At 70.7% G+C, this 56,607-nt stretch carries 50 protein-coding genes, 1 tRNA gene and 2 pseudogenes (2 of these 53 running past the window's edge); 23 read left to right on the plus strand and 30 right to left on the minus strand.

What is annotated here, in order from left to right:
- From ACIBW9_RS23305 to rsmI, 3 genes are all read right to left on the minus strand, one after another.
- Positions 1 to 742 carry the 5' portion of a TatD family hydrolase gene (locus ACIBW9_RS23305; RefSeq protein ID WP_398957923.1) on the minus strand. It extends 161 nt beyond the left edge of the window, so the window shows 742 of its 903 coding nt (coding positions 1-742); the start codon lies at positions 740 to 742; the stop codon falls past the left edge of the window.
- 46 nt (positions 743 to 788) lie between these two features.
- Positions 789 to 1,196: a hypothetical protein gene (locus ACIBW9_RS23310; RefSeq protein WP_398957925.1), complete on the minus strand. Its 408-nt coding sequence runs from the start codon at positions 1,194 to 1,196 to the stop codon at positions 789 to 791.
- 245 nt (positions 1,197 to 1,441) lie between these two features.
- Complete coding sequence (rsmI, locus tag ACIBW9_RS23315) at positions 1,442 to 2,302, minus strand: 16S rRNA (cytidine(1402)-2'-O)-methyltransferase (RefSeq protein WP_398957926.1); 861 nt, start codon at positions 2,300 to 2,302, stop codon at positions 1,442 to 1,444.
- A gap of 96 nt (positions 2,303 to 2,398) precedes the next feature.
- On the opposite strand from rsmI, the gene ACIBW9_RS23320 reads away from it, so the two are divergent.
- From ACIBW9_RS23320 to ACIBW9_RS23330, 3 genes are all read left to right on the plus strand, one after another.
- Positions 2,399 to 4,141: a dolichyl-phosphate-mannose--protein mannosyltransferase gene (locus ACIBW9_RS23320; RefSeq protein WP_398957928.1), complete on the plus strand. Its 1,743-nt coding sequence runs from the start codon at positions 2,399 to 2,401 to the stop codon at positions 4,139 to 4,141.
- A gap of 131 nt (positions 4,142 to 4,272) precedes the next feature.
- Positions 4,273 to 5,898 (plus strand): penicillin-binding transpeptidase domain-containing protein, encoded by a 1,626-nt coding sequence (locus tag ACIBW9_RS23325; RefSeq protein WP_398957930.1) that lies wholly within the window; start codon positions 4,273 to 4,275, stop codon positions 5,896 to 5,898.
- 99 nt (positions 5,899 to 5,997) lie between these two features.
- Complete coding sequence (locus ACIBW9_RS23330) at positions 5,998 to 7,671, plus strand: penicillin-binding transpeptidase domain-containing protein (protein ID WP_398957932.1); 1,674 nt, start codon at positions 5,998 to 6,000, stop codon at positions 7,669 to 7,671.
- 110 nt (positions 7,672 to 7,781) lie between these two features.
- On the opposite strand, the gene ACIBW9_RS23335 is transcribed toward ACIBW9_RS23330, so the two are convergent.
- A complete protein-coding gene (locus ACIBW9_RS23335; protein WP_398957934.1) occupies positions 7,782 to 8,129 on the minus strand; it encodes an SsgA family sporulation/cell division regulator in 348 nt (115 codons plus the stop codon).
- Positions 8,130 to 8,291: 162 nt separating this feature from the next.
- Between ACIBW9_RS23335 and ACIBW9_RS23340 the strand changes: the two genes are divergently transcribed.
- The 6 genes from ACIBW9_RS23340 to ACIBW9_RS23365 all read left to right on the plus strand — a co-directional run bounded on the left by ACIBW9_RS23340 (position 8,292) and on the right by ACIBW9_RS23365 (position 13,102).
- Positions 8,292 to 9,338 carry an energy-coupling factor ABC transporter permease gene (locus tag ACIBW9_RS23340; protein WP_398957936.1) on the plus strand — a complete coding sequence of 349 codons (1,047 nt, stop codon included), beginning with the start codon at positions 8,292 to 8,294 and terminating at the stop codon, positions 9,336 to 9,338.
- 1 nt (position 9,339) lies between these two features.
- Positions 9,340 to 10,101: a cobalt ECF transporter T component CbiQ gene (gene cbiQ / locus ACIBW9_RS23345; RefSeq protein WP_398957938.1), complete on the plus strand. Its 762-nt coding sequence runs from the start codon at positions 9,340 to 9,342 to the stop codon at positions 10,099 to 10,101.
- The gene (locus ACIBW9_RS23350) at positions 10,089 to 10,859 is read left to right on the plus strand and encodes an energy-coupling factor ABC transporter ATP-binding protein (protein ID WP_398957941.1); all 771 of its coding nucleotides are present in this window, start codon (positions 10,089 to 10,091) and stop codon (positions 10,857 to 10,859) included. Before cbiQ ends, ACIBW9_RS23350 begins: the two co-directional genes overlap by 13 nt.
- Complete coding sequence (locus tag ACIBW9_RS23355) at positions 10,856 to 11,332, plus strand: MarR family winged helix-turn-helix transcriptional regulator (protein ID WP_398957943.1); 477 nt, start codon at positions 10,856 to 10,858, stop codon at positions 11,330 to 11,332. Before ACIBW9_RS23350 ends, ACIBW9_RS23355 begins: the two co-directional genes overlap by 4 nt.
- A gap of 104 nt (positions 11,333 to 11,436) precedes the next feature.
- Complete coding sequence (locus ACIBW9_RS23360; protein ID WP_398957946.1) at positions 11,437 to 11,910, plus strand: organic hydroperoxide resistance protein; 474 nt, start codon at positions 11,437 to 11,439, stop codon at positions 11,908 to 11,910.
- 34 nt (positions 11,911 to 11,944) lie between these two features.
- Entirely contained in the window at positions 11,945 to 13,102 is a 1,158-nt protein-coding gene (locus ACIBW9_RS23365) for a serine hydrolase domain-containing protein (protein ID WP_398957948.1), read from the plus strand.
- A gap of 108 nt (positions 13,103 to 13,210) precedes the next feature.
- Here the strand turns inward: ACIBW9_RS23365 and ACIBW9_RS23370 are convergent, their stop codons facing one another.
- The 8 genes and pseudogenes from ACIBW9_RS23370 to ACIBW9_RS23405 all read right to left on the minus strand — a co-directional run bounded on the left by ACIBW9_RS23370 (position 13,211) and on the right by ACIBW9_RS23405 (position 21,573).
- Positions 13,211 to 13,486, minus strand: coding sequence for a DUF1876 domain-containing protein (locus tag ACIBW9_RS23370; protein ID WP_389084336.1), 276 nt, complete (start codon positions 13,484 to 13,486; stop codon positions 13,211 to 13,213).
- A gap of 113 nt (positions 13,487 to 13,599) precedes the next feature.
- The gene (locus ACIBW9_RS23375) at positions 13,600 to 16,356 is read right to left on the minus strand and encodes a phosphoesterase (RefSeq protein ID WP_398957951.1); all 2,757 of its coding nucleotides are present in this window, start codon (positions 16,354 to 16,356) and stop codon (positions 13,600 to 13,602) included.
- Positions 16,357 to 16,391: 35 nt separating this feature from the next.
- Complete coding sequence (locus ACIBW9_RS23380) at positions 16,392 to 17,744, minus strand: ABC transporter permease (RefSeq protein WP_398957952.1); 1,353 nt, start codon at positions 17,742 to 17,744, stop codon at positions 16,392 to 16,394.
- Complete coding sequence (locus ACIBW9_RS23385) at positions 17,741 to 18,685, minus strand: ABC transporter ATP-binding protein (protein WP_398957954.1); 945 nt, start codon at positions 18,683 to 18,685, stop codon at positions 17,741 to 17,743. Before ACIBW9_RS23385 ends, ACIBW9_RS23380 begins: the two co-directional genes overlap by 4 nt.
- Before the next feature lie 445 nt (positions 18,686 to 19,130).
- Positions 19,131 to 19,976, minus strand: a complete 846-nt coding sequence (locus ACIBW9_RS23390; protein WP_398957956.1) for an EamA family transporter — start codon at positions 19,974 to 19,976, stop codon at positions 19,131 to 19,133.
- The gene (locus ACIBW9_RS23395; RefSeq protein ID WP_398957958.1) at positions 19,973 to 20,482 is read right to left on the minus strand and encodes a YbaK/EbsC family protein; all 510 of its coding nucleotides are present in this window, start codon (positions 20,480 to 20,482) and stop codon (positions 19,973 to 19,975) included. Before ACIBW9_RS23395 ends, ACIBW9_RS23390 begins: the two co-directional genes overlap by 4 nt.
- 58 nt (positions 20,483 to 20,540) lie before the next feature.
- A complete protein-coding gene (locus tag ACIBW9_RS23400; protein ID WP_398957960.1) occupies positions 20,541 to 20,729 on the minus strand; it encodes a DUF397 domain-containing protein in 189 nt (62 codons plus the stop codon).
- A pseudogene (locus tag ACIBW9_RS23405) lies at positions 20,726 to 21,573 on the minus strand (helix-turn-helix domain-containing protein). Before ACIBW9_RS23405 ends, ACIBW9_RS23400 begins: the two are co-directional and overlap by 4 nt.
- A gap of 5 nt (positions 21,574 to 21,578) precedes the next feature.
- Between ACIBW9_RS23405 and ACIBW9_RS23410 the strand changes: the two are divergent.
- Both ACIBW9_RS23410 and ACIBW9_RS23415 read left to right on the plus strand, forming a co-directional pair.
- Positions 21,579 to 21,920 (plus strand): annotated as a pseudogene (locus tag ACIBW9_RS23410) (ATP-binding protein); the annotation flags it as partial.
- An 18-nt stretch (positions 21,921 to 21,938) separates the two neighbouring features.
- A complete protein-coding gene (locus ACIBW9_RS23415) occupies positions 21,939 to 23,939 on the plus strand; it encodes a hypothetical protein (RefSeq protein WP_398957962.1) in 2,001 nt (666 codons plus the stop codon).
- Between the two features lie 80 nt (positions 23,940 to 24,019).
- Here the strand turns inward: ACIBW9_RS23415 and ACIBW9_RS23420 are convergent, their stop codons facing one another.
- The 4 genes from ACIBW9_RS23420 to ACIBW9_RS23435 form a co-directional block, all read right to left on the minus strand.
- On the minus strand, positions 24,020 to 26,212 hold the full coding sequence (locus tag ACIBW9_RS23420) for a CDP-glycerol glycerophosphotransferase family protein (protein WP_398957964.1): 2,193 nt from the start codon (positions 26,210 to 26,212) through the stop codon (positions 24,020 to 24,022).
- A 52-nt stretch (positions 26,213 to 26,264) separates the two neighbouring features.
- Positions 26,265 to 26,819, minus strand: coding sequence for a cysteine hydrolase family protein (locus ACIBW9_RS23425; RefSeq protein WP_398957966.1), 555 nt, complete (start codon positions 26,817 to 26,819; stop codon positions 26,265 to 26,267).
- 110 nt (positions 26,820 to 26,929) lie between these two features.
- The gene (locus ACIBW9_RS23430) at positions 26,930 to 29,146 is read right to left on the minus strand and encodes an MMPL family transporter (protein WP_398957968.1); all 2,217 of its coding nucleotides are present in this window, start codon (positions 29,144 to 29,146) and stop codon (positions 26,930 to 26,932) included.
- 128 nt (positions 29,147 to 29,274) lie between these two features.
- Positions 29,275 to 29,868, minus strand: coding sequence for a TetR/AcrR family transcriptional regulator (locus ACIBW9_RS23435; RefSeq protein ID WP_398957970.1), 594 nt, complete (start codon positions 29,866 to 29,868; stop codon positions 29,275 to 29,277).
- 176 nt (positions 29,869 to 30,044) lie between these two features.
- Here ACIBW9_RS23435 and ACIBW9_RS23440 point away from each other — a divergent pair, with 176 nt between their 5' ends.
- Complete coding sequence (locus tag ACIBW9_RS23440) at positions 30,045 to 33,302, plus strand: S41 family peptidase (RefSeq protein WP_398957972.1); 3,258 nt, start codon at positions 30,045 to 30,047, stop codon at positions 33,300 to 33,302.
- 113 nt (positions 33,303 to 33,415) lie between these two features.
- On the opposite strand, the gene ACIBW9_RS23445 is transcribed toward ACIBW9_RS23440, so the two are convergent.
- From ACIBW9_RS23445 to ACIBW9_RS23460, 4 genes are all read right to left on the minus strand, one after another.
- Entirely contained in the window at positions 33,416 to 33,652 is a 237-nt protein-coding gene (locus ACIBW9_RS23445) for a hypothetical protein (RefSeq protein WP_398957974.1), read from the minus strand.
- A gap of 87 nt (positions 33,653 to 33,739) precedes the next feature.
- Positions 33,740 to 34,624 (minus strand): SDR family oxidoreductase, encoded by an 885-nt coding sequence (locus ACIBW9_RS23450; RefSeq protein WP_398957976.1) that lies wholly within the window; start codon positions 34,622 to 34,624, stop codon positions 33,740 to 33,742.
- On the minus strand, positions 34,621 to 35,538 hold the full coding sequence (locus ACIBW9_RS23455) for an alpha/beta fold hydrolase (protein WP_398957978.1): 918 nt from the start codon (positions 35,536 to 35,538) through the stop codon (positions 34,621 to 34,623). Before ACIBW9_RS23455 ends, ACIBW9_RS23450 begins: the two co-directional genes overlap by 4 nt.
- Entirely contained in the window at positions 35,535 to 37,034 is a 1,500-nt protein-coding gene (locus tag ACIBW9_RS23460) for a flavin-containing monooxygenase (RefSeq protein WP_398957980.1), read from the minus strand. The genes ACIBW9_RS23455 and ACIBW9_RS23460 overlap by 4 nt, the downstream gene beginning before the upstream one ends.
- A gap of 128 nt (positions 37,035 to 37,162) precedes the next feature.
- On the opposite strand from ACIBW9_RS23460, the gene ACIBW9_RS23465 reads away from it, so the two are divergent.
- Positions 37,163 to 37,804: a MerR family transcriptional regulator gene (locus ACIBW9_RS23465; RefSeq protein WP_398957982.1), complete on the plus strand. Its 642-nt coding sequence runs from the start codon at positions 37,163 to 37,165 to the stop codon at positions 37,802 to 37,804.
- Between the two features lie 76 nt (positions 37,805 to 37,880).
- Complete coding sequence (locus tag ACIBW9_RS23470; protein ID WP_398957984.1) at positions 37,881 to 38,516, plus strand: DUF6518 family protein; 636 nt, start codon at positions 37,881 to 37,883, stop codon at positions 38,514 to 38,516.
- 12 nt (positions 38,517 to 38,528) lie between these two features.
- Here ACIBW9_RS23470 and ACIBW9_RS23475 read toward each other — a convergent pair whose 3' ends face one another.
- The gene (locus ACIBW9_RS23475; RefSeq protein ID WP_398957986.1) at positions 38,529 to 39,353 is read right to left on the minus strand and encodes an exodeoxyribonuclease III; all 825 of its coding nucleotides are present in this window, start codon (positions 39,351 to 39,353) and stop codon (positions 38,529 to 38,531) included.
- Between the two features lie 75 nt (positions 39,354 to 39,428).
- On the opposite strand from ACIBW9_RS23475, the gene ACIBW9_RS23480 reads away from it, so the two are divergent.
- Positions 39,429 to 39,905 carry a GNAT family N-acetyltransferase gene (locus ACIBW9_RS23480; protein ID WP_398957988.1) on the plus strand — a complete coding sequence of 159 codons (477 nt, stop codon included), beginning with the start codon at positions 39,429 to 39,431 and terminating at the stop codon, positions 39,903 to 39,905.
- A 131-nt stretch (positions 39,906 to 40,036) separates the two neighbouring features.
- Here ACIBW9_RS23480 and ACIBW9_RS23485 read toward each other — a convergent pair.
- The 7 genes from ACIBW9_RS23485 to galU form a co-directional block, all read right to left on the minus strand.
- Positions 40,037 to 40,110: transfer RNA gene (locus tag ACIBW9_RS23485), tRNA-Ala, on the minus strand.
- An 89-nt stretch (positions 40,111 to 40,199) separates the two neighbouring features.
- Entirely contained in the window at positions 40,200 to 41,375 is a 1,176-nt protein-coding gene (gene glpR / locus ACIBW9_RS23490; RefSeq protein WP_398957990.1) for a gephyrin-like molybdotransferase receptor GlpR, read from the minus strand.
- 183 nt (positions 41,376 to 41,558) lie between these two features.
- Complete coding sequence (locus ACIBW9_RS23495; RefSeq protein ID WP_398957993.1) at positions 41,559 to 42,161, minus strand: GNAT family N-acetyltransferase; 603 nt, start codon at positions 42,159 to 42,161, stop codon at positions 41,559 to 41,561.
- Positions 42,162 to 42,181: 20 nt separating this feature from the next.
- A complete protein-coding gene (locus ACIBW9_RS23500; RefSeq protein ID WP_398957995.1) occupies positions 42,182 to 42,688 on the minus strand; it encodes a molybdenum cofactor biosynthesis protein B in 507 nt (168 codons plus the stop codon).
- Positions 42,685 to 43,164, minus strand: a complete 480-nt coding sequence (moaC, locus tag ACIBW9_RS23505; RefSeq protein WP_398957997.1) for a cyclic pyranopterin monophosphate synthase MoaC — start codon at positions 43,162 to 43,164, stop codon at positions 42,685 to 42,687. The genes ACIBW9_RS23500 and moaC overlap by 4 nt, the downstream gene beginning before the upstream one ends.
- An 86-nt stretch (positions 43,165 to 43,250) precedes the next feature.
- Entirely contained in the window at positions 43,251 to 44,570 is a 1,320-nt protein-coding gene (gene glp, locus ACIBW9_RS23510) for a gephyrin-like molybdotransferase Glp (RefSeq protein ID WP_398958000.1), read from the minus strand.
- Positions 44,571 to 44,575: 5 nt separating this feature from the next.
- Positions 44,576 to 45,478 carry a UTP--glucose-1-phosphate uridylyltransferase GalU gene (gene galU, locus ACIBW9_RS23515; protein WP_389087733.1) on the minus strand — a complete coding sequence of 301 codons (903 nt, stop codon included), beginning with the start codon at positions 45,476 to 45,478 and terminating at the stop codon, positions 44,576 to 44,578.
- Between the two features lie 94 nt (positions 45,479 to 45,572).
- Between galU and ACIBW9_RS23520 the strand changes: the two genes are divergently transcribed.
- Positions 45,573 to 46,187 carry a 5-formyltetrahydrofolate cyclo-ligase gene (locus tag ACIBW9_RS23520; RefSeq protein ID WP_398958003.1) on the plus strand — a complete coding sequence of 205 codons (615 nt, stop codon included), beginning with the start codon at positions 45,573 to 45,575 and terminating at the stop codon, positions 46,185 to 46,187.
- Positions 46,188 to 46,260: 73 nt separating this feature from the next.
- Here the strand turns inward: ACIBW9_RS23520 and ACIBW9_RS23525 are convergent, their stop codons facing one another.
- The gene (locus tag ACIBW9_RS23525) at positions 46,261 to 49,056 is read right to left on the minus strand and encodes a penicillin acylase family protein (RefSeq protein WP_398958005.1); all 2,796 of its coding nucleotides are present in this window, start codon (positions 49,054 to 49,056) and stop codon (positions 46,261 to 46,263) included.
- Between the two features lie 239 nt (positions 49,057 to 49,295).
- On the opposite strand from ACIBW9_RS23525, the gene ACIBW9_RS23530 reads away from it, so the two are divergent.
- From ACIBW9_RS23530 to mscL, 6 genes are all read left to right on the plus strand, one after another.
- Positions 49,296 to 50,831: a potassium/proton antiporter gene (locus ACIBW9_RS23530; RefSeq protein ID WP_398958007.1), complete on the plus strand. Its 1,536-nt coding sequence runs from the start codon at positions 49,296 to 49,298 to the stop codon at positions 50,829 to 50,831.
- Between the two features lie 276 nt (positions 50,832 to 51,107).
- On the plus strand, positions 51,108 to 52,370 hold the full coding sequence (locus ACIBW9_RS23535; protein WP_398958009.1) for an MFS transporter: 1,263 nt from the start codon (positions 51,108 to 51,110) through the stop codon (positions 52,368 to 52,370).
- Positions 52,371 to 52,437: 67 nt separating this feature from the next.
- Positions 52,438 to 52,749 carry an FmdB family zinc ribbon protein gene (locus tag ACIBW9_RS23540; RefSeq protein WP_398958011.1) on the plus strand — a complete coding sequence of 104 codons (312 nt, stop codon included), beginning with the start codon at positions 52,438 to 52,440 and terminating at the stop codon, positions 52,747 to 52,749.
- A gap of 98 nt (positions 52,750 to 52,847) precedes the next feature.
- Positions 52,848 to 53,681 carry an S-methyl-5'-thioadenosine phosphorylase gene (locus ACIBW9_RS23545; RefSeq protein ID WP_398958014.1) on the plus strand — a complete coding sequence of 278 codons (834 nt, stop codon included), beginning with the start codon at positions 52,848 to 52,850 and terminating at the stop codon, positions 53,679 to 53,681.
- A gap of 173 nt (positions 53,682 to 53,854) precedes the next feature.
- Positions 53,855 to 54,400 (plus strand): hypothetical protein, encoded by a 546-nt coding sequence (locus ACIBW9_RS23550; RefSeq protein WP_398958016.1) that lies wholly within the window; start codon positions 53,855 to 53,857, stop codon positions 54,398 to 54,400.
- A gap of 93 nt (positions 54,401 to 54,493) precedes the next feature.
- Positions 54,494 to 54,952: a large conductance mechanosensitive channel protein MscL gene (gene mscL / locus ACIBW9_RS23555; protein WP_398958018.1), complete on the plus strand. Its 459-nt coding sequence runs from the start codon at positions 54,494 to 54,496 to the stop codon at positions 54,950 to 54,952.
- A gap of 334 nt (positions 54,953 to 55,286) precedes the next feature.
- Here the strand turns inward: mscL and ACIBW9_RS23560 are convergent, their stop codons facing one another.
- Positions 55,287 to 55,469 (minus strand): hypothetical protein, encoded by a 183-nt coding sequence (locus tag ACIBW9_RS23560; protein WP_351473816.1) that lies wholly within the window; start codon positions 55,467 to 55,469, stop codon positions 55,287 to 55,289.
- 139 nt (positions 55,470 to 55,608) lie between these two features.
- Between ACIBW9_RS23560 and ACIBW9_RS23565 the strand changes: the two genes are divergently transcribed.
- Positions 55,609 to 56,607, plus strand: the 5' portion of a protein-coding gene (locus tag ACIBW9_RS23565; protein WP_398958020.1) for a low temperature requirement protein A. It continues 258 nt past the right edge of the window; only the first 999 of its 1,257 coding nucleotides appear in the window; its start codon is at positions 55,609 to 55,611; the stop codon falls past the right edge of the window.

The raw sequence follows: 56,607 nt of genomic DNA on the forward strand, positions 1-56,607 counted from the left end.
CGTCGGTCTCCACCAGGACCAGTTCCAGGGGCGCCAGGGCGAGCGCGTCCCGCAGATGCTGGGCGTTCTTGAAGGTGACGTTGCCGGCGAAGGACATGAAGTACCCGGCGCGGGCGCACACCTGAGCCATCTCTGCGTCCCCGGAGTAGCAGTGGAACACCGTCCGCTCGGGCGCGCCCTCCTCCTTGAGGATGCGCAGCACATCGGCGTGGGCGTCGCGGTCGTGGATGACGAGGGCCTTGCCGTGCCGCTTGGCGATCTCGATGTGGGCGCGGAAGGAGGCCTCCTGCGCCTCCTTGCCCTCGGGGCCGGTGCGGAAGTAGTCGAGACCCGTCTCGCCGACGCCCTTGACCTGGGCGAGCCCGGCCAGCGCGTCGATCTGCCCGAGCGCCTCGTCGAGCGCCGCCGTGCCTCCCGCCTCCCGCGCGCCCTGCCTGGACCAGCCGTCGGGGTCGCCGTGGACGATGCGCGGCGCCTCGTTGGGGTGCAGGGCCACCGTCGCGTGGACGGCCTCGTACCGTCCCGCCGTCTCGGCGGCCCACTGCGAGCCCCGAAGGTCGCAGCCGACCTGCACGACCGTCGTCACACCCACCGAAGCGGCCTTCGCGAGGCCCTCCTCGACCGTGCCGTTCTGCATGTCGAGGTGGGTGTGGGAGTCGGCGACGGCCACCCGGAGGGGTTCCGGGAGCGGCGGCGCCGCGTTCTTCTGGACGGTCTTCTCGCCGGAGCTTGAGGAGGGCATGCTCCGATCCTACGAAAGGGGCATGCCCGCCCGGCCGCCGGAGCTGTCAGCTCGCCTTGCGCTGGAAGGGGTGCAGGAGATCCGAGAGATGCCAGTGGTGGTCCCGCTCGCCCGCCTCGGCGCCCTCGGCTGCGGGCTCCTGGGCCTCGGTCTGCGGTGTCCGCCGCTGCTGCCTGTGCACCGCGTCGCGCACCGACGAGACCTGCCCGGGTCGCATGATCCGCACGACGTGGTTGTCGCAGTTCTGGCAGGTGGGCTTGGACAACGGAGACGGCACGACCTGCCCCTCGGCCACGTACATCACGAACTCGTGACCCTCGGCGTCGTTGTGGTGCTCTATCTCGTACGACTGCTCCCAGCCGTGCCCGCAGCGCATGCAGGCGAAGGAGTACGACTCGTGGACGACTGCGGTGGCCGTGCCGCGGAGGCCGGACTGCCCTGAGATCTCGCTCATGCCAGCTCCTCTTGATCTGCTGGACCAAGGAACGGGTGCGTCCCTTCAACCAGTGGACGCTTCTGGCGGAGCGAATGCATCAGCCCTGTCGACTGTTGGAGCCGATTTGGATTTTCCTTGCCAGAGCGGCCCCGCTCAGCGGTCTGGGCTTTGCTTTTCACGACCTTGCTTTGCCCTTTTGTGGGGCGCTCGCTCAGGCGAGATGCGCCCTGCTCAGAGGGGGTGTGGCGGATTTCACGAAAGCCTCACGAACCACTGGCCGAAGAGGCATTCTTCGCGGCCACAACGGCGTCGAACACTTCCCTTTTGGGAAGTCCGGCCTCTGCCGCAACCGCCGCAATGGCTTCTTTTCGCCGCTCCCCCGCCTCCTCCCGCACCCGCACCCTGCGCACCAGTTCGGCGGCGTCGAGTTCCTCGGGTCCCTTCTCCGGGGCGCCCTCGACGACCACGGTGATCTCACCGCGCACACCCTCGGCGGCCCAGGCGGCCAGCTCGCCGAGCCCGCCCCGCCTGACCTCCTCGTACGTCTTGGTCAGCTCCCGGCAGACGGCGGCGCGCCGCTCGGTGCCGAAGACCTCGGCCATGGCGGCGAGGGTGTCGTCGAGGCGGTGCGGGGCCTCGAAGTAGACGAGGGTCCGGCGCTCCTCGGCGACCTCCTTCAGCCGGGTCAGCCGCTCGCCCGCCTTGCGCGGCAAAAAGCCCTCGAAGCAGAACCGGTCGACAGGCAGCCCGGACAGCGCGAGCGCGGTGAGCACGGCGGACGGCCCGGGCACGGCGGTGACCCGGATGTCCTTCTCCACGGCGGCGGCGACCAGCCGGTACCCCGGGTCGGACACCGACGGCATCCCGGCATCCGTGACGAGCAGCACTCGCGCACCGCCGACGAGTTCCTCGACGAGTTCGGGCGTACGGGCGCTCTCGTTGCCCTCGAAGTACGACACGATCCGCCCCTTGGGCGTGACGCCCAGGGCCTGCGTCAGCCGCCTGAGCCGCCGGGTGTCCTCGGCTGCGACGACATCGGCCCCCGCCAGCTCCTCGGCCAGCCGGGGCGGCGCGTCCGCGATGTCGCCGATGGGGGTGCCTGCAAGTACGAGGATTCCGGTCACGCCCCCATCCTCCCAGGGCCGCACCGAGGGGGACGCATCCGAGCCCTTACGACCCATGCACGGGACTCACACAGAACGGTTCCCTACGATGGCGCGGTGACCAGTACCGCGTCCTCCCCGGACACCCGGCAAGGCCAGAGCCCGCAGGACCAGCGGCCGTCGTGGCAGCAGCGGCTGCGCCGTTTCGGCTACACGGCCGGGCCGAGAAGCGACGTCCGCGAGCGTCTGGTGCCGCCGTACGTGCAGCCCAGCCCGCGGATCTGGCAGGTGCTCGGGGTGCCGCCTGCGCTCATCGAGCGGATCACCCGCTGGTCGGCCTGGGGCGGCCCGCTGCTGGTCACGCTGATGGCCGGCGTGACGCGGTTCTGGCACCTGGGCAGCCCGAAGGCGGTGATATTCGACGAGACGTACTACGCCAAGGACGCCTGGGCGCTCGTCCACCGCGGCTTCGAGGTCAACTGGGACAAGAACGCCAACGACCAGATCCTGGCGCTGAACGGGCACGTCAAGATCCCGACGGACGCGGCGTACGTGGTGCATCCGCCGGTCGGCAAGTACGTCATCGGGCTCGGGGAGCTGATCTTCGGGTTCAACCCCTTCGGCTGGCGGTTCATGACCGCGCTGCTGGGCACGCTCTCGGTCCTGATGCTGTGCCGCATCGGCCGCCGCATCTTCCGCTCGACCTTCCTCGGCTGCCTCGCGGGATCGCTGATGGCGGTCGACGGACTGGCCTTCGTGATGGCCCGCACCTCGCTGCTCGACGGCGTGCTGATGTTCTTCGTGCTGGCCGCGTTCGGCTGCCTGGTCATCGACCGGGACAAGGCGCGCGAGAAACTCGCGGCCGCACTGCCGGTCGGCCCGGACGGCCGGGCCCGGCCCGACGCGCACATCGCGGCGACCACGTGGCTGGGGCTGCGCCCCTGGCGCTGGGCGGCGGCGCTCCTGATGGGGCTCGCGATCGGCACGAAGTGGAACGGCCTGTACATCCTGGTCTTCTTCGGCCTGATGACCGTCCTGTGGGACGTCGGCGCGCGCAAGGTCGCCGGCGCGCCCCACCGGCTCTCCGCCGTGTTCGTGGTCGAGTCGGTCGTCTCATGGCTGGTGATGTCGTGGATCGCCGTCACCGTCTACCTGGTCTCCTGGACCGGCTGGATCCTCTCCCCCACCAACGGCAAGGGCGGCTACTTCCGCAACTGGGCCGCCACCGACGGCAGGGGCGGCAACTGGACCTGGCTCTTCCCCGACTGGTGGCGCAGCCTGTGGCACTACGAGCACGAGGTCTACGAGTTCCACCGCAACCTGCACTCGCCGCACACCTACATGTCCAACCCCTGGAGCTGGATCGTCGACGGCCGCCCGGTCTCGTACTTCTACGAGTCCCCCTCGCCCGGCAAGGACGGCTGCCCCGTGGGCGCGGGCCAGAAGTGCGCCCGCGAGGTGCTGGCGATCGGCACCCCGATGCTGTGGTGGGCGGCCTGCTTCGCGGTCCTGTACATCCTGTGGCGCTGGCTGCTGCGCCGCGACTGGCGGGCGGGCGCCATCGCCTGCGGCATCGCGGCCGGCTATCTGCCCTGGTTCCTGTACCAGGAGCGGACGATCTTCTTCTTCTACGCCGTCGTGTTCGTGCCGTTCCTCTGCCTGGCCGTGGCGATGCTGCTGGGCGCGATCGTCGGACCACCGGGGTCGAGCGACACACGCCGGGTGGCGGGCGCGACGGGGGCGGGCGTGCTCGTCCTGCTGATCGCCTGGAACTTCATCTACTTCTGGCCGCTGTACACCGGGACCGCGATCCCGATCGACGACTGGCGGTCGCGTATGTGGCTGGATACCTGGGTGTAGCGACCGCCTCAGCCCTTTCTGAGTACTCCTGAGTATCCGAACGGACACAACATAGGGAAACACCCCTCACAGCTCCCCCTCGGGCCACATACAGTGCGAGGCACCAACGGGGAACGGGGAGGGAGCCCTTCATGGGCAAGGGGGTCAAGATCACCGTCATCGGCAGCGTCTTCGCTGTGATGGTGGGCGGCGCCGGGTACGGCGCGTACAACATCGTGTCCGCGCTGAACGGCGGCGGGGGCTCGGACGGAGCGTCCGTGAAGACCGGTCCGCCGAGCGGCGACGAGATCAAGGAGACCTCGGCGAAGTTCTTCGCGGCCTGGGAGAAGGGCCAGGCGGCCGAGGCGGCCACGTACACGAACAACGACACGGCGGCCGAACCGCTGCTGACCTCCTACAGCAGTGCCGCGCACATCACCGGCGTGAAGATCACCCCGGGCACGGCGCACGGCGCGACCGTCCCCTACACGGTCAGGGCCACGGTGTCCTACGGCGGCAGGTCCAAACCCCTGACCTACCGGAGCGAGCTGACCGTCGTGCGCGGGAGGACCACCGGGCGGGCGCTGGTCGACTGGCGGCCGTCCGTGGTCCATCCGCAGCTGCAGAAGGGCGACACCCTGTTCACCGGCGAGGCGGCGAACCCGCCGATCGAGGCCGTGGACCGCAACGGGGCCGTACTGACGAAGGAGAAGTACCCCTCGCTCGGCCCGGTCCTGGACACCCTCCGCGAGCGGTACGGCGACAAGGCGGGCGGCACCCCGGGCATCGAGCTGGCGATCAAGCACCAGTCACCGGACGCGGGCGACACCTCGCTGCTCACCCTCGCCAAGGGCAGGGCGGGCAGGCTGCAGACCACGATCAGCGCGAGCGCCCAGGCGGCGGCCGAGACGGCCGTGAAGAAGTTCGCGCAGTCGTCGGTGGTGGCCGTCAAGCCCAGCACCGGTGAGGTGCTCGCGGTCGCCAACCACCGCAGGGACCAGTTCAACGCGGCCTTCCAGGGCGAGGTGGCACCCGGCTCCACCATGAAGATCATCACCGCGGCGATGCTCATCGACAACGGCGTGACCTCGATGAACGGCCCGGCACCCTGCCCTCCGGAGGCCGTGTGGCAGGGGCAGACCTTCAAGAACCTCAAGGGCATGCAGCCCAACGAGAAGGCCACCCTCGCCAACAGCTTCCTGCGCTCCTGCAACACGGCTTTCATCAAGCTCATCGACGAGAAGCCGCTGGACGACTCCTCGCTGACCCAGGAGGCCCAGGACCGGTTCGGGCTCGGCCGGGACGACTGGAAGACCGGCATCGTCTCCTTCGACGGCAAGGTCCCCGCGGTCAGCGGCCCGGACCGGGCGGCGAACGCCATCGGCCAGGGCCAGGTCCAGATGAGCCCGCTGAACATGGCGTCGGTCACGGCGACCGCCATCACCGGCACGTTCCGGCAGCCGTATCTGGTCTCGCCGAAGCTCGACGACCGTCAACTGGCCACCGCGAAGGGCCTGCGCGCGAGCACCGCCGCACAGCTGAAGCAGATGATGCATCTCACCGCGACCCAGGGCACCGCGGCGCAGGCGATGGCCGGGCTGAGCGGGGACTTCGGCGCGAAGACCGGTTCCGCGGAGGTCGACGGACAGGCGGTGTCCAACAGCTGGTTCACGGGCTTCAGGGGTGACCTGGCGGCGGCGGCCATGACCGAGGAGGGCGGCCACGGCGGCACGGCGGCCGGGCCGATTGTCGCAGCTGTGCTACGGACGGGCTCCTGAAGTCACCCGTTGAGGACGGGACTCTAGGCTGTTGCCGTCGTTGGTTGGGATGGATGTGGGCAACGGGGACCCTGGGGATCTCTCGGAGGAACGGGAACAGTGGGCAACAGAAGGCGCGTCGCCGAGCGACCGAAGACCAAACCCGCCGTGGTCGGCGGGATGATCGCCGTGGTGATCGGCGGCGCCGGCTTCGGCGCCTACGCGCTGTACGGCGGCGGGGCGTCGGCCGACGACCGGTCGGCCTCGACGTCCGCATCCTCCGACCACAAGGCCGTCAAGACCGGCCCGCTGTCCGCGACCGAGGTCCAGACGACGGCCGAGCGTTTCCTCACGGGCTGGCAGCAGGGCAAGGTGGCACAGGCCGCCGCCGCCACGAACGACCCGACGGCGGCCACCGCCCTGCTGACCGGTTTCACCAAGGACGCCCACATCACGGGCGCCACCCTCACCGAGGGCACCCGCACCGGCGACAAGGTGCCCTTCTCCGTCAAGGGCACGGTCTCCTACAAGGGCACCAAGCTGCCGCTCGCGTACCAGAGCGCGCTGACGGTCGTGCGCAAGAAGGAGGACGGCAAGCCGTACGTCGACTGGCACTCCTCCGTCGTCCACCCCGACCTGAGGGACGGCGACACCCTGGTGACCGGCGAGTCCGGGACGCCGCCGGTCAAGGCGTACGACCGCCACGGCGGCGAGCTGACGACCGCCAAGTACCCCTCGCTCGGCCCGGTGCTCGACGGTCTGCGGGAGAAGTACGGCAAGACCGCCGGCGGCAAGGCGGGCGTCGAGCTGGACGTGGTGCGCGGCAAGGCCTCGCAGAAGGCCAAGCTGTCCGACAAGACGCTGCTGACCCTGACCAAGGGCACGCCGGGCAAGGTGAACACGACGCTGAGCCCGGTCTTCCAGGCCGCGGCCGAGAAGCAGGTCGCCGCGAAGGACCGGTCCTCGGTCGTCGTCATGCGCCCGTCGACCGGTGAGATCCTCGCCGTCGCGAACCACAACCCCAGCTTCAACGTGGCGTTCCAGGGCTCCCTGGCCCCCGGCTCCACGATGAAGATCGTCACCTCCACGATGCTGTTCGAGAAGGACCTCGTCCACCCCGACCAGTCGCACCCCTGCCCCAAGACGTACAAGCTCGCGGGCTGGACCTTCCACAACGACGACAACTCCGAGATCAAGCAGGGCACGTTCAAGCTGGCCTTCGGGGCCTCCTGCAACAACGCCTTCATCAACTTCGCGCCGAAGCTGTCCAACAGCGACCTGACGCAGGAGGCCCAGCAGGTCTACGGCCTCGGCCTCAACAACTGGTCGATCGGCGTCCCGACCTTCGACGGCTCGATCCCCGTGATGAGCGGCGCACAGATGGGCGCCTCGCTGATCGGACAGGGCGGGGTGCGGATGAACCCGCTGAACATGGCGTCGGTGTCGTCGACGGTGGCGACCGGCACCTTCCACCAGCCGTACCTGGTCGCCCCGTCGGTGGACCACCGCACCCTGGCGAAGGCCTCCCGCACGATGTCCTCGCGGACCCAGGCCGAACTCAAGGAGGTCATGTCCTACACGGCCTCCTACGGCACGGCGGCCAAGGCGATGGCGGGCATGTCCGGCTGCGGCGCCAAGACGGGCTCGGCCGAGGTCGACGGCCAGCAGAAGCCCAACGGCTGGTTCACCGCCTACTGCGGCGACCTCGCCGCCTCAGGCGTGGTCCAGGCAGGCGGCCACGGCGGCGACACGGCGGGCCCGATCGTGGCGGCACTGCTGAAACTGGGCGGCTGAGTTCAGGGGGCGCCCCAAGGGGTGCCGCCTGAAGGGGCGCGGGGCCGTGTCGATGTGCGGCTGCGCCACGTGGGCGCGACAAGCCCCCACCGGCCCGCAGACAAAAGCACTCACCGGGAAACAGGCGCCGCAGCCATATAGGTGCGGCGCAGAAACCGCAGCAGAGTCTTCGACTCGAACTGCACCACCGAAACCCCGTCCGCCGAGTGGAACTCGACGACGGCCTGAACCCGCCCGCAGGGCCACACCCGCACCTCACCGCTGCCGGCAGGCGCCCGCAGCCCCTGTTCCAGCAGGGACCGCGAAAAACTCCACTCGTCCGCCCCCGGCAGCCCCACCCGCACCTCACGCGGATCGACCTCGGGGTCGTACCTCAGGACCACCGGCACCGTCTCGTCCTCCGGTACCACCGCATCCGTGACCAGGTGGGCTCGTGCGTACTGCTCGACTACAGTCATCGTGACGGCCCTCTCACGCTGCGTGTCCTGTGTGGAAGCTGTGCGTCCACCCCCTCCTAATGTCCCATATTTTCCCCAGGGCGCCCCTTTGGCGTGGAAAGACTCCCGTCACGAGCCCCTCGCTCTTGCAAGTAGTTCGCAACAAGGCACTATCATCGAACGGTGCATGTGCCTGACGGATTCATCAACGCCCCCGTCTCCGCCGCGACCGGAGTCCTCGCCGCGGGCGCCATCGCCGTGAGCCTGCGCGGCGCCCGCCGTGAGCTGGACGAGCGGACGGCGCCGCTGGCCGGGCTGGTCGCGGCCTTCATCTTCGCGGTGCAGATGCTGAACTTCCCCGTCGCGGCGGGGACCAGCGGCCATCTGCTCGGCGGCGCGCTCGCCGCGATCCTCGTCGGGCCCTTCACCGGCGTGCTGTGCGTGTCCGTCGTCCTGCTGATGCAGGGCATCCTCTTCGCGGACGGCGGTCTGACCGCGCTCGGCGTGAACATCACGGACATGGCGATCGTCACGACGGTCGTCGGGTACGCCGTCTTCCGCGGACTGGTGAAGCTGCTCCCGCGGGGGCGCCGCTCGGTCACCGTGGCCTCCTTCGTCGCCGCGCTCCTCTCGGTCCCGGCGGCGGCGGTCGCGTTCACGCTGATCTATGCCGTCGGCGGCACCACGGACGTCTCCCTCGGCAAGGTCGCCACCGCGATGGTCGGCGTGCACGTGCTGATCGGGATCGGCGAGGCGGCGATCACGGGGCTGACCGTGGGCGCGGTGATCGCCGTACGCCCGGATCTCGTGTACGGCGCGCGCGGCCTGGAGCAGAAGCTCAAGCTGCGGGTGAACGGCGAACTCGTGGACGCTCCCGCCGCCCGCCCGGCGCCCGTGGCGGCGCGCGCCTCCCGCCGTGCGCTGTGGGTCACCGGTCTGGTCACCTCCCTGGTCCTCGCGGGCTTCGTCAGCTTCTACGCCTCCTCGAACCCCGACGGCCTGGAGAAGGTCGCCCATGACGAGGGCATCGACAGCAGGGCCCAGCAGCACGCCTCCGACGGCTCCCCGCTCGCCGGCTACGGCGTCAAGGACGTCGAGGACGCCCGCCTCTCCGGCGGCCTCGCGGGCGTGATCGGCGTCGGCGTGACCGTCGTCGCGGGCAGCACGGTCTTCTGGGCGGTGCGCAGGCGCCGTACGGCCGACGCCTCTCCCGTGGGCACGGGCGTCTGAGATGGGCGCCGGGCACGCGCACAGGCTCTACCGGCACGGGCACTCCCCCGTGCACGCCCTGCCGCCGCACACCAAGCTTGCCGCCGCGTTCGCCTTCGTGGTGGTCGTGGTGTCGACACCGCGGGAGGCGGTGTGGGCCTTCGGCCTGTACGCCGTGCTGCTCGCGGTCGTCGCGCATCGCGCCCGCGTGCCCGCCGGGTTCCTGCTCAAGCGGCTGCTGATCGAGGTGCCGTTCGTGGCGTTCGCGGTGCTGATGCCGTTCGTGGCGGAGGGCAAGCGGGTGGACGTCCTCGGCCTGTCCCTGAGCGTGAACGGCCTGTGGGGCGCCTGGAACGTCCTCGCCAAGGGCACGCTGGGCGTCGCCGCCTCCGTCCTGCTGGCCTCCACCACCGAACTGCGTGAACTGCTCCTCGGCCTCCAGCGGTTGAAGCTCCCGCCACTGCTCGTGCAGATCGCGTCCTTCATGATCCGCTACGGCGACGTCATCACGGACGAGATGCGCCGGATGCGGATCGCGCGCGAGTCCCGGGGCTTCGAGGCGCGGGGCGTACGGCACTGGGGCGTGCTCGCCAAGTCGGCGGGCGCCCTGTTCATCCGCTCCTACGAGCGCGGGGAGCGCGTCCACCTGGCCATGGTCAGCCGCGGTTACGCAGGCTCGATGCCGGTGATCGACGAGGTGACCGCCTCCCGGGCGCAGTGGTCGTACGCCCTCGCCCTCCCCTTCGCCGCCCTCGTCGTCTGCCTGCTGGGATGGACCCTGTGAGTACTGCTTCCCCTGCTTCTCTCGACGTCTCCGGCCTCGCCTTCGCCTACCCCGACGGCCACCAGGCCCTGTTCGGCGTGGACTTCTCCATCGGGCGCGGCGAGCGGGTCGCGCTGCTCGGGCCGAACGGTGCCGGCAAGACGACGCTCGTGCTGCACCTCAACGGCATCCTGACCGGCGGCGCGGGCACGGTCACGGTCGCCGGGCTGCCCGTCGGCAAGCAGCACATGGCGGAAATCCGCCGCCGCGTCGGCATCGTCTTCCAGGACCCCGACGACCAGCTGTTCATGCCGACGGTCCGCGAGGACGTGGCCTTCGGTCCCGCGGCGGCCGGGCTGAAGGGGCCTGAGCTGGAGGAACGGGTCGACCGGGCGCTCGCGCAGGTCGGCATGGCGGAGTTCAAGGACCGGCCCCCGCACCACCTCTCCTTCGGGCAGCGGCGCCGGGTGGCCGTGGCGACCGTACTCGCCATGGAGCCGGAGATCCTCGTCCTGGACGAGCCGTCCTCCAACCTCGACCCGGCCTCCCGACGCGAACTGGCCGACATCCTGCGCTCGTTGGACGTCACCGTCCTGATGGTCACGCACGACCTGCCGTACGCCCTGGAGCTGTGCCCCCGCTCGCTGATCCTGAGCGAGGGCGTGATCGCGGCCGACGGCAAGACGGCCGAGCTGCTCTCCGACGAGGAGCTCATGCGCGCCCACCGCCTGGAGCTGCCCTTCGGTTTCGACCCCCGGTCCGTGACAATGGGCGCGTGACGAACACGGACGACACGGCGGCCGGGACCGGCTCCGAGGGCTCGCTGCTGCTCGACGACCAGCTGTGCTTCGCGCTGTACGCGGCCCAGCGCGCGGTGACGTCCTCCTACCGCCCGCTCCTGGACGAACTCGGCCTCACCTACCCGCAGTACCTCGTCCTGCTCGTCCTGTGGGAGCGCGGCGAGATCCCCGTCAAGGAACTGGCGACCGCGCTGCGGCTCGACTACGGCACCGTCTCACCGCTGCTGAAGCGGCTGGAGGCGGCAGGGCTGGTGCGCCGGGAGCGCGCGGCGCACGACGAGCGCTCGGTACTGGTCGCGTGCACCGGGCGCGGGGAGGAACTGCGGGAGCGCGCGGCCTGCGTACCGGGCGCGCTGCTCGCGGCGACGGGGCTCGAAGCGCAGGAGGTGGCACGGCTGCGCGAGGAGCTCCGGCGGCTGGCGGCGAGGGCGGAAGCGGCCGCGCAGCGCTGATCTCGGGTTACCCACGGTTCCCACCCCCTGGTACCCACTGCTGACCTACCAGCCAGTATCTTGTGCGCGATGTACTTGCGCGCACTTGTTATGGGGGGCCAGCCATGAGCGCCACGAGTGACGATCCGACGGTCGAAACCGTCGAAACCGTCGACACCCGACCGACGAAAATCATGTACGTCGCCGAGGCGACCGCACACGGCGGCCGGGACGGCTACGTCACCAGCCAGGACGGGCAGATCGAGGTCAGGGTCGCGATGCCGCCGGAGCTCGGCGGCGACGGCAACGGCACCAATCCGGAGCAGCTGTTCGCGGCCGGCTACAGCTCCTGCTTCCACAACGCGCTGGTCCTTGTCGGCCGCCGTTCCGGCTTCGACCTCACCGGCTCCACGGTCGCCGCGAAGGTCGGCATCGGCCCCAACAAGCAGCGCGGTTACGGCCTCGCGGTCGCCCTCAGCGTCTCGCTGCCGGTACTCGACCAGGAGGTCGCGGCGAAGCTGGTGGACGCGGCGCACGAGGTGTGCCCGTACTCGAACGCGACCCGCGGGAACATCGACGTGACGATTCTGCTTGGGTGAGTAGGGAGTACCCACAGGCGGGAGGAGCACGGGCGTGGACGTGAACGGCACAGTGGCCGAGGGCTTCGAGCCGGTCAGGGAAGCGTTCGTACGGAACTTCGAGGTGCTGGGGGAGCGGGGTGCGGCCGTCACCGTCTACCGGGACGGGCGCAAGGTCGTCGACCTGTGGGGCGGTACGAAGGACGTCGACGGCACCGAACCGTGGCAGCAGGGCACCGCCCAGGTCGTGCGCTCGGCCACCAAGGGGGTCGCCGCCGCCGTACTCCTGCTGCTGCAACAGCGCGGGGAGCTGGATCTGGACGCGCCGGTCGGCGAGTACTGGCCGGAGTTCAAGACGGCGGGCAAGGAGCGGACGCGGGTGTGGCACCTGCTCGCGCACCGCGCCGGAGTGCCCGTGCTCGACCACCCGCTCACGCCGTCCGACGCACTGGACCCGCACCGCGGCCCCGAGGCGGTCGCCGCGCAGACGCCCGCGTGGGAGCCGGGCACCGACCACGGGTATCACGCGCTGACGTACGGCTGGATGCTCGACGAACTGGTACGGCGCGTCACGGGCCGGTGGGCCGGGGAGTGGCTCGCTGCGGAGGTCACCGGGCCGCTGGGGCTCGACCTGTGGCTGGGACTGCCGGAGTCGGAGGCGGGCCGGGTGGGCCGCGTCGGCCGCGTCGAGGGGCCCGAGCCGGTCGGCGGCCTGCGCTCGCGCCCGAAGCGCTCGGTCACCGAGGCCTACCAGAACCCGGACTCCCTCACCCGCCGGGCCTTCGCCGCGATCAGCCCCTTCCCGGACCAGAACGACCCCGCCTACCGCGCCGCCGCGCTCCCGGCCACCAACGGCATCGCCACGGCGGAGGGACTCGCACGCTTCTACGCGTCGCTGATCGGCGAAGTCGACGGCGGCACAAGGCTGTTCACGCCTCGGACCGTGGAGCTGGCCCGCACCGAACGCAGCGCGGGACCGGACCGCGTGCTGGTGGTGGGCACCCGGTTCGGCCTCGGCTACATGCTCCACGGCCCGGCATCCCCCCTCCTGTCCCCCACCTCCTTCGGCCACCCCGGCCGCGGCGGCGCCCTGGGCTTCGCCGACCCGGACTCAGGCACCGCCTTCGGCTACGTGACGAACGGCTTCCGCAAGTCAGTGACGGCGGACCCGCGAGCCCAGGCACTGATACGGGCGCTGCGGACGCGCCCCTGAAGGGGCGCGGGGCTGTGTCGATGTGCGGCTCCGCCGCGTGGGCGCGACAAGCCACGACGCAGCCGCAGACGCCCGACGGCAGGTCACGGCAGCCCGTGATGGGCACTCTCACACGTTGATGGAGTGCGACGTCCGCCCCGACGCCGAGTCGATCTCCCCATGCGCCTTGGTGAGCAACTGCATGGCGAGTTCGTTCAGCGCCCGCGCGCCAGCGATCTCCTCCCCCACCCGCGGCTGATTCGCGTCGGTGTGGTGCCGGCTCGCATGCCCATGGGCCTTGACCTCCGTCCCGTCGGACAGCCGTACCAGCGCGACCGCCCGCGTGTGCGTGTCGTCCTCCTGGAACTCCAGCTCGACGTGCCATCCCACTGCGGTGTGCATCATGACGATCACCTCCGGAAGACCTGCTTCCAGAGTGCTCCTACAGGCCCGCGGATGCACGCAGACCCCGGGCCGGTGTGACCTCGGCCCGGGGTCCGCGGCGCGCTGGGCGGATGTCAGCCGTCGTTCTCCGCCGACGGCAGGTAGGCGCCCGGCACGTCGGCGGGCGCGTACACCTTCTTGTCGCCGGGGTACGGCTTGGTCCAGTTGTGGGTCTGGTACCAGGTGTAGCGGTTCATCTGTTCGTTGTTGGCGTAGTCGGGCACGGCGTGCGGGCCGGTGAGCCGCTGGTGCGAGGCCCAGGCCTTCCACTGCGCGGCGAGCTGCTGCTGGGCCTGCGGCACCGCGGCGGAGGTCGGCGCGAGCGCCGCCTTGGTGTCCTGCGGGGCGGGCGTGTCCGAGCCGCAGGAGGGCTGGGGGCTCACGCCGAGGGTCAGCGAGGTCCGGTTGGGCTCGGCCGTGAACGGGGTGTTGTCCGGCTTCAGACTGAACGCCCCGTACATCGGGGTGGCCGCGCTGTCGAGCTGGTTCATCGGGTGGATCCCGAGGATCTGCTCGATGGTGCGGACCATCGTGATCTGCGAGTAGTAGTGGCTGTCGACGGTGTCGTGCCTGGCCCAGGGGCTGATGATCTGGACCGGGGCGCGGTGGCCGTCGACGTGGTCGAGGCCGTTCTGGGAGTCGTCCTCGACGACGAAGATGGCCGAGTCCTTCCAGTACTTGCTGTGGGAGATCTCGTCGACCATCCGGCCGACCGCGAGGTCGTTGTCCGCGACCTCGGCCGCCGCGTTGGCCGGGCCGCCGGTGTGGTCGTTGGAGAACCAGAACATGTTCAGGTTCGCGGGACCGTTCTTCTCGAAGTCCTGCTTCCAGATCTGTTCCTTGTAGATGTCCGGGACGTCGAGGTCGAACATCGGGAAGCCCTGCACGGACACCTTGTTGAGCGAGGGGATCGCCGAGCCCGTCTGGATCGGGTACTGGGTCTGCGCCCCGGTGGCTTCCATGTTCTTGCTGTCGCAGTACAGGTTCTGCCAGGTCGCCCCGGCCGGCTTGGTCTCCAGCGACTGGAACTCGCCGAAGTCCTTGACCGACCGGCCGGCCGCCTGCGCGCCGCTCCAGATGAAGCCGGTCTTCTGGTGGCCGAGGGCGTCGTTCTCGGTGTCGTAGCTGCGCTGGTACTCGCCGGCGGAGGACTCGGTGTACTCCGGGTTGTCCGACTGCATCAGCCAGTTGTGGCCCTCGGCGGAGTTCGTGCCGACGTCGTAGAAGTTGTCGTAGAGGCCGAACTGCTCGGCCAGGGCGTGCTGGTTGGGCGTGACGTTCTCGCCGAAGGTGGTGAGCGAGGGGTCTCCGTCGCCCTGCGGCAGGTCGCCGTAGACCTGGTCGTACGTCCGGTTCTCCTTGACGAGCAGGAAGACGTGCTTGATCGTCGAGGGGTCGCCGAGCCGCAGCGGGACCGGCAGCGCCTTCCCGGAGGGCTTGCGGCCGGCCGTCAGGACCGAGCCGGCCGTCCAGCCGTTCTGCCGGAAGACCTTGGCGGTCTGCGCCTTGACGGTCTTGTCGTCCGGCAGCGTGAACTGCGTCAGGCTGGACGTCGTGTCGTGGGTGTTGTGCCCGGAGGCGGCGGTGGGGCGGCGGGCGTCGATGCCGCGGGTGTTGGAGACGACGACGGTCTTGCCGACGGTGGCGATCCCGGAGGGGAAGTAGTCGGTCGGGAGCAGGCCGACGTAACGGGCGGGCTCCTGCGGGGACTTGTAGCGGTAGACGGCGACCGCGTTGGCCCGGCCGAGCGTCACCAGCAGCCGGCCGTCGTCGGTGAGGGTCACGGCGTTCGGCTCGTAGCCGACCTTCGCCTCCGGCCAGGGCTGGGTGGCGATGGTCTGTACGACCTTGTCCTTGGCCGTGTCGATGACCGAGACGCTGTTGTCGGCGGTGTTGGTGACGAACACCGCACCCTTGTTCGCGTACACGGCGGTCGGGTGCAGTCCTACGTCGACGCTGCTGACGGCGGCGGACGGGTCCGCCGTGTCGATGACGCTCACGGTGCCGGTGGTGGTGGCGCCGGTGTCCGGGTTGGCGGGCACCTGGGTGCCGTAGGAGTTGATGGTGGTGTCGCCGTCCTTGGCCGGGCGGCCGCCCTCGTTGCTGACGTAGAGCTTGCCGCCGACCAGGGCGATTCCGCGGGGGGCGTTGCCGACGGCCCAGCTCTGCTTGACGGTTCCGGTGGCCGCGTCGAGGGCGACGACCCGGTTCTGGCCGTTGACCGCGGAGTACACGGTGGAGCCGTCGGGCGAGAACACCGCGGCGGCCACGAGGGCGTGCTTGGTGCCGTCGGCCGGGATCGGGACGCTCATGGGGTTGGAGAGGGTGCCGTCGGCGCCGACCGTGAACTTGGTGTAGCCGTCGGTCTGGCCCAGCCACAGCTGCTTGCCGTCCGGCGAGTACGTCGGGCCCTCCTGGCCGACGGAGCCGCTCTTGATGCGCAGGTCGTCCGCCGCGTTGGTGCCGACCTTCTGGATCACCTGACCGGTGCTCAGGTCCGTGATCACCAGCGAGGCGTCGCCGTCGGCGACCGAGGCCGCGAGCCGGCTGCCGTCGGGGCTGACCGCCGACGACATGATCTTGCCGTCGTTGATGACGGAGCGGGTGCCGTACGGCTTGATGTACTGGTCGCTGGAGATGACCTGGCCGTTCGCGGTCTCCTCGGCGACCTGCTGGGTGCCGAACTGCCACGTCGAGGCGACCGCGGTGCCCGTGACGCCGAGGGCGACCGCGATGCCCGCCGTGACCAGCAGGGCGCGGCGGCCGACGCGTCTGCCGAAGAGGTTGACCTGATTCTTCTCGTTGATCCGGCGCTGGCGTGTTACCTGCACGGGGTGTCCCTTCAGTGGACCTTTCGCTGGAACCTTCAGTGGGGGGTGGCGAGCAGCTCGACGTTGCCGTCGAACTGCCACAGCGGATTCGGGGCGTCTCCGGTCGAGGTCCGCAGCAGGAAGTAGCCGTTGACTTCCTTCGGACCGTCGCCGTCGGCCACGAACCGCCCGTCCGAGGTGATGTCGAGCTGGTAGATCGCCGTCCCCGGGACCGGGACCCCGGGCAGATGCCAGGTCACGACGCACCGCCAGTCGTTGCCCGCGCCCTCCTGGGCCGACTGGCCGTCGCTCTTGGTGCACGCCGCCGAGGCCCGCAGCTGCGCCTCGGTGACGGCGGGACGGTGCAGCTCCTGCGTCTGCATGCGGTAGAGGTGCGCGAACGCCGTGGCCACCGAGCGCTGGACTTTGGCCTGCTCGATGCCGGAGCCCGTGGAGGGGGTCGCCACGGCGACCACGCCGACGGTGACGGCGGTCAGCCCGGCCAGCGGCAGCGCGCCGAGGGTGAGCGCCCGGCGCCCGGAACCGTCGTAGGCGAGGTTGGTGAAGTCGCGCCGCAGGAAGAGGAGATACGCCAGCGTGGTCCCGAGCACGGCCCACACCAGGCCGACCGCCACGCCGATCAGAAGCGGGCCGAGCTGGGTGGGGCTGGTGAACAGGCCGTTCCAGGAGATGAAGGCGTAGCCGGGCAGGGCGAGGCGCACGGCGACGGGCAGCGGCAGCATCTGGGCGACCGACATCGCGAGCGCAAGGAGCGGGGGCAGCAGCAGCCCCATCGGGGACCGCCCCAGCGCGACCGATCCGAGCAGTCCGATCGCGGCGAGGGCCAGGGTCGGCGCGAGGGCCGCGGTCCAGGCGAGCAGGACCCCCAGGGCTGCGTCCCCCGGTGCCAGGAGGTGGCCGTCGAGGCCGACCAGCGGCTGGTTGCCGACCGACACCAGCCCGCCGACCGCGCTGGACACCGCAAGACCGGCCACCAGCAGCAGGATGACGGTGAGGCTGGCGAGCGACTTCGCCACGAAGATCCGTCGCGGCGACCGTACGGCGACCAGCAGATGCCGCCAGGTGCCGAGCCGGTCCTCGGCGGCGAACACGTCACCGGCGACCACCGAGGTCAGCAGCGGCAGCGCCCAGGTTCCCGCGAACCCGAGCATGACCAGCGGCCCGGCCCAGCCCGTGGCGTGCATCCAGCGACCGAAGAGGGTGTCGGAGGGCAGCGTGCTCTGCTGGCTCACCCCCGCGACGAACAGGGCGGGAGCCATCCAGCAGGCGAGCACCAGCAGCCGGATCCGCCACTGCGACACCAGCTTGACCAGTTCGAAGCGGTAACCGCGCGAGACGGGGACCCGGCGGGCTCTGACAACCTTGTCGGCGGTGACGGTCGCGGTCATCGGGCTGCCTCCTCCTGCTGCTCGGTGAGGGCGAGGAACGCGGCCTCCAGCGGCGATACGACGGGCGCGAGCTCGCGCACCGCGATGCCCGAGCGCACGAGGCCCGCCACCAGTTCGTCGAGGGCGGGCACCAGGGCGCGCACGACGAGCAGTTCGTCGTCCTGCCGTATCCCGGCGTCGTCGACTATCCGGATCCCGGCCGAGCTGTCGGCCAGCCGTCGAGCGGCCCGCGGATCGGAAGTCCTCACCCGGTAGTCGAGTTCACGGTTCTCGGCGGCCAGCTTGCCGAGCGGGCCGGAGAAGACGACCCGTCCGGTGGCGAGGATGGTGACCTCGGAGCACAGCGCCTCCAGGTCGTCCATACGGTGGCTCGACAGGACCACGCTGGTCCCCTCCGCGGCGAGCCGGGTGAGGACGCGGTGCACGTGCCGTTTCCCGGCCGGGTCGAGGCCGTTGGAGGGTTCGTCGAGCACGAGCAGCCGGGGCTTGGTGAGCAGGGCGGCGGCGAGCCCGAGCCGCTGGCGCATGCCGAGCGAGAAGCCGCGGGCCTTGTCGTCGGCGACGGCGGTGAGCCCGACCTGGTCGAGCACCTCGTCGATGCCCGCACTCCGGGCGTCCTCACCGCGCAGCCGGGCCAGCGCCGCGAGGTTCTGCCGGGCGGTGAGGGAGGGATACAGACCCGGCCCGTCCACGAACCCGGCGACATCCTCGGGCGCGTCGAACGCCCGCCCCACCGGCGTACCGAGGACCTCGAGACGCCCGCTGTCGGCGACGGCGAGCCCCAGCAGCAGACCGAGCAACGTCGTCTTGCCGGCACCGTTCGGACCGACCAACCCATGTATCTGACCCTGGTTCACATCCAGGTCGACACCGTCGAGCGCGACGACGTCGCCGAAGCACTTGGTGATCCCACGAGCCACCACTGCGTGACGTGTCCCCATGGGCCCCCCTTCTCCCGATGTCCGCTGGGACCATAGGGACAACACACACCCCAGGCACAAACGCCGAGTTGAACTCCCGCGGAACGGATCGTCAAGGCGTAGGCAAATCGCGGGCGCGTACACCGACGTGAATCGGACAGGGGTGGCATGGGGTGCGGTGGAGCGCCCCGAAGGGGCGCGGGGCTGCCTCGACACGCGGCTCCGCCGCGCCGGCGCGACCAGCCACGACGGCACCGCACACGACCACGGCGCGAAGCGCCCCACAAGGGCGCGGGGCTGCCTCGACACGCGGCTCCGCCGCGCCGGCGCGACCAGCCACGACGGCACCGCACACGACCACGGCGCGAAGCGCCCCACAAGGGCGCGGGGCTGCCTCGACACGCGGCTCCGCCGCGCCGGCGCGACCAGCCACGGCGCCGCACGCGACACGGCCAAGCCCGGGCGCTCAGCCCGCCCGCAGCATCAGCCCGATCCCCGCCACCAACAACACCGCCCCCGCGATCCGCGGCGCCCCGAACCGTTCCTTGAAGAACACCGCCCCGATGGCCGCCCCCACGATGATCGACGACTCCCGCAGGGCCGCGATCGGCGCCAGTTCGGCCTTGGTCTGGGCCCACAGGACCAAGCCATACGCGGCGACGGACATGGCCCCGCCCATCAGCCCCACGCCCGCGAACGGCCGTAGAACAGCCAGGAATTCACCCCGCCAGCGGGTCAGCGCGTACACCGGGATCGCGACCCCCTCCACCGCCATCAGCCAGGCGATGTACCCGAGGGACGAGCCGGACGCCCGCACCCCCAGCCCGTCGACGACCGTGTACGCGGCGATGGTCAGCCCGGTGGCGAGGGCCGCGCCGATCGCCGCCCAGTTGGGCCGGCTGCCGCGCAGCCCCCACAGGGCGACACCGGTCAGGCCCGCGCACGACAACGCGATACCGGCGGCCGCCCACCCGTTGGGCACCTCGTGCGCGAACACGGCGGCGAGCACAGTGACGACCAGCGGCGCGGTACCGCGGGCGATCGGGTACGCCTGCCCGAAGTCCCCGAGCCGGAAGGACCGCATGAGCATCACGTAGTACGCGAGGTGGATGACGGCGGAGGCCGCCAGGTACGGCCACGCCCCGGACGCCGGAAGGGGGACGAACGGCACCATCGCAAGCCCGATCAGCATCCCGCCGCCCGCGATCAGCGTGAACCCGACCAGCTTGTCCGTGATGCGGTGGGCGATCGCGTTCCACCCGGCGTGGGTGACCGCGGCGCACAGGACGGCCGTGGCGACCAGCGGCGTCACGAGCTGCGCTCGCGCACATCCACCAGGGCGGCTCCGGCGCGGGTGACGAGCTCCTTTGGCTCCATGGGGAACACGGCGTGCGGATTCCCGGCGGCGGCCCACACGACGTCGTGCTCCAGCAGCGACCGGTCGGCCAGCACCCGGGTCTTCGTACGGTGCCCGAAGGGCGGCACACCCCCGATCGCGTACCCGGTGGTCTCCCGTACGACGTCCGCCTTGGCCCGCGTCACCTTCTCGGCGCCGAGTTCCTCCCGTACCCGCTCGACGTCCACCCGCGAGGCCCCGTCCATCAGCACCAGCACCGGAACCCCGTCCGCCGCGAAGATCAGCGACTTGCAGATCTCGCTCAGCTCGCACCCGATCGCGGCGGCCGCCTCGGCGGCGGTGCGGGTCGCGTCCGGGAAGCGGCGGATACGGCGGTGCAGGTCGTCGAGCCCCAGTTCGCCGAGGGCGGCGGCGAAACGGGGGCTGGCTGCGGAGCTGTCGGTGGCATCGACATTCGTCATGCACGGCACGCTAGCGCTGCGTGTACGTGACACGCGACCGAGTTGTCCCCTGCGTGGGTCAGTGTGTGGAGACGTGGCTGAGGAAGTTCTCCCACGTGGTGGGCGTCACCGTGAGGTGGGCGGTGTCGGGGGTCTTGGAGTCGCGGATGTGGATGGCGGCGGGGGTGGTTGCAATCTCGACGCAGTCGCCGGGCTCGCTGCTGCTGCTGTAGCTGCTCTTGAACCAGTGGAGTTCAGTGGCGCTCATAGTCTCCCCAGCGCTTGCTCGATGAAGGCTTGCGACTCCCTCGGCGTGAGAGCCTGCGCCCGGATCATGCCATAGCGGAGTTCGAGGACCCGAAGATCCCTTGGACTTGAGACCGGGCGACCGTTGAACGCTCCGTCGGAACGCCCGACCGCCGTGCCGTCGTTGAACTTCAGCACTTCGATCAGGCCCGACGCTCCGGCGTTGTCCTCCTGGTCGGTCGGCATGACCTGGACGGTGACGTTCCACAACTGCGATACCTCCAGGAGGTGTTCGAGCTGTCGACGCAACACCATCTTCCCACCGTACGGACGTTCCAGCGTCACCTGTTCCTGGACGAAACCGAGCGTCGGGGCAGGATCCCGGTCGAAGACTGACTTACGGGCCATGCGCGCGGCGGCCTCCCGCTCCACTACGTCCGGCGAGAGCGGGGGCTGCCTCATCCCGAACAGCGCCCGCGCGTACTCCGGCGTCTGCAACAGGCCATGGATGTTGTGGTTGCTGTACAGCAGCATCTCCACCGCCCGCTCCTCCAACTGCGCCAGCTCCCGCACCTTCTTCGGATACCGAGCCTTCCGCATGTCCTCCATGAACGCGCGCAGATGCCCCTGAGCCTTGAGCACCTGATCCGCCCGATCCAGGAACTCCGGTCGGGGAATCCGCTGCCCCCCCGCTCCATCTTCCGGATCATGTCCTCGCCGTAGCCCATCACCTCTGCGAAGTCAGCAGCCCGCATCCCCGCCGACTCCCGGCAGACCTTGAGCAGCCGCCCCACCGCCTGGACCAACGGCTCGATCTCATCGCCCGGCTCGACGTCCCAACCCGCCTCGTCCGCAACCTCGTTCATGCCCCGCCCGCCTCGCCCGCCTCCTCGCGGAGGAGCAACTACGCACCTGGGGGCTCCCATTCGAGAGCGCGACGCACATCGTCACCGAGCTGGCGGCCAACGCCGCGACGCACGGCCGCGTACCGGGGCGGGACTTCCGCCTGACCCTCTACGTCGTCGGGAAGACCCTCCGTATCGAGGTGACGGACACCCGCCCCGACCGGCTCCCCCGCCCCGCACCGGCGGGCCCCGCCTCCGAGTCGGGCCGCGGCCTGCTCCTGGTGGACGCGCTCGCGGACCGGTGGGGCGTCGCTCCGGGGCCATATCCACGCAAAACAGTCTGGGCGGAGCTGCGCGTGCCGCTCTGATAAAAGTGTCGGATGGCGGTGAGCACGATAAACCCGAGAAAACTGCTGGGCAGGGTGCCGGTGACGGCGGTTGCGAGGATCGCGGGGTTCCCGGCCGCGCTGCTCGGGCTGTTCCTGGCCGCGGTGGTGCCCAGCGGCTGGGCATTCGCCGTGTTCGCGGCCGCGGACTACCTCGCCGAGCCCAAGGCACTGCGCCGGATCGCGGGCTCCATGCAGCCCCTCGGCCAGGTGTGCCTGAGCCTCACGGCGGGGTCGCTGCTGCGGGGCGCGGCGGCGCTCGTGCTGCTCGCACGGCTGGGGGACGCCCAGTCGGGCGCCTTCGTCCTGACCGCCCTCGGCTTCCTGGCGCTGCATGCGCTGCGCGGCGGTTGTGCGGGACTGCTGCTGTTCGTCTGGTGGTGCCGGCGGCTGCCGGTGGTCACCCGGAACGTGGATCTGTCCGCGCTGCGGATCCCCGACGCGCCGCCGCGACTGCTGATGGACCTCCATCGGGGGCCGCTCGCGCTGGTGGACCTGCCGCTGGTCGTCGGCGTGGCCGTCGCTGCGGCGGCCGGGGCGAAGTGGGCGGCGGTCGGCGCCGGGGTCGCGGTGCTCGCCGCCCTGGTCGCGGCCGGGTGGCTGGCCCGGCACGCCTGGCGGGGCCGGCACCTGGCCGCGAAGGGCAAGCTGCTGCGGGTGGTGAACGAGCAGGTGGAGGCGTACCGTCCCGAGGTCGTCGTGTACTTCTCCGGCGCCCTGGAATCGGCGTACCAGCTCAACGGCTGGCTGCCGGTCCTCGACCGGCTGCGCCGGCGGGTGGTCGTCGTGCTGCGCGAGCGTGAGATGCTCACCCGGCTCGACCCGACGTCCCGGCCCGTGGTGTGCCTGCCGCTGGGCAAGGACCTGACCGCCTTCCGGCTGCCCGAGGCGCATGTGGCGCTGTTCGTGGCCAACGCCGCCAACAACACCCACCTGCTGCGGCTGCCGCAGTTCCGCAGCGTCTACCTCGGTCACGGCGACAGCGACAAGCCCACCAGCTCCAATCCGTTCACCAAGGTGTACGACGAGGTGTGGGTGGCGGGGCCCGCCGGGCGCGAGCGTTACGCGCGCTCGGGGTCCGGCGTGGCCGACGCGGACGTCGTCGAGGTCGGCCGCCCGTCGCTGGGGCGGCTGAACGCCACCGGTGACCCCTCCTCCTCGCCGATGCCGACCGTGCTCTACGCGCCCACCTGGGAGGGCTTCCACGGCGACCCGGGCGCGGCGACGTCCCTGACCGGCATGGGACCGCGGATCGTGAAGACCCTGCTGGAGCACGAGCCGCCGGTCCGCCTGCTGTACCGTCCGCACCCGCTGACCGGCACCCTGGACCCCCGGGCGCGCGCGGCGCACGCCGAGATCCTGACCCTGATCGACGAGGCGAACACCGCCCGGGACGCCCGCGAGGAGTTCCGGCGGCAGGACACACGGGAACAGGCCGCGCAGGCGGCCAGGCTCCCGGAGCTCGCCCGCCGCCTCGACGAGCTGCGCCGGCCCGCACGCGGGGACGAGGCGCAGGCCGCGCGGGACGCCGGTGTGTCCGAAGAGCCGCCGTCGGCCGCCTGGGAGTCGGCACTGGCGGAGTGGAACGAGGCGTACTGGGCGGCCGAGGGCTGGTGGCGCCACCGCGTCACGGGCGGCTCGCGACCGGGCCTGTACGACTGCTTCGACCACGCCGACCTGCTCATCGCCGACGTGTCCGGCGTCGTCACCGACTTCCTGGCCACCGACAAGCCGTACGCCGTCACCAACCCCGCAGACCTCGCCCCCGACACCTTCCGCACCCGCTACCCGGCCGCCCGAGCAGCCCACCTCATCGGCTCCGACCTGACCGGCCTCGACGCCCTCCTCAACGGCACCGATCCCCTGGCCGACGACCGAAAGCGCCTGCGCACCTACTTGCTGGGCCCGGCCACACCCGACCCCTTGGCTCCCTTCGAACGGGCCCTGGACGACCTCCTGTCCCGCTCAGCAAATGCGCGTACGGTCGGGCAGCTCCCCTAGGGGCGCGGGGCTGTGCATATCAGCGGCTCCGCCGCGGGGCGCGACCAGCCACAACGGACCCGCAGACAATCGACGGCCCATCACTTCTCGCCGAGAAACACCCGCCGAACCACCCGCTCAGCCGCCCGCCCGTCGTCAAACGCACAGAACCGCCGCCGAAACGCCGCCCGCGCCTCGTCCGCCGCGCCGGAGGCGACCGCCCCGGAGCGGAACACCTCGATCAGCTCCTCCTCGCTCTCCGCGACAGCGCCCGGCGGCTCGGCCATCAGGTCGAACGTCACGCCCCGGGCGGCCCGGTACGTCTCCCAGTCCGGGGCGTAGATGACGATCGGCCGGTCGAGGCAGGCGTAGTCGAACATGATCGACGAGTAGTCGGTCACCAGCACATCGGCCGCCAGGCACAGGTCCTCGACGACCGGGTACGACGAGAGGTCCACGACCCGCGCGGCGCCCTCGGCCCGCCGCTCGGCGTCCGTCTGCGCGCCTTCGGCGTCGTAGTAGTGGGAGCGCAGCATCAGCACGTGATCGGGCCCGAGGGCGGCCGCCAGGCGGGACGGATCCGGCAGCGGACCGTCGCCCCCGTACTCCCGGAACGTCGGGGCGTACAGCACGGCCCTCTGGCCGGGCTCGATGCCCAGGCGGGCGCGGATGGCGGCGATCTCCTCCGGGCCGGTGCGGAAGTAGCGGTCGTTGCGCGGATAGCCGGTCTCCAGCAGCTCGTAGCTGCCGGGGTAGACGCGCGGCCACACCTCGGAGGAGTGCGGGTTCGCCGACAGCAGGAAGTCCCAGCGGGCGGAGTGCTCGCGCAGCCGCGCGAAGTTCATCCCCTGCGCACCGACCGGATAGCGCTGCTGGTCCAGGCCCATGGCCTTCAGCGGGGTCCCATGCAGCGTCTGGACATGCACCGAGCCGCGCCGCTTGGACACCGTGTGCGGGAAGTTGACGTTGTTGACCAGGTATTTCGCCCGCGCCAGTACGCGCAGGGAGCGCAGCGAGCCCTCCACGGCATGGTCCACTCCGGGGGGCAGCGAGGCGACCGCGTCCTTGCGTACCACCCACACCCCGTGGATGTCCGGGGCGAGTTCGCGGGCCGCCTCGTAGATGGCGCGGGGGTTGCAGGAGTAGCTGCGGTACCAGTACGCCGCGTAGACGGCGAGCCTGTCGTCGACAGGGAGGCGCTTGTACGCCTCGTAGTAGAGGACGGCGGGCAGGGCGCGGGCCCGCCGCGTCGCCGTCCGTGCCGCGCCGACCGCTCCGCGCACGCTCCGACGGGCCTTCAGGCGCAGCCGGTTGACCGGGCGCAGCGCGGCGAACAGCCGGTAGTCGCCCCGCTCGACCAGGCGGAACTTCGCGCCTCGCGCGCCGGGCGGGTAGGTGTGATCCGCGGGCCGGAAGCGGGCGAAGTGCTCGGCCATCCGGCGGAAGAACTCCCGCTGCCGGGCCGCCGGGACCCGGCCGGGTTCGTCGATGATGGTCGTGTAGTGCCAGATCGCCCGGTCGAACAGCTGGGCCCGGAACTCCTCGGCCGCCGCGCCCCGCTCGTCCAGGAAGGCGAAGACCTTCTCGTACTGGCCGAACACATCGAAGTGGCGGTCGCTGACGGTGGTGGTGATCGCGCCGGTACGCCGCTCACGGTAGTGGTAGCAGACCCGGTCGAGGAGCGATATTCGCTCGGCGGCCACCAGGATCGGGTAGGTGACCGGCAGGTCCTCGTACAGCCCCTGCCCGAAGCGCACACCCAGACCGGTCAGGAAGTCACGGCGGATCGCCTTGTTCCACGCGGTCATCATCAGCTCGAGCACACTGGGCCGGCTCCGCAGCTCGAACGCCTCGGGCGGCAGCGGCTCACGCAGCAGGTGAGAGCGGGGAGCGGGCTCGACCCCGCCCTCGGGGAGCAGTCGGGCGTAGTCGAAGAAGAGCACGTCAGGTCGGGTCGCGGTCAGTTTGCCGGCTATCGCGGCCAGCGATTCCTCGGCTATGAGGTCGTCGCTGTCGACGAACCAGACGTACTCCCCGCGGGCATGTTCCAGCCCGGCGTTACGGGCCTCGCCGAGCCCGCCGTTGCGTTCCAGATGCACGACGCGGATCCGCGGATCCCTGTTCGCGTACTCGTCGAGGATGGCCCCGCACCCGTCGGGCGAGGCATCGTCCACGGCGATCACCTCGAAGGAGGTGAACGACTGGCCGAGCATCGAATCCAGACAAGGACGCAGATATTCCTCCACCGCGTACACCGGGAGAACAAGGCTGATCAGCACATGAGACGGGTTCACGCCCCACAGACTAACGTCGCCTTCTCGGGCCCCGCCCTTTCCTCAGCGGCCGTCAGCTCCCGAACGCCACCTGCTTCGCCTCCTTCACCGCCGCCGTGCGCCCCGGTGCCGAGTGGTACTGCCAGTACAGGTTCGTGTGGGCGATGACCTGGTCCGGCGGCGGGGCGCCCCACTTGCTGTTGTCGTTGGTGGTGTGCGCGTCGGCGACCAGCGTGACGTCGTAGCCCCGTACGAACGCGCCGTGGATCGTGGAGCGTATGCAGGCGTCCGTCTCCGCGCCCGTCACGACGAGATGGCCGACTCCGGCCGCGGCGAGGACCTGCTCCAGGTCCGTGCCCTCGAAGGAGTCGCCGTAGTTCTTGTGCACCAGCGGTTCCGCTTCCCGGCGGGGCAGTTCGGACACGTACTGCCAGTCGTCACTGCCCTCCTTGAGTCCCTCGTCGGAGTGCTGGACCCAGACGACCGGCACGTCCGCGGCGCGGGCCCTGTCGACGAGGGCGGCGATGGTGGCGACGACGGCGTCCCGCTCGTGCGCGGACGCCACGACGCCCTGCTGGACGTCGATCACCAGCAGGGCGGTGTGGGGGCGTTCCTGAAGTGTGGTCATGCCGCCACGTTAGGCGGCGCCACTGACAATCGCCCGGCGCCCGCGGCGCTCGGCGACCGGACCGCCCGCCGTACGCAGGCAGACCAGGCAGCCCGCGACCGGCCGGAGGCTCAGGCCCGTACCAGCTCCCGGTCCTCGTCCGGGTCGCTGTCCCTCGTGTCGCCGTCGCCGAGGGTCTTCAGGCCCTCGCCCTCGACGTCCACGTTCGGCACCGCCCGGTCCAGCCACTTCGGCAGCCACCAGGCCTTCTTGCCGAGCAGCCCGAGGACCGCCGGGACGATCGCCATCCGCACCACGAACGCGTCGAAGAAGACGGCGACCGCGAGGCCGAAACCGATCATCTTGATCATGGACTCGCTGGAGGTGATGAAGCCTCCGAAGACCGCGATCATGATGGCCGCGGCGGCCGCCACGACCCGCGCGCTGTGCCGGAAGCCGGTCACCACGGCCTGGCCCGGCGTCTCGCCGTGGACGTAGGCCTCGCGCATCCGGGTCACGAGGAACACCTCGTAGTCCATGGCGAGCCCGAAGACCACGCCCACCATGAAGATCGGCATCATCGACATGATCGGGCCGGTCTGCTCGACGCCCAGCAGGCCGCCGAGCCAGCCCCACTGGAAGACCGCGACCACGGCACCGAGCGCGGCGAGCACGCTCAGCAGGAAGCCGAGTGCCGCCTTCAGCGGGACCAGGACGGAGCGGAAGACCGCGATCAGGAGCAGGAAGGCGAGGCCCACCACCAGGCCCAGATACGGGATCAGGGCGTCGTTGAGCTTCTGCGAGAAGTCGATGTTCATCGCCGTGGTGCCGGTGACCAGCACCTTCGCGCCCGTGTCAGCCTTGATCTCGCCGCCCTGGTCACGGATGGCGTGCACCAGGTCCTCGGTCTGCACCGAGGACGGCTTCGAGCCGGGGACGACGGTGATCGTCGCGGTGTCGCCGGCCTTGTTGAACACCGCCGGGGTCACCGTGGCGACGTCCCCCAGACCCTTGATCCCGTCGGCCACCTTGTCGGCCGCCGCCTTGGGCGAGTCGCTGTCCTTGGCGTCTACGACGATCATCAGGGGGCCGTTGAAGCCGGGCCCGAAGCCCTCCGACAACACGTCGTACGCCCGGCGCTGCGTCGTCGACGTCGGCTGCGAACCGTCGTCGGGCAGGCCCAGCTCCAGCTGGGTGGCCGGCACCGCCATCGTGCCGAGGCCGACCACGCCGAGCAGCAGTACGGCGGCCGGACGGCGGATGACGAAGCTCGCCCAGCGGGCGCCCAGACCGGGCTTGCCGGGGGTGCCGGCCGTGCTCCCCCGGCGCTTCTCGCCCGCCGCCCTGACCTTCCTGCCCGCGTATCCGAGCAGGGCCGGGACCATGGTCAGCGCGATGAGGACGGCCACGACGACCGTGCCCGCCGCCGCGAGGCCCATCTTCGTCAGCATCGGCACATTGACGACCGAGAGACCCGCGAGTGCGATCACGACCGTGAGGCCCGCGAAGACCACCGCCGAACCGGCTGTCCCTGCGGCGCGTCCGACGGCCTCCTCGCGGTCGCGGCCCTCGGCCAGTTCGCCGCGGTAGCGGGAGACGATGAACAGCGCGTAGTCGATGCCGACCGCGAGACCGATCATCAGGGCGAGGGTGGAGGTGGTGTCACCCAGATCGAGCGCCTTGGCCAGCACGGTGATGGTGGAGACACCGATGCCGACGCCGACGATCGCCGTCAGCAGCGGCAGTCCGGCCGCGACCAGTGAGCCGAGGGTGATGACGAGGACGACCGCGGCGATGGCGAGGCCCACGACCTCACCGGCCGCTCCCGGCTCGGCCCCGGCCTGCAGGGCGTCACCGCCGATCTCGACGGTCAGCCCGGCGTGCCGCGCGTCCTGCGCGGCCTCCTTCAGGGCGTCCCGGGAGGCGTCCTTGAGCTCCATGCCGGAGACCTTGTACTTGACGGACGCGTAGGCGACGGTGCCGTTCTTGCTGACGGCGTGCGCCTGGTAGGGGTCGGCGACGGAGACCACCTCGGAGCCGTCGGCCAGCTCCTTCACGGTCTTCTCGACGGTCGCCCTGTTGGCGCGGTCGGTCATCTTCTCGCCCGCGGGCGCCTTGAAGACGACGCGTCCGGTCGCACCGTCGGCGCTCATTCCGGGGAAGCGCTGTTCCAGCAGGTCGAAGGCCTTCTGCGCCTCGGTGCCGGGTATCGAGAAGGAGGTGGAGCCCGCTGCGGGGGCATTGGCGGCGCCGACCCCCGCGAGGGTCAGCAGCGCCACCCAGAACAGGGCGACGAAGTGCCGTCGCCTGAAGGCGAATCGGCCGATTCTGTAGAGGAACGTGGCCACGGAGGCGTACTCCCGGTCAGGTCGTGGGTGTTTCAGGGCAGGGGTGATCAGCCCGGCGGGGAGGCAGGGATGATCGTCCCGACGACTTGAGCGGTGACGTCAGGCAGTGGGGAGGGGGTGGGGAGGTGTCAGGCGCGGAGGGCGGGAAGGACCACCGCGTCGATGTACGAGAGCAGGAAGGCCTGGCTCGGCGGCTGCTCGTCGATGATGCTGCGGGCGGCGAACCCACCGATCATCATGTGCACCATGTAGTCGAGCGCCGGGTTGTCCGCACGGACCTCGCCCCGGTCGATCGCCCGCTGCAGCACACGGCGGATTTCGGCCGTCTCCGGTTCGATCAGATGCTCCCGGAACGCCTTGAGGAGGTCCGGGTTGCCGTGGATCGCCATGGCCAGCCCGCGCATCAGCGCGGAGTTCGCCTCCATCTCGCAGTCGTCCGACCGCAGGGTGAGGGCATGCAGGTCGCCCCGGAGCGAGCCGGTGTCGATGTCCTCGAACGAGGGCCCCGGCTTGCTGTGCCGCACCGCCTTCGCGACCAGCTCGGCCTTGCCGCCCCACTGGCGGTAGAGCGTCGCCTTGCTGGACTTGGTGCGGGCCGCCACGGCATCCATGGTGAGGGCGTCGTAGCCCACCTCCCGGAGCAGGTCGAGCACGGCCTCGTACAACTCGGCCTCACGCTCGGGCGTGATCCGACTGCGACGCGCCGTTGCGACCTCAGTCATGCCACTCACCTTCCCGCTCGGGATGCGCCGCCTCGGCGCCTGCTTCGTACGTTCATGAAGATACCCCGTACACCTTCGAAACGAAACCGTTTCGTACGTGTGGTGGCTCACGTAGGTGAAGGATCCGTAAGTCCCCACGAGTTGCCCGGCCCCATCCGGCGGAAAAGCATGGGGAGGTGAGCTATCTGCGCCTGCCCCATCTCAGCGGTGACCTGTTGTGCTTCGTGGCCGAGGACGACCTCTGGCTCTCCCCCCTGGACGGCCCGGGCCGCGCCTGGCGTCTCACCGTCGACCGTACGAAGCTCGGCCACCCCCGTTTCTCGCCGGACGGGAGCACCATCGCGTACACGAGCTGGCGCAGTCTGGTCCCCGAGATCCACATCGTCCCGGTGGACGGCGGACCGGGCCACCAGCTCACCTACTGGGGTTCCGCGGACACCCAGGTCTGCGGATGGACACCCTGCCAAGGGGACAGCGGGGGCACGATTCTCGCCGTCGCCTCCCACGGCGAGCCCTTCTCGTACTTCACCTGGGCCTACAAGGTCTCCCCCGACGGCGACCCCGGCCGCAAGCTCCCCTGGGGCCCGGTCTCCGACATCCAGGTCGCCGACATCGAAGGCGAACGCAAGACCCTCCTCCTGACCGGCACCCCGCCCCACGAACCCGCCGCCTGGAAGCGCTACCGCGGCGGCGCCATGGGCCGCCTCTGGCTGCATGGCGAACGCCTCCTCGCCGACCTGGAGGGCCATCTGCACTCCCCGATGTTCGTCGGCGGCCGGATCGCCTTCCTCTCCGACCACGAAGGCATCGGCAACCTCTACTCCTGTGCCTACGACGGCTCCGACCTGCGCCGCCACACCGACCACGACGCCTTCTACGCCCGGCACGCCTCGAGCGACGGCACCCGGGTGGTGTACCAGTGCGCCGGTGACCTGTGGATCGTCGACGACCTGGCCGCCGACTCCGGGCCGCGCCGCCTGGACGTACGGCTGAGCGGTCCGCGCGCGGGCCGGCGCACCTACCAGGTCCCGGCCGCCCAGCACGTCGACGGCATCTCGGTCGACGAGACGGGCCGCGCGAGCGCCGTCGTCGTACGCGGCAGCCTGTACTGGCTCACCCACCGGGACGGCCCGGCGCGCACGATCACCGACACCCCGGGCGTACGGGTCCGCCTCCCGGAGATGCTCGGCTCGACCGGCCAGGTCGCCTATGTGACGGACGCGGAGGGCGAGGACGCGGTCGAGATCGCCCATCTGCCGCGCGCGACCGGCGACCGCGAGCCCCGCCGGCTGGCCTCCGGCGCACTGGGGCGCGTACAGGAACTCGTCGCCGATCCGCAGGGCGAGCGCCTCGCCCTCGCCTCGCACGACGGCCGCCTGCTGCTGCTCGATGTGACGGAGGAGTCCGCGGGAGGCGAGGTGACCGAGCTGATCCACTCGGTCAACGGCCCGGTGCGTGACCTCGCCTTCTCCCCGGACGGCGCCTGGCTGACCTGGTCCCACCCGGGAATCGGGCGCTCCCTGCGGCAGATCAAGATGGCGCGCATAAAGGACCGTTTGATCGTCGACGTGACCAACGGCCGCTTCGAGGACGAGAATCCGGTGTTCACGCGGGACGGCCGCTATCTCGCCTTCCTGTCGTGGCGCGGCTTCGACCCGGTGTACGACGTCCACACCGGGGACCTGTCCTTCCCGCTCGGCTGCCGCCCGTACCTGGTCCCGCTGTCCTCCGCGACCCCCTCCCCCTTCGCCCTGACCCCGGAGGGCCGGCCAGCCGCCGGGGGCCTGGACCCGGTGGAGGACGAGGAGGAGGGCGGCGACGGCGCGGTCACCGTCGAGATCGAGGGGCTGGAGAACCGGGTCACCCCCTTCCCGGTCACCGCCTCCAAGTACTCGGCGCTGTATCCCGTGGCGGGCGGCGGCCTGGTCTGGCTGCGCTGGCCGATCTCGGGGGCGCTCGGCGAGACGTTCGCCAACCCGGACGACACCACCGGCCGCCCGACCCTGGAACACTTCAACATCAGCAAGGCAAAGAAGTCCGAACTCCTGGAGCACCTGGACTGGTTCGCACTCAGCGGCGACGGCACCCGCCTGGTCGTGGTCGACGAGGGAGACCTGCGGGCCGTCCCCTCCTCCGAGTCCGGCGACGGCGACACGACGGTCTGGATCGACCTGCGCCGCATCCTGCACCAGGTCGACCCGGCCGCCGAGTGGCGCCAGTCGTACGAGGAGGCCGGCCGTCTCATCCGCGCGTACTTCTGGGATCCGGGGATGTGCGGCATCGACTGGGACGGGGTGCTCGACCAGTACCGTCCGCTGGTCGAACGGGTCGCGTCCCCCGACGAGTTCGCGGACCTGCTGCGCGAGGTGCTCGGCGAACTGGGCACCTCGCACGCCTATGTCACCGCCGCCCGCCGCAACGAGGGCCCACCCCACTACCAGCGCCTCCAGGGCCTGCTCGGCGCCAACTTCGTGCACAGGCAGGAGGGCTGGGTGGTCAAGCGGATCCTGCCGGGCGAGTCCTCCGACTCCAAGGCCCGCTCACCGCTGGCGGGCACGGGCATCAGGGAGGGTGCCGTACTGACCCATGTCGACGGCCGCCCGGTCAACCCGCTGACCGGGCCGTACCCGCTGCTGGCCGGTGCGGGCGGCACGACGGTCGAGCTCACCTTCACCGCGGCGGACGGCGAGGCGGGCCGCTCACGCCGGGTCGCGATCGTCCCCCTGATCGACGAACGCCCCCTGCGCTACCAGGACTGGGTGGCCAAACGCCGTGCCGTCGTACGGGAGTTGAGCGGCGGCCGCTGCGGCTATCTGCACATCCCCGACATGGGCGGCTCGGGCTGGGCCCAGTTCAACAGGGACCTGCGGATGGAGGTGTCGAGGCCCGCCCTGATCGTCGACGTACGCGGCAACGCGGGCGGCCACATCAGCGAACTGGTCGTCGAGAAACTGTCCCGCACGATCCTGGGCTGGGACCTCACCCGCGACGCCCAACCGGTCTCCTACGCCTCCAACGCGCCCCGCGGGCCGGTGGTGGCCCTGGCCGACGAGGCGACCTCCTCCGACGGCGACATGATCACGGCCGCCATCAAGCTCCTCGAGTTGGGCCCCGTCATCGGCCAGCGCACCTGGGGCGGCGTGGTCGGCATGACCGGCCGCCACCGCCTCGGCGACGGCACCATCATCACCGTCCCGATGAACGCGGCCTGGTTCGACGCCTACGGCTGGACCGTGGAGAACAAGGGGGTGACTCCGGACCTGGAGATCCTCCGGACTCCGCTGGACTGGGCCGAGGGACGGCATGCGCAGCTGGACGACGCGGTGCAACTGGCGGTGCAGCTACTGGAATCCAACCCTCCGGCAACCCCTCCGGATTACAGCAACGTCCCGGACCGCTCACGTCCAAAGCTGCCGCCCAGGCCAACGCCTTAAGGGGCGCGGGGCTGTGTTGGATTTGCGGCTCCGCCGCGGGGCGCACAGGGGCACAGGAATGGGGCGCCCCAAAACCACAGGGCACCCCATTCATTGCGGCTCAGGCCAGACGACTAAACGTCATAGTCCTGGTCGAACCGGTCCTGCTCCTCGCGCTGCAACCGCTCCGTCTCCTCGTCCCGCATGCGCTCACCCGGCTTGCCGCGCTGCGGCTGCTGGCCGCGCTGCTGACCCTGCTCCTGGCCCGGTCGGCCACGCTGCTGACCCTGCTCACGGGCCTGCTGGGCCTTCTGCTTGGCCTGCTCCTGCCACTGCTGCGACTGGTCCTGGAACTTGTCCTTCATACCCATGTGGGTTCACTCCCGTAGTGGGTGGGGGGAAGGCCCTTGACCGGGCCTCGACCAGATTCACACGGCCCACCACGGAGCGCATTTCGATCAACTACGGTGCGTAGCGCGGGCTTCCTCGTCGGCCGCCCCACCTGCGCCGACGAGCCCCGAACGCATGCCCTCCAAGCGCGACCCGAACCGCCGCATCTCCCGCTGCCCCACCGTCCCGATGAGGCCCGGCAGATACCCCCGCACGCCCTGCATCCCGCGCAGCCACCACTGCCCGTACACATGGCTCGACCGGCGCTCGATCCCGGCGACGATCCGGTCGACGGCAGGACCCAGCGGATATGTCTTGCTGGACGGCCACGGCAGCCGCTGCCGCAGCTCCCGCATCACCTCGTCCTGGTCGGCGCCCCGCACCATGTCGGTGTCGGTCCACGACAGATACCCCACCCCGACCCGTACGCCCTTGTAGCCGACCTCGGCCCGCAGACTGTGCGCGTACGCCTCCACACCGGACTTGGAGGCGCAGTACGCGGTCATCATCGGCGCCGGGGTGATCGCCGCGAGGGAGGCGATCTGCAGCAGATAGCCGCGGCTCTCCATCAGAACCGGCAGGAAGGCACGGGCAGTCACCGCGGACCCGATGAGGTTCACCTCGATCACCCGCCGCCAGGCCTCTGGATCGGAGTCCACGAAGGGACCGCCGGTGGCGACACCGGCGTTCGCCACGACGATGTCGACCTTCCCGAACCGCTCCTTGACCTCCCCCGCGACCCGCGTCATCGCCTGATGGTCCGTCACATCTGCGTACCAGTGGTCGCTGTCGCCGTGCAGCCGCTCACAGACCTGCTTGAGGGCGTCCGGCTCAAGGCCGACCAGCGCCACCTTGGCACCCCGGGCCGACAACTTCCGGGCGAGCAGCTCGCCGACACCGCGCGCGGCGCCCGTGACGACGGCGACCTGTCCTTCGAGGCTGACCTTGCTCATGCGCCCTCCTTGATCGTTGCGTACGTCGTCACAAGCTCCCGGATACGGCTGCTGACCAGCTCCGGCGCCTCCACCGGGCTCATGTGGCCCACGCCCGGCAGCTCGGTGCTGCCCACGCAGTTCGGCAGCGCGGCCACCAGCGCCCGCGCCTGCACGGGCGGGGTGAGCCGGTCCGCCGTGCCGACGACGACGGCCGTCGGCACCTTCAACTCCCGTACGCCGTGGTCGAGATCGAGCACGGCGAGCACCTGCGACCAGGCGTGACGCACCGTGCGCGGACACCCGTGCACGATCCGCGCGCACGCCTCCACCATGTGCGGCGCCGAAGCCGGCCCCATCGTCCCGTACTTCAGGATCCGCCGCGCGAGGGGCGTGACCGGCCCGAGCGGCGCCCGCGCCCCGAGGATGTGCTGGGTGAGCCAGGTCCGCAGCCGTCCGGGCCCGAGGGGTACGACGGTCGACTCGGCCACCAGCCGCGAGGAGCCGGTGCTGCACAGCAGTACGGCCGCCGCATGCTCGCGGAAGCTCTTCCTCGTGGCCGCCGCCATCACCGTCATACCGCCCATGGAGTGCCCGGCGATCACGGCCTTCTCGCCCGGCGCGAGGGTTGCCTCCAGTACGGCTTCGAGGTCGTCGGCGAGGGCGTCCGGGCTGCACGCCGGGCTCGCCGGGCTGCGTCCGTGGCCGCGCTGGTCGTAGGCGATGACGCGGTGGTCGACGGCGAGGTCCCGTATCTGTGCGGCCCAGAACGCGGTGGAGCAGGTCCAGCCGTGGGCGAGGACGACGGCGGGCGCGTTCTCGGGCCCGTGCACCTCCACGTGCAGCCGGGCGCCGTCGGCGGAGACGGCGACGAGTTCGCGGTCGGGGGTGGGCGGGGCGTACGGCCCGGACTCGACGTGCATCAGCCGGCTCACGCCTCCACCTCCGCCTTCTGCCCGGCGGGCACCCGGAGCAGTTCGTACTCGGCGAGGTCCACCTGTCGCGTGGCCCGCCGGAACTCGGTCGTCGTACCGGGCCAGATGGTGGTGTTGCGGCCGCTCGGGTCGAGGTACCAGCTGGTGCAGCCGCCGGTGTTCCACACCGTGCGCTTCATGCGCTCCTGCACCCGGTGGTTCCAGGCGGCGACGGCGCTCGGCCGGGCATCGAGGGCGGCGCGGCCGCCGAGCACGTCCAACTGCCGCAGGAAGTCAGCCATGTAGTTGAGCTGGGACTCGATCATCAGGATCATCGACGAGTTCCCGAGGCCGGTGTTGGGCCCGATGATCGTCATCCAGTTGGGGAACCCGGCGGCCGAGGCGCCCCGAAGCGACTCCATCCCGCCCTTCCAGACCTCGGCGAGGGTCTTGCCCTCCGCCCCGACCACCCGCTCGGCGATCGGCATGTCGGTGACATGGAACCCCGTACCGAAGATGATCGCGTCGACCTCGGCCTCGGTCCCGTCGGCGGCGACGACGGTGGACCCGCGGATCTCGCTCAGCCCGCTGGCCACGACGTCCACATTGGGCCGGGTGAGCGCCGGGTAGTAGGTGCTGCTCAGCAGGATCCGCTTGCAGCCGATGCGGTAGTCGGGGGTGAGCTTGGCGCGCAGGGCCGGGTCCTTGACGGCCCGCATCATGTTCCGCTTGGCCAACTGCTCCACGAACCCCAGCTCATTGGGATGCTTGGTGAACGCCTGGACCTGCAGCTCCCGGATCCCCCACAGCAGTCCGCGGCGGGCCTGAGCGGTGAAGGGCAGCGCGCGGTGCAGGGCCCGCTCGGCGCCGCTGATGGCGCGGTCGACGCGCGGCATGACCCAGGGCGGGGTGCGCTGGAAGAGGGTGAGCCGGCCGACCTCGGGCTGGATGGCGGGCACGATCTGGATGGCGGAGGCGCCCGTCCCCACCATGGCGACGCGCTTGCCGCGCAGGTCGTAGTCGTGGTCCCAGCGGGCGGAGTGGAAGACCTTGCCGGGGAAGGAGTCGAGCCCCGGCACATCGGGCACCTTCGGGTCGGACAGCGGCCCGGTCGCGGAGACGACGACATCCGCGGACAGCGATCCGCTGCTGGTCTCGATCTCCCACCGCAGCTTCTCGCCGTCCCAGGTCATCATCTTCACTTCGGAGTCGAAGCGGATGTGGGGCCGCAGCTGGAAGACGTCCGTGACGTGCTCCAGGTAGGCCCGGATGTGCTCCTGTCCGGAGAAGGTGCGCGGCCAGTCGGGATGGGGTGCGAAGGAGAAGGAGTAGAGGTGGGAGGGAACGTCGCAGGCGCACCCCGGGTAACTGTTGTCGCGCCAGGTGCCACCCACGCTGCCGGCCCGTTCGAGGACGACGAAGTCGGTGACGCCCTCGCGCCGCAGCCGCACGGCGGCCCCGAGCCCGCCGAACCCGGACCCGATCACCGCCACCCGCACATGCTCCCGCTCAGCCATGCCGACGCCCTCCCTCACGCGACCCTGCCAGTGAACACTGGCGCAATGGGAGCGTAGAGCAGCTCCGTACCGATGGGTAGGGGTCAGCGGAAAGGAAAGTTACCCGCGGTACAACATAGGCTGCGTCCGTGACCGAGAAGCGCGAGTACCGCATGGAGGAACTGGCCCGCCTGGCCGGTATCACCGTACGCACCCTGCGCTTCTACCGAGAACGCAAACTGATACCGCCGCCCCGCCGCGAGGGCCGTATCGCCTGGTACGACGACCACCACCTGGCCCGGCTGCACACGATCGCGGCGCTGCTGGAACGCGGCCACACCCTCACCGGCATCGCGGAACTGGCGGAGGCTCTCGACCACGGCCGGGACGTCGCCGACCTCCTGGGCATCGAGCCGACCGAGGAGGAACCGGTCCGCCTCACCCCCGAGGAGCTCGCCGCCCGCTTCGAGGGACAGGTCACGCCCGAGAACCTCGCCGCCGCCCTCGACCTCGGCTACCTCGGCACCGACGGCGACGAGATCGTCCACATCAGCCGCCGCCTCCTGGACGTCTCCTCCGCCCTGGTCAGCGAGGGCATACCGCTCGCGGAGGTCCTGGCAGCGGGCAAACAGGTCCGGGAACACGTGGACGACCTGGCGGAGATGTTCGCCGAACTGGTCCTGCGTCACGTCGGCGAGGACGAGCTGCAACGCCTGCGCCCCCTGGCCCGGAGCGTGGTGGAGGCGGAACTCTCACTGGCGCTGGACCGGCGGCTGCGCAAGCGGGGATAGACCCCACGGGGATCTCCCGTCGACCTGCGAGGCCATCTATACATCTCGCGTATAGACGACATGTATAGTCGCGCCCATGACGCTCAGCACAGCCCTCCGCCCGATCCTCGGGCCGGACCGGTGGTGGATGTCCGCGCCACTGGCGGGAGTCGGCCTCGGCATTCTCACCAACCTCGCCCAGGGCGGGCTCCCCGGCGCCGCGAACCAGATCGCCAACTCCGGCGCGGTGTGGTGCGTCCCGGCGTTCGCCGCCGGCGCCCTGGTGGCCGGCGGGCACCTGGCACCGCGCAGGTCGGTGCTCGCCGGCCTGTGCACGACGGTCGGCCTGGTCATCGGCTACTACGGGTACGCCGAACTCGGCCGCGGCGGCATGGGCAGCCCGTTCTGGCCGCTGGTGTGGCTGGCGATGGCGCTCATCAGCGGCCCGCTGTTCGGTGCCGCGGGGGCGTGGTGGCGGCGCGGGGAGACCACACCTCGCCGGGTCCTCGCACTGGCCGCACTGGCGGGCGTCTTCGGAATGGAGGCCCTCCAGTACGCATGGGTTCTCCACTACGCCCCGCAGGCCTGGACCTGTGCGGCACTCCTGGTCGCGATCCCGCTGCTGATGGCGCGCGGGCGCAAGGAGCGGGCGCTGACCCTGCTCGTGGCACTGCCCCTGTCGGCGATCGCCTACGCCGTCGTCGAACTGCCGTTGCAGCACCTGTCGACGTGAGGCCGCCGGGCCTCACCTCTCGAAGGTCACCGTCACCGGAGCATGGTCCGACCACCGCTCCGCATGCGTGGCCGCCCGCTCCACGACCGCCTTGACGGTCCGGGCGGCCAGCCCGGGGGTCGCGACGGCGAGGTCGATCCGCCAGCCCGAATCGTTGTCGAAGGCCCGCCCCCGGTACGACCACCAGGTGTACGGCCCCTCCGCCTCCGGATGCAGGGCGCGCACGACATCGACGTAGCCGCCGTCCTCGGGGTCGAAGACCCGGGTGAGCCACGCCCGCTCCTCCGGGAGGAACCCGGAGTTCTTCTGGTTCCCGCGCCAGTTCTTGAGGTCGGCCGGCTGGTGGGCGATGTTCCAGTCGCCGCAGACGACCACTTCGCGCCCGCCGGCGGCGGCCCGCTCCCGCAGCGCCTTCAGATAGGCGAGGAACTCGCCCATGAAGCGGATCTTCTCGTCCTGGCGCTCGGTGCCGACCTCACCGGAGGGGAGGTAGAGGGAGGCGACCGTGACACCCGGCAGGTCGACCTCGACATAGCGGCCGCTGGTCTCGAACTCGGCGGCGCCGAAGCCGACCTGGATGCGGTCGGGCTCGCGGCGGGTGTAGAGGGAGACGCCGGCACGGCCCTTGGCGGCGGCCGGCGCATGCACGACATGCCAGCCGTCGGGTGTGCGCACATGCTCCGGCAGCTGCTGCGGCTCGGCGCGCACCTCCTGCAGGCAGAGCACATCGGCGGAGGTGCCGGCGAGCCATTCCACGAAGCCCTTCTTCGCGGCGGCGCGCAGTCCATTGACATTGACGGAGGTCACAGTGAGCACCCGGGAACGATACCGGCACACTGGATCCAGACCGGACCCTCTCCATGCACGGGTGTACGTGCATGGATATATACGCATAGGTGTACGATTCTCCACATGATTATACGTCGTGTCTCCTTCGACCACCCGGACGCCGTCAAGCTGAACGACGAGGTCCAGGCGGAGTACCACGTGCGCTACGGCGACGGCGGGGACGCCACATCGCTGGACCCGGCGGACTTCGAGCCGCCGAACGGCGTGTATTTCATCGCCTACGACGAGAACGACGCGCCGGTGGCCACGGGCGGCTGGCGCGCCCAGGACACCAACGGCGAGGGCAACCTCGACGGGGACGCCGAGGTCAAGCGGATGTACGTGGTGGAGGCGGCGCGCGGCCGCGGGCTCGCCCGGCGCATCCTGGCCGCCCTGGAGGAGGACGCCCGCGCGGCCGGCCGCCTGCGGATGGTCCTGGAGACGGGCACCAAGCAGCCGGAGGCCATCGCCCTGTACACGTCCAGCGGGTACGAGCCGTGCGAGAAGTTCGGCTACTACCGGCACTACGAGAGCAGCCGCTGCTTCGCGAAGGAGCTGTGACCGGCCTGCCTGACAGAACGTCAGGCACAACAGCCGGACACATCCGCCAGACACAACAAAGATCCCGCCCGATCTTCCGATCGGACGGGATCTCATCAACTGCCTCAGGTTTCCCTGACCAGTTGTTGCGGTGGACCTGAGGGGATTTGAACCCCTGGCCCCCTCGATGCGAACGAGGTGCGCTACCGGACTGCGCCACAGGCCCTTGCAACGAGTGAAACTCTAGCACCCCGATCCGTGTGCTTGGAAATCCGTTCCTTGCCTGCCGCCGGGGCAGCAGCACAGGTCGGGGGGCTACTCGTTGGCGGCGCGGGGCCGCTCGCCCTCCTCGTACTGGTCGAACAGCGGCGTACGCCCCCGCTCCCGGGCCCGCCGCGCGGAGGCCGCCCGGCGGGCGTCACTGCGCCCGTCGTCGTCCGCCTTGTCCTCCGCGGGGGCCGGTTCCGCGGTGGCGGCCTGCGTCTCCTGGCCGCGGGCCACGGAGCCCGAGCGTGCCGAGCTCCAGGTGTCCGGCGCCCCGAGGTCGACGTCCGCGGTGGCCCGGGGAGCGACCGGCGCGGTCACATACGTCGGCAACGGCACCGGCACCGGGTCCCAGCTGTCCCCGTGCCCGGGGCGCCGCTGCCGCTCGCGCTGCTGGTCGACCCACTCGGCGTGGTCGGTCTGCTCGACGAGGGCACGCCGGTCGGCGGCGAGCGCGGACAGTCCGGGGTCGGTGTCCTGCGCCGGTCCCTCGTCCGACTCGTCGGTCTCCGCTTCGGTGGCGGCCGCGCGGCGGCGCGGCTGGCGGGCACGCTCGCGGAGCCGCTCGGCGGCGTCCTCGGCGCGGCGCCGGTCCATCTGGTAGGCGAACCGGCGGCGCTCCTGGGAGCGCAGGTATGCGATGTACGCGCTGAGCAGCACGGCGGGCACGCCGGGCGCCCAGAGGAACGCGAGCCCTCCGACCGCGGCGACGATCGCGCCGAGCGTGAACGCGATGAAGAGCATCACGGTGGTCCGCCGACGTCGCGCGAGCGCCTTCATGCGCCGGGCGCGTGCCAGGGCCGCTTCCTCCGAGGGGGAGCGCCGGGCCGCGGGCACCCGTTTGCGCGCGGGGGCCGGGGCCGGGGCCGGGGCTTCCGTCTGTTCCCGCGCCGGTTGCGCGCGCGCCGGCGCCTGTGCCTGTGCCGGTACGTCCGCACGCGCCTGGGGACGGGTCGGAGGCACGGCGAAGGCCCGGACGTCCACCGAGTCGGTGACGACGTCCGGACGACCGGCGCTGGACTCCCCCGCTTCGGTGGAGCGCGCCTGCAGGTCCTTGGCGTACCGGCGCTCCATTCCCGCCCGTCCGGACAGCAGCCGGATGGCGGTGCTGAAGCGTTCCGTCGGACGGGCCTCGTTCAGCTCGTCCTGCCTACGGAGCCACATCGGCACCAAGTAGGCGGCCCAGGCCCCGACAATGACTGCGTAGATGAGGCCGCTGCTGCTCACGCCTCACACGGTAGAGGGGTTTGCGTGAGGCCATCTGCCAATTGAGCCGGTGTGTCGCACGATCTGGCTGATATTTCGAACTTTTTTTGTGACCGATGCGATCAGCACCCCACCGAGGGCGTGAATTTAGCGCCTTGAGGTGGTCGCCGCTCGATCAATTTCGAACACGTATTCAATTCCGGGTTATGCGGGATTCCCCCGAGTACGTGCCCGCTGCCAGCGGCTCAGCAACCCGTCGGGGACCTCTTCCGCGGTGAGTGCGAAGACGAGGTGGTCGCGCCAGGCCCCGTCGATGTGGAGATAACGCGGTCTGAGGCCCTCCTCACGGAATCCGAGTTTCTCCACGACGCGGCGGCTCGGCCCGTTCTCCGGGCGAATGCAGACCTCGATGCGGTGCAGTCCGACGGTGCGGAAACAGTGGTCCACGACAAGCGCCACGGCGGTCGGCATCACTCCGCGTCCGGCCACCGACTCGTCCACCCAGTAGCCGATGTGGCCCGAGCACATGGAGCCCCAGGTGATTCCGGCGACCGTCAACTGCCCGACCAGACGCCCCTGGTACTCGATGACGAACGGCAGCATCCGGCCGGAGTGCGCTTCGGACCTCAGGTGCCGGACCATCTGGCGGTAGGTCGGCCGGTGCGCGATCGGCCCGCTCGGGGTGGGCGGCGGAATGGTCGCCTCCCAGGGGCGCAGCCAGTCCCGGTTGCGCCGGTTGACCTCGCGCCAGACTCGCTGGTCGCGCAGCTTTATCGGCCTCAGGACGATGTCGCCGTCCGTCAGCACGACGGGCCAGGATGGGCTGTTCAGCTCGCACCCCCACTGGTGGAGCCGGGTCTGGGGTGGTCGCCGCCGCGGATCTGGTCGACGGCGTGGACCAGGACGGGTTCCAGGACGGCGAGGCCGTCCTTCACCCCGCCGGTGGAGCCCGGCAGATTGACGATCAGTGTGCTTCCCGCCACTCCGGCCAGGCCCCGGGAGAGCGCGGCGGCGGGCACCTTGTCCCGGCCGAACGCCCTGATGGCCTCGGCGATGCCCGGCACCTCGTGGTCGATCACGGCACGCGTCGCCTCGGGCGTGCGGTCGGTGGGCGAAAGGCCGGTGCCGCCGGTGGTCACGACCACGTCGTAGCCGGCGTCGACGGCGGCGCGCAGGGCGGCCTGCACCGGGTCCCCGTCGGGCACGACCTGCGGTCCGTCGACGGCGAAGCCGAAGCCCTTCAGGCCGTCGGCGACCAGCGGGCCGCCCTTGTCCTCGTAGATCCCGGCGGCCGCCCTGTTCGAGGCGGTGACGACCAGAGCGCGATACGTCATGTCCGGCTCCAGTCGCCCGACTTGCCGCCCGTCTTCTCCTCCACCCGTACGTCCGTGATGACCGCTCCCTTGTCGACCGCCTTGACCATGTCGATCACGGTGAGTGCGGCGACGGAGACGGCGGTGAGGGCCTCCATCTCGACGCCCGTGCGGTCCGTGGTCTTGACGGTGGCCAGGATCTCGACGGCGTCGTCCGCGACCGACAGGTCCAGTTTCACACCGGACACCGCGAGCGGGTGACAGAGGGGGATCAGGTCCGGGGTGCGCTTGGCGCCCATGATGCCCGCGATGCGCGCGGTGGCGAGGGCGTCGCCCTTGGGGACCCCCTCGCCGCGCAGCAGCTCGACCACGCGGGGCGAGACGAGGACGCGTCCGCTGGCGCGCGCGGTGCGCGCGGTCACGTCCTTGCCGGACACGTCGACCATGCGGGCGGCGCCCGCGTCGTCGATGTGGGTCAGTCGATCGTCCGTACTCATTGGCTGTGTGGCGCTCCCGTCCGGGCCCCTCGCGGTGCGGCGCGTGGGTCTGTTGTGCGCGACACGGTATCGCGGGCCGGGAGCACTCAGCCGATCAGGACGACCTCCACCTCGGAGCCGGGCTCGACGGACTCCACGTCCTCGGGGACGACGATCAGTGCGTCGGCGTGCGCGAGGGCCGCGACCAGGTGGGATCCGGCGCCGCCGACCGGGGTCACGGAGCCGTCGGCGTACGTCCCGCGCAGGAACTGTCTGCGGCCCTTCGGTGAGGTCAGCGCCTTGCGGGCGGTGAGGGTCGCGCGGGTGCGCGGCCGGTGCACGTCCTCGAGTCCCATGAGGGTGCGGATGGCGGGGCGGACGAAGAGCTCGAAGGAGACGTACGACGACACCGGGTTGCCGGGCAGGGCCAGCAGCGGGGTGTGGTCGGGGCCGATGGAGCCGAAGCCCTGGGGCTTGCCCGGCTGCATGGCCAGCTTGCGGAACTCGATGCCGCTGCCCGGCTCGTCCTCGTCACCGACGTACGACAGGGCCTCCTTGACCACGTCGTACGCCCCGACGCTCACGCCCCCCGTGGTGACCAGGAGGTCGGCGCGGACGAGCTGGTCCTCGATGGTGGAGCGGAGGGTCTCCGCGTCGTCGGCGACGGCGCCCACCCGGTAGGCGATGGCGCCGGCGTCGCGGGCGGCGGCGGTGAGGGCGAAGCTGTTGGAGTCGTAGATCTGGCCGCTGCCCAGTTTCTCGCCGGGCTGGACGAGTTCGCTGCCGGTGGACATGACGACCACGCGCGGGCGGGGGCGCACCCGTACCGTGCCGCGGCCGATCGCGGCGAGCAGGGCGATCTGCGGCGGTCCGAGGACCGTCCCGGCCTCCAGGGCGCGGTCGCCGGACTTCACGTCGCTGCCCTTCGCGCGAACGTGCGCGCGTGCCTCGGCCGGGCGGTACACGTGCACATGTCCCTCGGCGCCCTCGGGGGCCAGGGACCGGGCGCGCATACCGGTCGCCGGGCCCTCGCCGAGGCCGCCGTCGGTCCACTCGACGGGGACGACGGTCTCCGCGCCGGGCGGCAGCGGAGCGCCGGTCATGATGCGGGCGGCCTGGCCGGGACCCACATGGAGCAGGTCGGCCTGACCGGCCGCGACGTCCCCGACGACGGCCAGGACGGCGGGGAACTCCGCGCTCGCGCCCGCGACATCCGAGACCCGCACCGCGTACCCGTCCATGGAGCTGTTGTCGAACGGCGGCAGGGAGACGGGCACCGTGACGTCCTCGACCAGGACACAGCCCTGGGCGTCGAGGAGTTGCAGCTCGATGGGTTCCAGGGGGCGGACGGTCGTGAGGATGTCCTCCAGGTGTTCGTCCACCGACCAGAGGTGGTCCTGGCCGGTGGTGCGGGGCGCGGCGCTCAACGTTGCTACATCTCCTCGGCTACGTAACTGCGAAGCCAGGCCCGGAAGTCCGGGCCCAGGTCTTCACGTTCGCATGCGAGTCTGACAATGGCACGCAGGTAGTCGCCGCGGTCGCCGGTGTCATAGCGGCGGCCCTTGAAGACGACGCCGTGCACCGGGCCGCCGACCTTTTCGTCCTGCGAGAGCTGTTGGAGGGCGTCGGTGAGCTGGATCTCGCCGCCGCGGCCGGGCTCGGTCTTGCGCAGTATGTCGAAGATGTGCGGGTCGAGGACGTAGCGGCCGATGATCGCGTAGTTGGACGGGGCGTCGGCGGCGGCGGGCTTCTCGACCAGGTCGTGGACCTTGACCACGTCGGCGTCCTCGGTGGGGTCGACGGCCGCGCAGCCGTAGAGGTGGATCTGCTCGGGGGCGACCTCCATGAGCGCGATGACGCTGCCGCCGCGCTGCTCCTGGACCTCCACCATGCGCGCGAGGAGCGGGTCACGCGGGTCGATCAGGTCGTCGCCGAGGAGGACGGCGAAGGGCTCGCGGCCGACGTGCGGGGCGGCGCACAGAACCGCGTGGCCGAGGCCCCTCGGGTCGCCCTGCCGCACGTAGTGCATGGTCGCGAGGTCGCTGGACGCCTGGACCTTGGCGAGTCGGCCCGCGTCACCCTTCTTCTGGAGGGCGGACTCGAGCTCGTAGTTGCGGTCGAAGTGGTCCTCGAGGGGGCGCTTGTTGCGGCCCGTGATCATGAGGACGTCGTCGAGGCCCGCCGACACGGCCTCTTCGACCACGTATTGGATCGCCGGCTTGTCGACGACCGGCAGCATCTCCTTGGGAGTGGCCTTGGTGGCCGGCAGGAACCGGGTGCCGAGGCCCGCTGCAGGGATGACAGCCTTGCTGATCCTGGGGTGCGACTGGGTCATGGCGGCAACCTTATCCGGTGCCTTGGCAGGGAATCTGAGGCTCCGGTTAATTGGCTCTCATATGAGCACATATAGAAGGGTACGGGTACGACCTATGAGTCAGATCGGACGTGCTACCGAGGCTGACAAGCGAATGTTGCGGCGAGAGATCCTCGCCGTGAGAAACAGGTTGACAGCCGATGACGTGCGGGAATCCGCGGACGCGCTGGCCGGCCGCGCCCTGGAGCTGCCGGAGCTGGCGCATGCGCGCACGGTGGCGGCGTACGTCTCCGTAGGGAGCGAGCCGGGCACGCTCGCGCTGCTGGACGCGCTGCGCGAGCGGGGCGTGCGCGTCCTGCTTCCCGCCCTTCTCCCGGACAACGATCTGGACTGGGGCGCCTACGCCGGGGAGGGCTCCCTCGCGCGCATCCAACACGGCGGGAAAATGGCCCTCTTCGAGCCCGCCGGCGAACGCCTCGGACCGGACGCCGTGACCGGTGCCGACGTCGTGCTGCTGCCCGGTCTCGCCGTCGACGCCCGCGGAATGCGGCTGGGGCGCGGCGGAGGGTCGTACGACCGTGTCCTCACGCGTCTGGAGCGCGCGGAGGCCCGTCCCGCGCTGGTGGTGCTGCTGTACGACTCCGAGGTCGTCGGGCATGTCCCGGAGGAGGCGCACGACCGGCCGGTGCACGCGGTGGTGACACCGTCGGGGGTACGGCGGTTCACCTGAGAAGTGCCCTCCACGCGCGTGTGGAGGGCACTTTCCGTGCCTGGCGGGTGACCCGTGATCCAGGGCCGGTGGCTCAGGGCTTCAGGACCAGGGTGTCGCTGGTGTTCTTGTCGACGGCCTTGTCCGAGAAGTTCCAGTCGAGCAGTTCGCCCTTGGCCCACTTGCTCGTCTGGTCGGTGTAGTGGGCGCTGTAGGCGTGCCCCGAGGCGCCGGTGAGGTTGATCCACTTCGACTTGTCGAGGTCGGCGAGGTTGACCACCATGCGCATCGACGGCACCCACACCACGCCGTAGCCGCCCGCCGCGTTCCAGCCGGTGGCGTTGACCGTCGCCTCGCCGCCGCTGAGCTTCCAGGGGCCGCGGTTGAGGATGTACTTCACGAAGGCGGGGCCGTCGGTGCCGAGGGTCTGGTTCTTCAGGAACAGCCGGTGCAGCCGGCCCCAGCTCCAGGTATCGATGTCCTTGCCGAGCTTGGCCGTCAGCTCCCAGCGGGCGTCGATCATGGCGCGCTTGAACAGGTCGTCGCGGTTGTCGCTCGCTCCGGGCCGGGTGAGCGACTTGGGCGTGGACCACCAGTCGCTCTTCTGGTCGTCCACGAGGTTGCGGACGACCTCGAACCAGCGGTCGCCGCCGTCCGGCTGCGCCTGGTCGGCGGCGCGCTCGCCGCACTCGCGCACCTTGTTCGTCTCGTCCGCGGGCCCGGTGCTGTTGACCGGATCGACCCACAGGCACTGGCCGTCGACCCGCAGCTCCTTGGGCAGCTTGTTACCGAAGGCGAGCTTGAGGATGTTGCGCCAGACGGAGTTGAAGTAGGCGGCCGCCGCCGAGTCGGCGTCCTGGGTGTAGTCCCAGCCCTCCAGGAGGTCCTGCGCCTCGCGGACCGCCTTCGCCCCGCGGACGTCCTTGTCCGTGATGTCGATCTTCAGCAGCTTGGGCACGAGCAGTTTGGCGATCTCGCTGCTGTTGTCCAGCTGCATCTGGCGCATGTCGTCGGTGGAGATCTTGCCGCCGCCCCTGATCTTCGACTCGATCAGGTCGGTGATGCGCTGGCTGCGGGTGCCGTAGCCCCAGTCGGTGGTGAGCGTGTAGGGGTACTTGTCCTTGTCGATCACTGCCTGGTTGGCGGTGACGATGTAGCCGCGCTTGGGGTTGAACTCGTACGGCAGCGCGTCCTTGGGGATGTATCCGGTCCACTTGTAGCTGGAGTCCCAGCCCGGCGCCGGGATCGAGCCGTCGTCCTTCTTCGCGCGCGTGGGGATCTTCCCGGGCAGCGTGTAGCCGATGTTGTCCTTGTCGGCGTAGACCAGGTTCTGCGAGGGCACGTCGAACAGGGCGGCCGCGGCACGGAAGTCGCTCCAGTTGGACGCCCTGTCCATGGCGAAGACGGCGTCCATGGAGGTGCCCGGGTCGAGCGCGGTCCAGCGCAGCGCGATGCCGTAGCCGTCGCCGCGGTCGGGCGCCGCGGTGTTCACGGTGGCCTTCTTGCCGACCGTCACCAGTTCGTCGTCGCGGTCGGAGAGCAGGGGCATCCCGTCGGCGGTCTGGCGCACGACGATCGTCTTGGACGCGCCGCCGGCGACCTTGATGGTCTCCTCGCGGGTCCTGAACGGCCGCACCGTGCCGTCGTAGAGGTAGCCGTCGCCGGAGACCTTCTCCAGGTACAGGTCGGTGACGTCGACACCGGAGTTGGTCATGCCCCAGGCGATGTCCTGATTGTGGCCGATGACCACGCCCGGCATGCCCGCGAAGGTGTAACCGGTCACGTCGTACTGGCACTTGCTGGAGACCGTGCGGCAGTGCAGGCCCATCTGGTACCAGACGGAGGGCAGCGAGGCCGACAGATGCGGGTCGTTGGCCAGCAGGGGCTTGCCGGTGATGGTGTGATTCCCGGCGACGACCCAGGAGTTGGAGCCGATGCCCTGGCCGTTCACGCCGACGGCCGTGGGAACGTTGTCCAGGACCTTGTAGAGACCCGACAGCTGGCTCGTCAGAGCCGAGCCGGCCGCCGACGAGGACGCGCCGGTCGCGCCGCTCCCCGACGTGCCCGCCGTACCGGACGCACCGCTCGTGGACGAGCTGCCGTTCTGCTCGAACGTCCTGGTGAGCGCGTTGTACTGGCCCTCCTGGACGATCGCCTTGTTGCGGCTGTACGGGTACTCCGGGTACAGGTCGGCGATCTGCTTGGGGCCGAGACGGCTGGTCATCAGGGCGCGGTCGATCTCGTCCTGCATGTTGCCGCGCAGGTCCCAGGCCATCGCCTTCAGCCAGGAGATCGAGTCGACCGGGGTCCACTGCGCCGGCTTGTAGTCGTTGACGAAGCCCAGGGCCGCGTACTCCAGGGAGATGTCCTTGCCGTCCTTGCCCTGCAAGTAGGCGTTGACTCCCTTGGCGTAGGCCTGGAGGTACTTCTTGGTGGAGGCCGACAACTTGGTGTCGTACTCCTTCTTCGCCACCCGGTCCCAGCCCAGGGTGCGCAGGAACTCGTCGTCCTTGACCTGGTCCTTGCCGAACATCTCCGACAGCCGGCCGGAGGTCATGTGGCGGCGCACGTCCATCTCGTAGAACCGGTCCTGCGCCTGGACGTAGCCCTGCGCCATGAACAGGTCCTCGTCGGAGGAGGCGTAGATCTGCGGGATGCCGTTGCCGTCGCGCTTCACGTCGACGGGTCCTGACAGGCCGTCGAGCGTGATCGAGCCCTTGGTCTGCGGGAACGAGGCGCGGACGGTGCTGATGGACCAGTACGCCCCGTAGGCGATGCCTCCGATGATGGCCAGGACCAGGACCAGCACGACCAATCGGGCTTTGCGCCCCTTCTTCCTGCCGGACTTGCCGGGCTTGTCACCCGTTGTGGCGGTGATGTTGGGGGGCATCGCTGTCCTTGCTGTCCTAACGCGAGCGGCAGGCGGGGCTGTGACTTTGAATGAGCGCTGGAGCAACCATAGGCGAGGGCCCTGTGCCCCTTGACGCGGAGTCGGGAACGAGACCGGGCGGGCGTTCGATCTTGCCTCGGCGAGCGTCAAGAAATCGTCAAGAGTTAGGTAAGGTAACGAAGTACTTGGGTGCGGAGTTTCTCGGCTTCGTGTCCTATGTACGTGAGCTCCCACGCGGGATGCGTGTGAGTCAGGGAAGGGAACGGCCGCTGACTGTCCACCACCTCAACCAGCTTCTGCTCGTCTGCTCGCTCGTCCTGCTCGTCGCCGTGGCAGCGGTCCGGATCTCCTCGCGCAGCGGGCTCCCCAGCCTGCTCGTGTACCTGGGGATCGGGGTCCTCATGGGCCAGGACGGCATCGGCGACATCCACTTCAGCAACGCCGAACTGACCCAGGTCATCGGATACGCGGCCCTGGTCGTGATCCTGGCCGAGGGCGGTCTCGGCACGAAGTGGAAGGAGATCAAGCCGGCCCTGCCGGCCGCCTCCGCACTGGCACTGGGCGGGGTCGCGGTGAGCGTCGGGGTCACGGCGTCGGCCGCGCACTTCCTGATCGGGCTGGAGTGGCGGCAGGCGCTGATCGTCGGGGCGGTGGTCTCCTCCACGGACGCGGCGGCGGTCTTCTCGGTGCTGCGGAAGATTCCCCTGCCCGCGCGCGTGACGGGCACGCTGGAGGCCGAGTCCGGCTTCAACGACGCCCCCGTGGTCATCCTGGTGGTCGCCTTCTCCACGGCCGGCCCGGTCGACCACTGGTATGTGCTGCTGGGCGAGATAGCCCTGGAGCTCGCCATCGGCGCGGCCATCGGTCTCACGGTGGGCTGGCTCGGCTCCTGGGGTCTTCGGCATGTGGCGCTGCCCGCCTCGGGCCTCTACCCGATCGCCGTGATGGCGATCGCCGTCACCGCCTATGCGGGCGGCGCACTGGCGCACGGCAGCGGCTTCCTGGGCGTCTACCTCGCCTCGATGGTGATGGGCAACGCCAAGCTGCCCCACTGGCCCGCCACCCGCGGCTTCGCCGACGGACTCGGCTGGATCGCCCAGATCGGCATGTTCGTCCTGCTCGGCCTGCTGGTCACCCCGCACGAGCTCGGCGACGACGTGGTGCCCGCCCTCGTCATCGGCCTGGTGCTGACCATGGTGGCGCGCCCGCTGAGCGTGGTGCTGTGCCTGACGCCGTTCCGGGTGCCGTGGCAGGAGCAGACCCTGATGTCCTGGGCCGGGCTGCGCGGCGCGGTCCCCATCATCCTGGCGACGATCCCGATGGTGCAGGGCGTCGACGCCAGCCGCCGGATCTTCAACATCGTCTTCGTGCTGGTCGTCGTCTACACCCTGGTCCAGGGGCCGACGCTGCCCTGGCTCGCCCGCAAGCTGCGGCTGGGCGAGGACGCGGAGGCCGCCGACCTCGGCATCGAGTCGGCCCCGCTGGAGCGGCTGCGCGGGCATCTGCTGTCCGTCGCGATCCCCGAGGGCTCGAAGATGCACGGCGTCGAGGTGGCCGAGCTGCGCCTGCCGGCCGGAGCGGCCGTCACCCTGGTCGTCCGCGAAGGAAAATCGTTTGTCCCCCTGCCCACCACGGTGCTGCGGCGCGGCGACGAACTACTCGTCGTCACCACGGACCCGGTGCGGGACGCGGCCGAGCGGCGACTGCGCTCGGTCGGCCACGGCGGCAAGCTGGCCGGATGGCTCGGGACGAACGGGGCGGGAGCCGGGCGTTAATGGTGTGTTTCGTACGGTTCACACCCTGGGTAATCGCAGGTGAACGCCCGCATCGTGCTCGTATTCACAGGCACATCAGGCGCTGATCCCTGTACGATGAAGGCGCACCCAGATCGAACCAACTCTGCCTGACGCAGTGCTGGCGCGACCGTATGGCGGCCGGGACGTCCCAGACAGTGGACCGCCGGTATCTACCGCAGTTCCGCGCAAGAGGACAGCTCTCGGCGCCGCCCGCCACAGGGGGCCGCGCTACCAGGCGGCAGAAAGGCACGGGCCGTGGCATCCACGGTCACCTCCCGCCCGGGCTACGGACAGCTGCTGCGCACCCGCGGCGCCTGGACGTTCCTGCTCCCCGGCTTCGCGGCACGCCAGCCGTTCGCGATGCTCACCATCTCCCTCGTGCTGCTGGTGCAGCACACCACCGGCTCCTACGGCGCGGCGGGCGCCGCGGCGGCCGTCACCGGCGTCTCCATGGCTCTGTTCGCGCCCTACAGCGGCCGTCTCGCGGACCGCTACGGGCAGCGCGCCGTGCTGGTGCCCGGCGTGCTGCTGCACGCCCTGTCGGGCCTGACCCTCACCGCGCTCGCGCTGGCCCACGCACCCCTGTGGGCCCTGTTCGCGGCGGCCGTGCCGACCGGCGCCTCGGTGCCGCAGGTCGGGCCCATGGTGCGCGCCCGCTGGGGCGTGAAGCTCCAGGGCTCGCCCCTGATGACCACCGCTGCCGCCTTCGAGTCGGTCACGGACGAGCTGACCTTCGTCTTCGGACCGCTGCTCGCCACCGCCCTGTGCACCGCCGTCACCCCGGCCGCCGGCCTGGTGACCGAGGCCTCGCTGACGCTCGTCGGCGGTCTGCTGTTCGCCGCGCAGAAGAGCACACAGCCCGCGGTCACCGCGACGGGGCACGCGCGCGTGGAGCACGCTTCCGCGCTGCGCGTCCCCGGGGTGCGCGTTCTGGTCGTGGCCTTCCTGGGCATCGGCTCCGTCTTCGGCGGGATGCAGGTCTCGCTGGCCGCGTTCACCGAGTCGATCGGCGAGCCCGGCCTGAACGGCGTCCTCTACGGGGTCTTCGCGGCGGGCAACATGCTCTCCGGCATCGTCTGCGGCGCCGTCGCCTGGAAGGTCGCCCCGCAGCGGCGACTCGTCCTCGGGTACGGCGCCCTCGCCCTGGCGGCCTCCGGTCTGTGGGCCGCCCACTCGGTGCTGCTGCTGGCCGGTCTCGGCCTGCTCGTCGGCATGTGCATCGCGCCCGCGCTGATCACCGGCTACACGCTGGTCGAGGGCCTGGTCCCGGCCGGCGCCCGCACCGAGGCCTTCACCTGGCTGACCGGCGCGGTGGCACTCGGCCAGGCCGCGGCCGTCACGGTCGCCGGACAGCTGGAGGACCGCTTCTGGGGCGGGGCCGGATTCCTGGTGCCGATGGCCGGTACCGTACTGGCGCTGACGACCCTCCTGACCCTTCGGTCACGGCTCGTGACGCGGCCCCGCAGCCTGACCGTCGCACGTGGCGTGGGTCACCGAGTGCCGTTGACGGTGGACTGATCCTCAGGAATACGTCACTATGGACCTTCGTTAGCACTCATTGAGTGAGAGTGCCAGGAGGAAGACAGTGCCCACCTACCAGTACCAGTGCACCGAATGCGGCGAGGGCCTCGAGGCGGTGCAGAAGTTCACCGACGACGCTCTGACCGAGTGCCCCAACTGCGGTGGCCGCCTGAAGAAGGTTTTCTCCGCGGTCGGCATTGTCTTCAAGGGCTCGGGCTTCTACCGGAACGACAGCCGCGGCTCCTCGTCGAGCAGCTCGCCGTCGTCGTCCTCGAAGTCGTCGACGTCCACCTCGTCCTCGGCTCCGTCCTCGTCGTCCTCGGACTCGAAGCCGTCGAGCACCGGCACCACCTCCAGCAGCAGCTCCGCCGCCTAGGACTTGCTCACGGGACCCTGCCGTCGTACGACGGCAGGGTTCTCGCCGTCTCCTGATCCCCCTGACCGCACGCCGTCGGCGCCGGATACTGTGCGGCCATGGCGAACGCAGAGATCGGTGTAATCGGCGGCTCGGGCTTCTACTCGTTCCTCGACGACGTGACCGAGGTCCAGGTGGACACCCCTTACGGACCGCCCAGCGACTCCCTCTTCCTCGGTGAGCTCGCCAGCCGGCGGGTCGCCTTCCTGCCCCGCCACGGCCGCGGCCACCATCTGCCGCCGCACCGGATCAACTACCGGGCCAACCTGTGGGCGCTGCGCTCGCTCGGCGTGCGCCAGGTGCTCGGTCCGTGCGCGGTGGGCGGGCTGCGTCCCGAGTACGGGCCGGGGACGCTGCTCGTGCCGGACCAACTGGTCGACCGTACGAAGTCCCGGGTGGGGACGTACTTCGACGGACTGCCGCTGCCCGGCGGCACCATCCCGAACGTGGTGCATGTGTCCCTGGCCGATCCCTACTGCCCCGTCGGACGTGCGGCCGCCCTGAAGGCCGCGCGCGGCCGGGACTGGGAGCCGGTGGACGGCGGCACCCTGGTCGTGGTCGAGGGGCCGCGCTTCTCGACCCGCGCAGAATCGTTGTGGCATCAGGCGCAGGGCTGGTCGGTGGTCGGCATGACCGGGCATCCCGAGGCGGCGCTCGCCCGTGAACTGGAACTGTGCTACTCGACGATGACGCTGGTCACCGACCTGGACGCGGGCGCCGAGACCGGTGAGGGCGTCTCGCACGACGAGGTGCTGCGGGTGTTCGCCGCGAATGTGGACCGGCTGCGGGGCGTGCTGTTCGACGCGGTGGCCGCCCTGCCGGCGAACGAGGACCGGGACTGCCTGTGCACGAACGCGCTGGGCGGGATGGATCCGGGGTTCGAGCTGCCGTAACGGGAGCCGGGGGAGCCTCGGGCGGTTCGGGATTCCGGAACTCCCCGTTCCGGTGAGGGAGTTGTCCACAACCCGTCGGTAGTCCACCGGCGTCGGCAGAGATCGCGGCGAGGCCTCATCGTGGGCCTGCAAGGCGATTCCTCGATGGCTCCTCGACGCAGGCGGTGATCCGCATGTCCCTCCCTCCCCCGTCCCTCTTCCCCTCCCCTTCCGCCCCGCGCCCGCCCGGCACCGACGCCCCCGCCACCTGCGAGGTCCCGCACTTCGCTCCCGTGCGGGTGCGCGGCGGCCGGTATCAGCTACGGCGGCTCGTACGGCACCGGAGGCGGGCCGTGGCCGCGGGCCTCGCGGTGACCGCGGCCGCGCTGGTGGCCGCAGGGCCACGGGTCACCGCTCCGGCGCGTGGGCATCCGGTGGCGGATCCCGTACGCAAGCACCGCGCCGTCGAGATGGTGGCGGCGCCGGTGCGGATCGCCGACGGGGCCACGGTCCGGCTGCTCAGGCCCGGCGACCGGGTGGACGTCGTCGCCGCCCAGGAGACGGCGACGGGCGGCGATGCCCGCGTGGTCGCGCGCGGGGCACGGGTGACCAAGGTGCCCGAGCCCCTGGACAGCGGGGCCGACAGCGGGGCGCTGGTGGTGCTCTCGGTTCCTCGTTCCACCGCGGCGCACCTCGCCGGCGCGAGCGCCACGGCACGGCTGGCGGTGACGGTGTGCTGATCCGGCCACCCGGACGGGCAGGGCGGTCCCGCGGTGCCGTAGGTTGCGGAACTGTTTGTTCCCCAAGCTGTGCGCGCGAGAAGAGGACCCGAGGTGAGCGAGAAGAAGGAACCGAACATCTGGCAGGGCTTCAAGGCCTTCCTGATGCGCGGGAACGTCGTCGATCTGGCGGTGGCGGTGGTGATCGGCGCCGCGTTCACCAACATCGTGAACTCGGTGGTGAAGGGGCTCATCAACCCGCTGGTCGGGGCGATCGGCACCACGAACCTCGACAACTACAAGTCGTGCCTGAGCGAGTCGTGCCCGGGCAACCACGGGATCCAGCTCATGTGGGGCTCGGTCCTCGGCGCCACCCTCAGCTTCGTGATCACGGCGGCCGTCGTGTACTTCCTGATGGTGCTGCCGATGGCGAAGTACCTGGCCCGCGTGGAGGCCCGCCGCAAGGCGCGGGAGGGCACCCACGAGGTGATCGAGGTGACCGAACTGGAGGTGCTGAAGCAGATCCGCGACGAACTGGTCGCACAGCGCGCGACCGGGCGCGACGGGCACTAGGCCATACCGTTCGGATCAGCTCGGCGTCGCGGGGGGTGGCACGCCCTCCCCCCACTGCCTCAAGGGCGTGGGGGCCCCAGCGGCGTTGTCGTCACTCTCCCCCACTCTCGAATTTCGCTCGAGCAGGAGGGGCCCCCATCGCTCCGCGTCGCCCGCCGCGGCCGCGGCTGATGTCACAGCCTCCTCCGCCTTGCAGCTGCACGCTCCCCCACTCTCGGCTTCGCTCGAGCGGGGGGGGACCCCTCATGACCCCGCTCGGGGCGGCTGCAAGGCGCGGTTCCCTACGGCCGACCTGATCCAAACGACAGGGCCTGGCGGCAGCTGCCCGCGCCGCTCAGAGGTGGTGGGGCGGCTTCTCGTCGAGGAAGCGCTTCAGGTCGGCCGCGGAGTCCCCGTCGGAGCGCGGCCTCTCACCCCAGCCGCGGTCGGTGTCGTCCGAGGACTGCTGGTCCAGCGGGTCGTCGAAGATCAGCGCGGGCTTCGGAGCGCGCGGCTCGGGGGCGGGGGCGGAGGTCATGCGTCCAGGGTACGGCCCCGGGGGTGCGCGGCGGCCGGGTCGGGCCGGTGGCCCGCCCGGCCTGCGGGCCGTGCGCCGTGCGGGCGGCCCCTGACTGCCGCCAAGGAATTCCCGCCGGTTATCTGCTGTGCTTGGTCCCATGACGACCAGCTCGACTCCGCCGCCCGCGTCCTCCGGCCCGCCGGCGAACCGCCGGCCACTGCGCAGACTCGCGGCCCGGGGCCGCGAGGAGGCGCACCGCGTCGCCTCGCCGCTGGAGCTCTTCTTCGACCTCTGCTTCGTGGTGGCCGTCGCCCAGGCGGGCGTGGAGCTGGTGCACGCCATCGCCTCCCGGCACGTGGGCGAGGGGATCCTCAACTACGGGATGGTGTTCTTCGCCATCTGGTGGGCGTGGATGAACTTCACCTGGTTCGCCTCGGCGTACGACAACGACGACGTGCTCTACCGGGTCGTCACCCTGGTCCAGATCGCCGGGGTGCTGGTGCTGGCGGCCGGGATCTCCCGGGCGTTCGAGAAGCACGAGTTCCTGGTGGTCTGGCTGGGCTATGTGATCATGCGCGTCGCCATGACGGCGCAGTGGCTGCGTGCGGCACGGTCGACCGAGGGCGCCGAGCGGACCATGGGGCTGCGCTATGCCGCGGGTGTGTCGCTGTGCATGGTCGGCTGGCTCGGTCTGGTGGTGCTGCCGGTGGGTGCCCGGGTGTGGGTCTTCGTGGTGATGGCGGTCCTGGAGATGTGCGTGCCGCCGTACGCGGAGAAGGACCACCCCACGTCCTGGCATCCGCACCACATCTCCGAGCGGTACGGGCTGTTCACGATCATCGTGCTCGGCGAGACCATCGCGGCGGCCACCGTCGCGGTGAAGTCGGGCATCGACGAGAACGACGCGCTGGGCGATCTGCTGCCCATCGCGGCGGGCGGGCTACTGATCATCTTCGCCGCCTGGTGGATCTACTTCGCGGTGCCGATCCACGGTCATCTGCGTACCAACGGGCAGGCGTTCCTGTGGGGCTACGGCCACTATCTGATCTTCGCCTCGGCGGCCGCGGTCGGGGCGGGCCTGGAGGTGGCGGTGGAGCAGGCGGTCGGCAAGGCGCACATCTCCACGCTGGAGGCGTCGGCGGCGGTGACCCTCCCG

The sequence above is a fragment of the Streptomyces sp. NPDC049541 genome, assembly GCF_044465725.1.
Lineage (GTDB): Bacteria > Actinomycetota > Actinomycetes > Streptomycetales > Streptomycetaceae > Streptomyces.

Excerpts from the sequence above, each read along its gene's own strand:
- ACIBW9_RS23380 (WP_398957952.1), bottom strand. The coding sequence starts at position 17,744 with ATGACCGCGACCGTCACCGCCGACAAGGTTGTCAGAGCCCGCCGGGTC.
- ACIBW9_RS23480 (WP_398957988.1), top strand. The coding sequence starts at position 39,429 with ATGATTATACGTCGTGTCTCCTTCGACCACCCGGACGCCGTCAAGCTG.
- ACIBW9_RS23550 (WP_398958016.1), top strand. The coding sequence starts at position 53,855 with ATGTCCCTCCCTCCCCCGTCCCTCTTCCCCTCCCCTTCCGCCCCGCGC.
- ACIBW9_RS23445 (WP_398957974.1), bottom strand. The coding sequence starts at position 33,652 with ATGGGTATGAAGGACAAGTTCCAGGACCAGTCGCAGCAGTGGCAGGAG.
- ACIBW9_RS23350 (WP_398957941.1), top strand. The coding sequence starts at position 10,089 with ATGGACCCTGTGAGTACTGCTTCCCCTGCTTCTCTCGACGTCTCCGGC.
- ACIBW9_RS23335 (WP_398957934.1), bottom strand. The coding sequence starts at position 8,129 with ATGACTGTAGTCGAGCAGTACGCACGAGCCCACCTGGTCACGGATGCG.
- ACIBW9_RS23520 (WP_398958003.1), top strand. The coding sequence starts at position 45,573 with ATGAGTCAGATCGGACGTGCTACCGAGGCTGACAAGCGAATGTTGCGG.
- ACIBW9_RS23545 (WP_398958014.1), top strand. The coding sequence starts at position 52,848 with ATGGCGAACGCAGAGATCGGTGTAATCGGCGGCTCGGGCTTCTACTCG.
- ACIBW9_RS23435 (WP_398957970.1), bottom strand. The coding sequence starts at position 29,868 with ATGACTGAGGTCGCAACGGCGCGTCGCAGTCGGATCACGCCCGAGCGT.
- ACIBW9_RS23360 (WP_398957946.1), top strand. The coding sequence starts at position 11,437 with ATGAGCGCCACGAGTGACGATCCGACGGTCGAAACCGTCGAAACCGTC.
- moaC (WP_398957997.1), bottom strand. The coding sequence starts at position 43,164 with ATGAGTACGGACGATCGACTGACCCACATCGACGACGCGGGCGCCGCC.
- ACIBW9_RS23450 (WP_398957976.1), bottom strand. The coding sequence starts at position 34,624 with ATGAGCAAGGTCAGCCTCGAAGGACAGGTCGCCGTCGTCACGGGCGCC.
- ACIBW9_RS23500 (WP_398957995.1), bottom strand. The coding sequence starts at position 42,688 with ATGACGTATCGCGCTCTGGTCGTCACCGCCTCGAACAGGGCGGCCGCC.
- ACIBW9_RS23385 (WP_398957954.1), bottom strand. The coding sequence starts at position 18,685 with ATGGGGACACGTCACGCAGTGGTGGCTCGTGGGATCACCAAGTGCTTC.
- ACIBW9_RS23470 (WP_398957984.1), top strand. The coding sequence starts at position 37,881 with ATGACGCTCAGCACAGCCCTCCGCCCGATCCTCGGGCCGGACCGGTGG.
- ACIBW9_RS23325 (WP_398957930.1), top strand. The coding sequence starts at position 4,273 with ATGGGCAAGGGGGTCAAGATCACCGTCATCGGCAGCGTCTTCGCTGTG.
- ACIBW9_RS23310 (WP_398957925.1), bottom strand. The coding sequence starts at position 1,196 with ATGAGCGAGATCTCAGGGCAGTCCGGCCTCCGCGGCACGGCCACCGCA.
- ACIBW9_RS23525 (WP_398958005.1), bottom strand. The coding sequence starts at position 49,056 with ATGCCCCCCAACATCACCGCCACAACGGGTGACAAGCCCGGCAAGTCC.
- ACIBW9_RS23530 (WP_398958007.1), top strand. The coding sequence starts at position 49,296 with ATGCGTGTGAGTCAGGGAAGGGAACGGCCGCTGACTGTCCACCACCTC.
- galU (WP_389087733.1), bottom strand. The coding sequence starts at position 45,478 with ATGACCCAGTCGCACCCCAGGATCAGCAAGGCTGTCATCCCTGCAGCG.
- ACIBW9_RS23425 (WP_398957966.1), bottom strand. The coding sequence starts at position 26,819 with ATGACCACACTTCAGGAACGCCCCCACACCGCCCTGCTGGTGATCGAC.
- ACIBW9_RS23560 (WP_351473816.1), bottom strand. The coding sequence starts at position 55,469 with ATGACCTCCGCCCCCGCCCCCGAGCCGCGCGCTCCGAAGCCCGCGCTG.
- ACIBW9_RS23370 (WP_389084336.1), bottom strand. The coding sequence starts at position 13,486 with ATGATGCACACCGCAGTGGGATGGCACGTCGAGCTGGAGTTCCAGGAG.
- ACIBW9_RS23400 (WP_398957960.1), bottom strand. The coding sequence starts at position 20,729 with ATGAGCGCCACTGAACTCCACTGGTTCAAGAGCAGCTACAGCAGCAGC.
- ACIBW9_RS23460 (WP_398957980.1), bottom strand. The coding sequence starts at position 37,034 with ATGGCTGAGCGGGAGCATGTGCGGGTGGCGGTGATCGGGTCCGGGTTC.
- ACIBW9_RS23395 (WP_398957958.1), bottom strand. The coding sequence starts at position 20,482 with ATGACGAATGTCGATGCCACCGACAGCTCCGCAGCCAGCCCCCGTTTC.
- cbiQ (WP_398957938.1), top strand. The coding sequence starts at position 9,340 with ATGGGCGCCGGGCACGCGCACAGGCTCTACCGGCACGGGCACTCCCCC.